This is a genomic window from Acinetobacter sp. SCLZS86, from assembly GCF_021560715.1.
GTDB lineage: Bacteria > Pseudomonadota > Gammaproteobacteria > Pseudomonadales > Moraxellaceae > Acinetobacter > Acinetobacter towneri_A.
The window spans coordinates 2,651,000-2,708,670 of the sequence record NZ_CP090864.1 but is presented as its reverse complement, the minus strand read 5'-3'; the positions used below and the strand labels follow the sequence as shown (position 1 = coordinate 2,708,670).

The window sequence follows — 57,671 nt, the reverse complement described above, 5'->3', positions numbered from 1 at the left end:
AGGTTTTTTCAGTATTTAAAACCAAGGTGTAATGATGCTGTTGTAAGGTATTTTTTGATACGGCATGCGGGGAATGTGTGCTTTTTGCAGTTATATCTTCAAATATTTTTTCTTGCTGCATTTCATGCATTTGTGCTTGCATCTTTGCTTCAAGTTCCTGAATACGCGCCATTTCTTGCTGCATTTGCTCGCGTAATTCAGATAAACGCAATTCGCGGTCAATGTCATTTTGAACATTACTGACCATACGTTTAATTTTAGCGTACCACTTGCCGACAAAACGCGCTGCTTCAGGGAGTTTTTCAGGACCCAGCACCAATAATGCAATGATGCCGAAAATCAGCAGTTCCGTCATTCCAATATTGAGCATAATCTCAAACCCTCAGCCTTAGTGTTTTACTGTCGAATTGACATCACTGCTATTGGCTTGATGTTCAATCGTACGAGGTTCTTTCAGTTGAGCGGCTTCTGCCTCATCATCTTTTATTGATTTTTTAAAATCTTTGACCGCGCCACCTACATCTTTACCTAAGTTTTTAAGCTTAGATGTACCAAATAATAAAATGACCACAATTGCAAAAATCAGCACGTGCCAAATAGATAATCCTGCCATGATTTAGACCTCTCAATAGTTGAGCCTATCTCAACAGGTCTGTATGACAATGCGGTGACGAATGTGTTGCGATTTAAAGACAGGGGATTAAAGAATATAAATTTGGAAAAAGAAACAGCCTGTACATGACCGCAGGCTGTTGTATTTGAGCAATTAAGATTCGACTTAATAGATGTTCATGCAATTAAGCTTGTAGGCTATCTTTAAACAGTTGCATCGCCTGACCACGGTGACTGATTTTATTCTTTTCTGCTTTCGACATTTCTGCGCTCGACACTCCCAATTCAGGCAACCAAAAGAGCGGGTCATAGCCAAAACCATTTTCACCACGAGCTTCTGCTAAAATCTCGCCTTTCCAAATCCCCTGAAATATTTTAGGGAGTGGATCATCGGCATGTTCAACCAAAGCCAAAACACAAACAAACATACCTTCAATGGCTGCGCCGTCTTGACGTAGTGGTTTGAGTTTATTGAGCAGTTTTTCATTGTTGGCTGCATCATTGCCATGTTCGCCTGCAAAACGTGCAGAATAAATCCCCGGTGCGCCGCCTAAAATAGGCACACATAAACCAGAGTCATCTGCAATGGCAGGCTTTCCTGAAATTTTTGCGGCATGGCGTGCTTTTAAAATGGCATTTTCAACAAAGCTCAAACCATCTTCAACAGCATCTTCAATATTCAATTGACCTTGCGGAATCACTTGCACAGGCAAGTCTAATTGCGCAAACAGGGTTTCAAATTCTGCAATTTTGCCTTTGTTGTTGCTTGCTAAAACCAAAGTGCCTTGAGCGCGCCAATCAGTTGCAGTCATAATTTAGATCTAAATTGAAAACAATAGGGCATATTTTAACGGATTTTTCAGATTTAAAAGGTTAATCTTGCATAGATTTATTTTTAAAAAGTAGAAGGGGGTAAGTGTGAGCAAGATTTCAGAACTATATCGTGATTCAAGTCAGCATCGCGCATTACTTCAGCAAAGTGAGCGTTGTGGTTGCTTTTATTGTCTTGAAATTTTTAACTATAGTGAAATTGAAGAGTGGTGTGATGACGAGCAAACGGCTATTTGCCCGCATTGTGGTATAGACGCCGTATTGGGTTCTGCATCGGTAGAAGCATTAACCCCTGAACTGCTAAAGGCCATGCATCGTGCTTATTTTGAATAAAATATAAAAGCACCCGAAGGTGCTTTTAATGAAATTAAACGCGGTTAGATTTATTGCGCTTGAATCCACTTGTCAGCACGGTCACGTGCTTGACGAATTTGTTCTTGAGTCAAGTTCGCTGCCAATGCAGTTTTCTTACCTTCAGACAGAGAAATCACTTTGTTATCGAGCATGCCATCACGGGTAGATAATTCATACCACTGATATGCACCCATATAGTTTTTCTTTTGCTCTTCCATCATGGCAAGGTTAAAGCTTGCGCGGTTGTCGCCACGACTGGCTGCTTTTTCAAAATATTGACGCGCCAAGACTTCGTCTTTTTTCGTGCCAATGCCATCTGCCAACATACGGCCTACATTCAATTGTGCTGCAGATAAACCTTGATCTGCCGCAGCTTTGTACCAAGCAAACGCTTGACGGCTGTCTTGCTGTACGTCTTTACCTTGTTGATATTTAGTCGCTAAGTAAAATTGTGCGCCTGCTTGACCTGCTTTGGCTGCTTTCGTTAAGCCGTTAATATCCATCACAGAATATTGTGCTGCTTGGCTTGCTACAGAAGATGGTGGAACATAATCTGCATGGGCTTGAATGCTCAACAGTCCAACCAATAGCGTGATGCTTAATAATAGTTTTTTCATAGAGCGCTCACTCGATAAATTGCGACTTCACCAAACAGATTAGGCAGATGTTTACTGAGTAAACTATCTTGTTGATTCCCATTCACGGCAAGTCGGTTAATAATTCGAATATTATTTTCGGCACAAAGTGCTTCAAAATCACGAAACGTACATAAATGAATATTCGGGGTGTTATACCACATATATGGCAATGCTTCTGAAACAGGCATTTTCCCTTTTAAGGCAAGAAAAGAACGAGTCTTCCAATGCGCAAAGTTTGGAAAGGTAATAATTGCCTGTTTACCCACACGTACCATATCTCTTAATAATACGTCAGGTGCATCTACTGCTTGCAAGGCTTGTGCCATGACCACATAGTCAAAAGACTGGTCAGCAAAACGGCTTAGCCCCAAATTCAAGTCTTGTTGGATGATATTTAACCCGCGACTGATCGCAATTGCAATCTTTTCTTGATCAATTTCTAATCCGTAGGCACGAATATTGTGCTGTTTGCTCATGTGAGCCAACAGTTCGCCATCGCCACAACCTAAATCGAGTACTTTAGAATTCGGTTTAATCCACTTTTCGGCAAGTTGCTGATCAAGACGCATTACACGGCCTCCTGTGGGGTTGCTTGAAGATGTTCTGTACCACCCAAGAATGCACGCATGGCTTTTACATACAGTGGAATTGGAAACAAGAAGGAGTCATGTCCTTGTTCGGCATCAATATCTAAATAGCTGACAGGCTTATGATTGCTGATTAAAGCATCTACAATTTCCTGCGAACGGTCAGGGCTAAAACGCCAGTCAGTGGTAAAAGACACCACTAAAAATTTGCACTTGGTATTGGCCATGGCTTGTTGCAAGGACTGTTCATATTCACGTGCAGGATCAAAATAATCGAGTGCCTTGGTCATAATTAAATAAGTATTGGCATCAAAATTACGGCTAAATTGTTCGCCCTGATAGCGTAAATAGCTTTCGACCTGAAACTCGACATCAAAGCCATACATAAACTTGCCAGATTTTAAGTCACGACCAAATTTCTGTTTCATGGCTTCTTCAGACAAATAAGTGATGTGTCCAACCATGCGCGCCAAAATCAATCCACGTTTTGGATAGCTGTCATGTTCCAAATAACGCCCATGATGAAAATCTGGGTCAGATAAAATCGACTGACGCGCGACTTCGTTAAAAGCAATATTTTGTGCGGAGAGTTTTGGTGCACTGGCAATAATGACGCATTTTTTCAGACGATCAGGATAATCAACCGACCATTGCAAAGCCTGCATGCCACCTAAAGAGCCGCCAATAATTGAATACCAAACCTCAATGCCTAAACGGTCAGACAGCATGGCTTGGGTTTTGACCCAATCTCGCACCGTCACTAAAGGGAAGTCAGGGCCATAAGGACGGTTGTCATTTTCAGGGTTGGGTGATGTGGGCCCCGTAGAGCCGTTGCAGCCACCAATATTGTTTAAGGCCACCACAAAAAAGTGGTTGGTATCAATGGCTTTTCCTGGGCCAATACAGGCATCCCACCAGCCTGCTTTTTTATCGTCGGCATGATGATAACCTGCAGCGTGATGATGCCCTGATAGTGCGTGACAGATTAGAATCGCATTGGATTTATCGGCATTGAGTGTGCCATAAGTTTCGACCATGAGTTCAAAGCGGGGCAGAACACGACCACATTCGAGTTCTAAAGGTTCTTCAAATTGGAATTTTTTTGGAACAACAATGCCTACTGAGTCAGCTGGAAAAGACACGGGAATAATTCGCCTTAAATCCTGAGGATGAATAAATAAAAGGATACCACTTGGGGTATCCTTTTCAAAATGCTTTTACATGTTAGCGCAAGATTATACTGCTGCTGCAACCACTTGATCTGTGCTTAACACACCTTGTTCAATCAAGCGGTTGGTGCAGGCAATAATTGCATCAATAGATGAGGTCACGATGTTGTCATGTACCCCTGCACCAAAGGCAGATTTACCTGTGCCTTTCACTTGCAATTCAATTAAAGCCAACGCTTTTGCATGTGCGCCCGAGCTAATGCTGCGCTCTTCATAGTTCAAGACATCAATTGGCAATTGCAATGCATTCAAAATTGCTGAAATTGGACCATTGCCTTCGCCGCGTAAGCGTTGCGTTTCGCCGTTTACCACAACATCTAGTTCAATGACTTGATTGCCATTTTCATCAGACAATTTGTAGTTTTGCGTTGCATATTGCGCATCTTTTACCGCAACGTAAGTTTCTTTAAACAAGTTCCAGATTTCGCTTGCGCTAATTTCTGTACCTTGTTCATCGGTACGTTGTTGCACAATTTGCGAGAATTCGATTTGTAAACGACGCGGCAAAGTCACGTTGTAGTTCGATTCTAACAAGTAAGCAATACCGCCTTTACCCGATTGTGAGTTGACACGAATCACTGCGTCATAGTCACGACCTAAATCTTTCGGGTCAATTGGTAAGTAAGGCATATCCCAAATTTCTTCGTTTTTCTGGAACTCAAAACCTTTCTTAATTGCGTCTTGGTGTGAACCAGAGAATGCAGTAAAGACTAAGTCACCTGCGTACGGATGACGAGGGTGTACTGGCAAGCCTGTGCATTCTTCAACTGTTGCAATAATTTCGTTGATGTTTGAGAAATCCAACTCAGGTGCAACACCTTGGGTGTACATGTTCAAGGCAATTGCCGCAACGTCTACGTTACCTGTGCGCTCACCGTTACCAAATACACAACCTTCTACACGGTCTGCACCCGCCATGATGGCCAATTCAGAAGCGGCAATACCACAACCACGGTCATTGTGACAGTGTACTGAAATGATCACGCCATCACGACGCTCAATATTACGGTGCATCCATTCAACTTGGTCTGCATACACGTTTGGTGTAGACACTTCCACTGTTGCAGGCAAGTTTAAAATCACTTTATTGGTTGGCGATGCTTCCCAAATTTCAGTTACCGCATCACATACATCTTTAGCCACTTCTAATTCAGTTGCAGTAAAACATTCTGGGCTGTACTGGAATACCCACTCAGTTTCAGGTTGCTTCGCTGCATATTCTTTTACTTTGCTAGCTGCATTAATGGCCAATTGTTTGGTACCCGCAACATCTACATTTAAGACTTTGTTGCGGAAGGTAGGCGAGTTGGCATTATAAATATGCACAATTGCACGTTTTGCACCTTGTAAAGATTCAAAAGTACGTGCGATTAAATGGTCACGTGCTTGTACCAATACTTCAATATACACGTCATCTGGAATATGACCTTCTTCAATCAATTTACGTGTGAAATCGAAGTCAACTTGAGATGCCGATGGGAAACCAATTTCGATGTGTTTAAAACCAATTTTCACAAGCATTTGGAACATTTTGAATTTTTGTTCAATGTTCATTGGCTCAAAGATCGCTTGGTTGCCGTCACGTAGGTCGGTACTCATCCAGATTGGCGCTTTGGTAATTTCGTTATTTGGCCATTGGCGGTCTGGTAAGTCGACACGCTGGTACATACGACGGTATTTTTTACTTGGATCTGCCAACATCATGTGAAAACTCCTTGAATAGTAGCGGTTGCATCGGTCGTGGATAACGGCAACTTACTATAAATATAGATTGTGTCTATTCTATCAATTTACAAGCTGATTTCAGGAGGCTATCGCTAAAAGTAGAATCATGGCACTTGTAAACCAATATCTGTATCTTAATTGATCTGCAAGGGTAATAATTCCCTGTTTTTTACAAATATAGCCTTAGCTGTGAAAATTTTTTCTGTTATTTGTTTTATTTCTGATAAATGTAACTGTTGTTAATCTGTTCGATGCAGTTTGTTCCCATAAGTGCCATACTCACTTCAAATTCTTCTTTTAACAACTTGATGCTATGCGCTGCCCCTAGCGCGCCTGCAACTGCCAAGCCATAAATATATGGCCGTCCAATTAATACTGCATTTGCCCCTAAGGCCAGTGCTTTAAAAATATCTGTGCCACGACGAATACCACTGTCCAATAAAATGGGGAAATCTTGCGGTAAAATTTTTCGCAGCGTGCCTAAAATTTGAATTGGGCTGACTGCGGTATCTAAGATTCGACCACCATGATTAGACACAATAATCCCGTGTACGCCGTACTGATACGCCTGCTGCGCATCGGCAGGATGTAGAATACCTTTGAGTAAAATAGGCAGCGGGCTGTGTTGGACTAGCCAAGCAATATCTTCCCATGTGGCAGCCTGCTGCATCAATCCATCAAAAAGAGGATGCTGATTGTCTTTGAGGGTTGCTGTACTCACAGGATGATGATGCACTGCCCGAATATGTGCAGGTAATTGAAAATAAGCGCGACGTTCACGATCCCGAATGCCCATGTGTGGTGCATCAACCGTGAGTACAATGGCTTGAAAAGCATGATATTGAGCTTGAAAAATCAAATCCAAAGCGGCTTTACGACTGCCTTGCCAATACAGTTGAAACCATTTTGGCGCAGATGAAACCTGATCAAGCGTTGCCATTGAGGTGGTGCTTAAATGGCTGAGAATCATAGGCGCTTGCATAGCGGAAGCTGCTTGCGCTGTGGCAACTTCCCCCTGCGGATGAAACAGTTGTTGATAAGCTACGGGAGCTAAAAAAATTGGGTGGGGATAGTGTTCGCCTAAAAGTTGAATCTGCGTATTGGCATCTTTAAAAGAATTTAAGTGACGTGGTAATAATTGAATATTGGCAAAAGCAGTTCGGTTATTATTTAGACTATATTCATCACCCGCAGCGCCTTCTAAATTGGCCCAAGTGGCTGCATCTAAGTGTAGTTTCGCCTGTTTTTGATAGTCGGCAATGGTGTGTAAGTGTGGCGGAATATGGTTTAAGGCTGCCAATGGTGCGGTATTCATAACTGACTCCATTGACGAATCAGATTGTGATAGTGCGCAGTCAGTGCCAATACTTCTGCTGTATCTCCAAGTTGTTGACGCAATTGCAAAATAGTCATATCTAAATTGAACAGCATACTGCGTTGCCAATCATCTTTAACCATACTTTGACACCATGTAAACGCTGCAATTCTTTGACCTGCTGTAACAGGTTCGACCCGATGTAAACTGGTAGCAGGGTACACGATGGCATCACCTGCACCGAGTTTGACTTCATGACTGCCGTAATTGTCTTCAATAATCAGTTCACCGCCCTGATATTCTTCAGGCTCACTTAAAAACAGGGTCATAGACACATCTGTGCGAATCGGACGTTGAACCTGTGCGCAATATTGCACGGCATTATCAACATGATTGCCATAGGTTGCTGTGTTTTGATAACAATTGAACATCGGCTGGAGGATATGCAAAGGGAGCGCGAACGACTGTAATAAAGTCTGCTGTTTCAGTGCGCTGAGGATGTCTTGTGACAGTGTTGCATAGCTCGGATGTTGCAGGTCAAACTGCAAATTCTGTTTAATTTTCTGTGCTTGAGCCCCTGCACTGAGTTGACCATTTTGCCATGCAGATGCGGTGTCCAATTCAGCACGAATTCGTTGGACTTGCACTTTGCTGAGGACTTCTGGAATGTGAAGCATCATACCGATTCTTCCTGAAAAAGTTTGAATTCAAACTGCTGAACATTCTACAGCGTTGTTCGGCATGCAAAGTTCGAGCAATAGATGGTATGAAAAATAATCTATCGCTCGAATCTAAATCTGTAGCCTGTTTTAAGCTGGCTACTACAGATTTGCTATAACTTAGAACTTGTAGTTTAAGCTGATTGCTGCCGAGCGTGGCTGCCCAAGCACGACGCGACCACCACCATTGTTTAGCGTGCTGATGTATTCTTTATCGGCAAGGTTATAAAGGTTTAAATTTAACGAGGCATTTTTGTTGAAGTTGTAGCCTGCCAATGCATCAAACACGACATAGCCTGGAATATTTGGCATGTTGGCTGGTGCGTTGCTGCCAGTCACAACACGTTTTTGTTCATCGACATAACGCGCGCCCAAACCTAATTTAAAGCCCGCCCAGTCGTAGGTTGACCATAAACTTGCAGTCCATTCAGGCGACCAACGTTCCGATAAGGTTGTGGCACTCGATGAACGTTGATTCAGTTGTTTCACTTTCATGTGCGCAACGCCTGCAGACAAATTCCAGTTTTCGGTCATTTGACCAACGGCACTCAACTCAATGCCATCGACCCGTTTTTTACCCTCTTGTACAGCAAGCTGAGAAATTGGATCTATAGTCGATTGATTTTCATTTTCTGTACGATACGCTGCAGCAGCCAAAGCCAGCTTGCCTTGGAGTAACTCCCATTTACTGCCTAATTCATAGTGATGGGTTTCTTGAGGCTTTGCATTGATTGCGTCATTGCCCGATTCAGACAGGCTAAAGTTGGCGCTGCCGGGCGGAGTCAGCGATTTTGCATATGCAGCGTAAATGCTGCTATTTAACGTAGGCTTATACACAGCGCCAAGTTTCCAGCTAAACAGCGTATCGTGGGTGCTCAGATCTGTGGCCACCAAAGCATTTCCCCCACGTGGCAGAGTAAGCCCTTGATAATCGGTTTCATAATAATCGACCCGTACACCACCATTCAGTTGAAAACGCTCCCCAAATTTTAGAGTATCAAATAAATATGCGGCTGCCGTTTGGGTTTCACCATCGGTATAACCACCATTGTAAATTAGCTGCGGCATGGCTTGATTTCGGTCTGGGTGATAAAGATTGGCCCACGGTGTATCGGCAGTGGCTTCGCCAGGCATCTGGGTTGCCATGAGTTTGCTAGATTGCTGTTCTTTTAAAAACTCCATGCCTGCAACAACATCATGCTGTACTGCGCCCGTTTTGACACTCCAGTTTAAAGTGCTTTGATTGGCCAGAATTTTATTTTCTTGATCAATGCCTTGACGGGAGCGATTCACTTCCCATTGTGCAGGGTCAGGTGAACCATTGGTTCTTAAACCATTTGCACCTGTATTGATGCCTGTCAGCACCCGATTCATGTGGGTTTTGCCTACACGGGTGATATTGGTCAGTTTGAGTTGATCGGTTAAATCACTTTCAATTTTTGCGGTGAACATATCAGCATCGACATCTTCATAGTCATTGACATGGCCATAAAAATTCTCCCGATTGACTTTAGGTGCAGTAGCTAACAGTGAATCTGAGTTATAAAAGCCCTTCATGCCGATTGTTGGAATGCCACCATCTGGAATATTGCGTTGTCTGATGTGTTGAGAATATAAATATAAACGTGTGGCAGTGTTTAATCCGAAAGCAATAGAAGGGGCGATGGCATAACTATTGTTTTCAATATAGTCGCGTCCTTCTACACCGCCTTCTTGCCCCATCACATTCAGGCGAAACGCCGTATTGGGGTTGATGACTTGGTTAATGTCTGCAGAGAGTCGGGCATGTTCTGCGGTGTTATAGCTGGCAGAAATTTCCTGACGGTTTTCACTTTGCGGTAATTTGCTGACCAAATTGATATAACCCGAAGCCGCACCACGACCCGCTTCTGAACCCGATGGGCCTTTGACAACTTCAATTTGATCAATGTTAAATACATCACGGCTGATTGCGCCTAAATCTCGGACACCATCAACATAGGTCGATGTTTGGGTGGAAAAACCACGCATTTGAAAGGCATCGCCAGCACTAGTATTGCCATTTTCACCAAGTTGTAGAGTAATGCCTGGGGTGTTACGCAAGGCTTCAACTAACGAGGTTGCACCTTGCTCCTGTAAGATTTCTTTTTTAATTACAGATATGGTTTGTGCAGTATCGAGTAAAGGCTGTGTGTATTTTGCGGAACTTAAACTGTCTGCCTTGTATTTGCTTTCCGCTTCAGATTTAACCGTAATAGTGGGTAAGTGGGTGACGTCATCTTCAGGGTTTGCTGCATGAGCAAGTAGTGGAAGAGAGGCGGCTAAAGCCATCAGTTGCGCAGAGCGGTTGTGTTTGCGACTTTTGATCTGTGCCATTTATGGTATTTCCCTAAATGTAAACCAACACGAGGTCATGCTTTATTCAGCGTTTTTAGCTCAAAATGAATAAAGTGTGAAGTTATTGTTATGACGTCTATAACAAGTGTTGCTAATTGTATTGAGAATCATTATCAATAACAATGTGCGGAGTGGTGTTTTCTTTAATTCTTATTTGAAAATAATAATCATTATCAATATTTTTATTTAATAAAACGATGTAAACGTGAAAGGCTTGGGGGGAGACTAGAAAACCCTGCCGAAGCAGGGTTTGAGATGAAGTTTTAAGACTTAGAAGTCATAAGAAACAGAGAGCCAGTAGTTACGGCCTGCTAAATATGTACCTTCAGAACTGCGTCCGATAGATAGATATTTATATGCCTGTTGTGTATCACCATTGATATCGATGTAATCCATATTTTGGGTAAAGTCTTTATCTAGTAAGTTGTTTACTGCAGCATTAATACGAATGTGATCGTTAAATTGATAGCTTGTGCCTAAGTTAAAGAGGTTATACCCAGAGAACTCATTATTTGTTTGTACTTCAATGCTTTGTGAGCCGGCATCTGTTGGTTTGGCAGTAAAGCGAGGGCGACCAGATTGGTACTCATGTTGTAACCAAATATCAAATACATCATTAATATGCCAAGTTGAAGTCAAGTTAAGTAAATGTTTAGCAGTTGATTCTAAAGCATACCCTTTATCATCACCTTTGGTGATTTCTGATTCTGTAAAGGTGTAGGAGGCTTTGATATCCCATTCTGGGATAATTTGGTACTGCAATGAAGTTTCTAATCCGTAAATTTCCGCTTCATCAGCATTAAAGCTTTTACTAAAAGAGGTAACTTTGTTGCTGAAGTTAGAACAGTCATTGGTTTGACAGCTAAAGGTTTTAGAAATAATTTTATCTTCAACTTGGTTGAAGAATGCTGTTGCCGTTAAATTTAAAGCATCAGTCGGTTGATAATTAAAACCAAGTTCATAGTTGACTGAAGTTTCTGGATCTAGATCAGGATTTCCGAGACTTGGTGTTGCACCTTGTCCACTATAACCATTGATACCGTTATACAAATCTTTGGCTGATGGAGTTTTATAGCCTGTGCTGACGCCTCCTTTAATCGTTAAGTCATCGGTTGTATTCCATACCAAATATGCGCGCGGGCTAAACTGTCCGCCGAAACCGCTGTGATCCTCAAAGCGTCCACCAAAGGTGAAATAAAGATTATCTCTTAATTGCCATTCATCTTCAGCATAGAGTGACCATGTATCTTGAGTAAATTCTTTTCCAATACCTGCGATATCATCGGCAATAGTCGTGTCTTTATACTCGGTACCAATAGTCAGTTTGTGATTTGCAATTGGTGCGACTAAGTGTGAATCTATAACTAAATCAGTATTTTCTAATTTACGCGGTTGTCCTGCCAATGCGGGAAATGCATCTGTTGGAATGGTGCGTCCTTTGGTTTCAGTCGTATTGTGGCTGATATAAGTTTTCCATAAACCGAAGTCATATTGTCCATCATGACCTGCAGCAATTTGAACTCTATTAAATTCAAGCTCATCTTTATATCCAGCAATGCCACCACGTGAAATAAAGTTACCTAAACGTTGATCAGAGTTATCATATTTTTGTGTTGATGAAAAACCATCTACCCAAAAAGAGTTTTGATCATCCAGTTTAAAGTCTAATTTCGCGCCAACATCATAGTTATCTGCTTTGTTTGGACGAGGATCACGACCAGTAGATCCATCAACAATACGCTCTGAACGTTGACGGTCTAAATAACTACCACGTAGTTGTAAGCCTAAACGGTCGTTGATCAGTGGGCCATTGACGACAAAACTGGTTTTCCATGAATCGGCTTCGGCATTGTTTTCCATCACATTACCGCTGATAGTAACATTACCATTCCATTCATCTGACACTTTTTTGGTAATGATATTAATCACACCGCCCATTGCCTCTGAGCCGTAGCGCGTCGCCATAGGGCCACGAATTACTTCAATGCGTTCAATTGCGGCAAGTGGTGGCAAAAATCCATTTGATGTTTCACCAAAACCATTCGGGGTGACATCTGAAGATGTACTTTGACGACGTCCATCAATTAGAATCAGGCTGTAATCATTTCCAAGCCCACGCATTTTCACATTTAGCCCCGACGTTTTACCTACGCCTGAGCGAATATCAATTCCAGGTACATCGGCCAATAAATCAGCAATACTGGTCGCATTTTTCTTTTCAATATCTTCTTTTGTTACTACACTTATAGATGCGGGTGCATTTTTTAGCTCTTGTTCAAAACCTGCCGCTGAAACCACAATTGTGGAAAGTTGGTGGGTTGAAGTCGCATCGGTAGAGGTATTTGCGAAAACTGAAGTAGATGCTGCCCCAAGTAATGCAAGACACAGCGGGTGTAGGTTGAACTTAGCCATAAAAATAAAATCTCTAATAATGAATCAATGATGCCAATTGGACCTATATGGTAATTAGAATCATTCATGCAGAATTTGACTAATAATAATGATAAGGATTCTTATTTACAACAAGAAATATACACAAAGTTGAAAATTTATAGAAAATAGCTCGCGAATTAAATAAAATTCATTCGAGATCAGAACGTATTTTGTATATCCTTAAATGTTGTCATATAATGTGGCACTTTTTTATAAACTGTTATTACTAACTATATCGAGGAAGCCATGCAAGTAACTTCTGAAGCGGTTTCGGGCGTTGCCCGTCGTTTAAATGTATCTGTACCGACGAGCCGTATTAACGAGCAGTTTGAAGCTCGCTTGAAACGCACTGCCAAAACTGTGAAGATCAACGGCTTCCGTCCAGGTAAAGTGCCTGTAAACGTTGTTCGTCGTGAATACGGTGCGGGTATTTATCAAGAAGTGGTGAACGACATTATTCGTGACACCGTTTTTGAAGCAATCCAACAAGAAAAAATCAACGCTGTTGGTATGCCAAACATCGAAAAAACTGAAATGAAAGACGACGCTTTAGTTTACGAAGCGACTGTTGAAGTTTATCCAGAAGTTGAAGTGAAATTTGACGGTTTGGAAGTTGAACGCAAGTCTTCTGAAGTAAATGATAGCGATGTTGAACAAATGCTTGAAAACCTTCAAAAGCAACGTGCTTCTTGGGTTGAAACCAAAGGCATGGCGAAAAAAGACATGCAAGTGACTTTTGACTTTGAAGGCACTGTAGATGGCGAGAAGTTTGAAGGCGGTGAAGCTGAAGACTTTAAACTGGTACTTGGTTCTGGTCGCATGATTCCTGGTTTTGAAGATGGTATCGTGGGCATGAAAAAAGGCGAAGAGAAAGTGATTGATGTAACTTTCCCTGAAGACTACCAAGCAGCGAACCTTGCAGGTAAAGCAGCACAATTCAAAATCACATTGAAGCTGGTTGAAAAGCAAAAACTTCCAGAAATTGATGCTGAATTCCTACAAATCTTCGGTATTTCTGAAGAAGAAGGCGTAGAAAAGTTAAAAGCTGACGTTCGTAAAAACATGGAACGTGAAGTGAAAAACGGTTTACGTAACCAAGTAAAAGGCGCAACTTTTGATGCACTCGTTGCGGCAAACGAAGTTGAAATTCCGTCTGCAATGGTTGCTCAAGAAATTGACCGTCAACGTCAACAAATGATTCAGCAATTCACACAACAGTTTGGTGCGCAAGGTGCAAAAGCATTTGACTCAAGCATGCTTCCAGATGAATTGTTCAAAGAACAAGCTGAAAAATCTGTAAAACTTGGCGTATTGGTTAGCAAAGTATTAGAAAATGCTAAACTTGAAGTAGATCAAGCGCGTGTAGATGCTTACATCGAAGACATGGCTTCTTCTTATGAAGATCCAAGCGAAGTGATTGAATACTTCAAAAACGACAAACAACAACGTTCACAAATTGAAGCTGTTGTTTTAGAAGACCAGGTTGTAGATCACATCTTAGCTTCTGCAAAAGTAACAGATACAACTGTAAGCTATGAAGACTTATTGAAAGAGCAGCAAGCTCGTCAACAAGGCTAATTGGCTTTAGGTAAAAAAGGCGCTTCGTGCGCCTTTTTTATTGCATCGCAGTTTTTGGATTTTTCACAGATCGACAACATTTAACTCAAAATATCTACGATTTAAGCTGTGAATATTTTGCAATTTAGACAATTATCCCTCATATTGTGAACATGAGTCGTGTCACAAGAATTTAGGAATAAATAACCATATGTATGTTCCAACAATTGAAAATGCTTTAGTACCCATGGTGGTTGAACAATCCTCTCGTGGTGAGCGTTCTTTTGATATTTATTCACGTCTTTTACGTGAACGTGTCATTTTTTTGACGGGTGAAGTCGAAGATAATATGGCCAACTTAATCGTGGCGCAGATGTTGTTTTTAGAAGCAGAAAACCCAGATAAAGATATTCACCTATACATTAACTCACCAGGCGGTTCAGTGACTGCAGGTATGGCAATTTACGATACCATGCAATTTATTAAGCCTGATGTTGTGACTTACTGTATGGGACAAGCAGCATCTATGGGTGCTTTTCTGCTCAACGCAGGTGCAAAAGGTAAGCGTTACTGTCTTGAAAATGCGCGTGTCATGATTCACCAGCCACTTGGTGGTTTCCGTGGTCAGGCATCTGATATTGAAATTCATGCACGTGAAATTCTATTCATTAAAGAGCGTTTAAACCGTTTAATGGCAGAACATAGTGGTCAGGACTATGAAACTGTCGCAAGAGATACCGACCGTGATAACTTCATGACTGCACAGGCGGCGAAGGAATACGGTCTTGTGGATGAAGTTTTAACAAAACGTCCATAAGTTTTAAAGATTGAGATATTGGAGTGACTATGTCCGAACATCCTCAGGGACAAAAACATTGTTCATTTTGCGGTAAAACGCAGTCTGAAGTCGGGAAGCTGATTGCAGGCGAGGACGCATACATCTGTAATGAATGTGTGGACGTATGCTTAGACTTGGTTCAGACCAGTCAACAAGTTGAGTCGGGTGATTGGGCAACACGTCCATTGCCAAAACCACATGAAATTCGTGCTGCGCTTGATCAGTATGTTATTGGTCAAGATACTGCGAAAAAAACCTTATCGGTTGCAGTATATAACCATTACAAACGCCTAAAAGTGAGCAATCAGGCGCATAAAGCAGGCGATGCTGTCGAAATTTCAAAAAGTAACATTATGTTGATCGGTCCAACGGGTTCGGGTAAAACCTTACTTGCACAGACCTTAGCGCGTCTATTGGATGTGCCTTTTGCAATGGCAGATGCCACGACTTTAACCGAAGCGGGTTATGTGGGTGAAGATGTCGAAAACATCGTGCAAAAGCTGTTGCAAAAAGCCGATTACGATGTAGAAAAAGCACAAAAAGGCATTATCTACATTGATGAGATTGACAAGATTACGCGTAAGTCTGAAAACCCATCGATTACTCGTGATGTGTCTGGTGAAGGTGTTCAGCAAGCTTTACTCAAAATGATTGAGGGCACGGTCGCTTCTATTCCCCCTCAAGGTGGACGAAAGCATCCGCAGCAAGAATTCATTCAAATTGACACTTCAAATATCTTGTTTATTTGTGGTGGCGCATTCTCTGGTTTAGAGAAAATTGTGCAGCAACGCCAAGAAAAAGGTGGCATTGGTTTTACCGCAGACGTGAAGAAAAAAGATGAAGGCAAGCAATTGTCTGATTTGTTCCGTCAGGTAGAAGCAACCGACTTGGTGAAATTTGGTTTAATTCCAGAGTTCATTGGTCGTTTGCCTGTGATTGCAACGCTAGACGAGCTAGATGAAGATGCATTGATGCAAATTCTGACCGAGCCGAAAAATGCTTTAACCCGTCAGTATCAATACTTATTCGAGATGGAAAATGTCGATTTAGTTTTTGAAGATGCAGCGTTACGTGCAGTCGCGAAAAAAGCCCTTGAGCGTAATACGGGTGCGCGTGGTTTGCGTTCAATTCTGGAAAATGCCTTGCTCGAAACCATGTACGACTTACCAAGTCGTACCGATGTTGGCACAGTGGTGGTGACTGAAGCAGTGATTGAACACGGTGCGAAGCCTGAATTTCAGACCGAACGTCAGCCTCAAACAGAAGAACCTGCAGCAGAAAAAGTTGACTTAAAAGTATTGGGCAGCAAAACTGCTTAATACGCTATTCGTCTGAAACGTGCCGAAACGCTAGGTTTCGGCACGTTTTTTATTGTCAAAAAAATTAAGGCAGTGTTAATCTTAGACCTAGGCGTGGATGGCCATTATTCAAAACAACAATTGCAAAATGAATTTGCAGCTTGATTTGCAAAAACTTGACTTACAAAAATAAGAAACGCAGTGAGGGATAGACATGCGTGGTGTCGCAATCTTGGTCGTGACCAGTTTAATGTTGCTGGGATGTCATGGCAAAAAAACGTGGTGCAACAAACGCAACCACCGAGTACCTTAAAAGTTTTAGATTTAGAACAAAAGCCTGGTTTTGTAGAGCAGCACCGCTTAGGCATGATGACCATTGGTGGTTGGGTTAATCAAAAACTAGGGCAAAATTTTAAACCTGTTCAGGCACAACATGCCGATGCGGCCATTGTGTATTTGTATCGCCCTGACTCTAAGTGGAATAGGCAGGAAGTTGTCGCAGCCAGTATGTTTATCAATAAGCATCGGATTCCAAGTTTATTGCACAATCATTATTACTGGATTGAACTTGCACCGGGTGAGTATCGTCTGAGTGTGAGTCGACCTTTGGGGGCATTACATTTTCAAAAACCGAAGTATTTAGATTTTCAGGTGCAGGCAGGGCAGTCGTATTTTATTAAGTATGACGAAGAAAACTTGAGTACACGTAAGGAAGTTTCAGGGCCTTTAATTCTTATGCCTACAAGTACCGCACAACAGGAAATAGCGTTTACCCAACTCAAAACAGAAAGCTATAACTTTGTTGCGGAAGATCAAACCACAGGGAAGTTGCGTAAAAAGCCACAAAAAATTAAGCATGAAAAATATGACCCTGCAGAAGATGTGCATTTAACCCAGCCATTTAAGTTGTGGGATCCTAGAACCTGGTAAGGTTTTTCATCTGTATCTCATGCATTGCTTTTATTCATTTCTAGCACGCATAAAAAAGCACCCAAAGTTGGGTGCTTTTTCGCTTATTACTAAATTGGAAAATTATTCTGCTGCAGCATCTACAACAGGAATTTTACCAATTTTAGCTTGCCAGATTTTTGGTGCAATGGCGTGGATTGACGTACCGTTGACATCCACCGCAACAGAAACAGGCATATCTTCAACTTTGAACTTGTAGATTGCTTCCATACCTAAGTCTTCAAAAGCAACCACTTCTGCTTCACGTACTGCTTTAGATACGAGGTAAGCTGCACCACCTACAGCCATGAGGTAAGTCGCTTTATGATCTTTGATCGCTTCAATTGCTGCAGGACCACGATCTGCCTTACCAATCATACCGAACAAACCAGTGTGTTCTAAGACTTGGCGGGTGAATTTGTCCATACGGGTTGCAGTTGTTGGACCTGCAGGGCCAACGACCTCATCACCAACAGGATCGACAGGGCCAACGTAGTAAATGAATTTGCCTTTTAAGTCGACTGGTAATTCCTCACCATTGTTAATCATGTCGACCATGCGTTTATGTGCAGCATCACGACCTGTGTAAATCGTACCGTTTAATAACAACGTATCACCCGGCTGCCAAGAGTTCATTTCTTCTTGAGTAATGTTGTCTAAATCTACACGTTTAGATTTAGAAGAATCCCAAGTTACTTCTGGGTAGTCTTCAAGTTTAGGCGCTTGAATATGTGCTACACCTGAACCATCTAACTGGAAGTGTGCGTGACGAGTTGCCGCGCAGTTTGGAATCATACCCACAGGTTTGCCCGCAGCGTGGCAAGGGTAGTCTTTAATTTTAATATCAAGAACCGTCGTTAAGCCGCCCAAACCTTGTGCGCCAATACCAAGAGCATTCACTTTCTCGAAGATCTCGATACGGAGTTCTTCCAGTTTGTTTTGTGGGCCATGACGCAATAATTCGTCCATGTTGATTTCTTCCATGAGTGCTTCTTTTGCAAGCATCATGGCTTTTTCGGCAGTACCACCAATACCAATACCAAGCATACCCGGTGGACACCAGCCTGCGCCCATAGTCGGAACAGTTTTAAGTACCCAATCTACAATTGAGTCAGATGGGTTCAACATCGCCAATTTAGATTTGTTTTCTGAACCGCCACCTTTGGCAGCAACTGTAATATCTACTTTGTTACCCGGAACGAGTTTGTAGTGAATTACTGCAGGGGTGTTGTCTTTGGTGTTTTTACGACCAAATGCAGGATCAGCCAATACAGATGCACGAAGCACGTTTGAGTTTTCTAGGTAACCCTGACGTACACCTTCGTTAATTGCATCATCTAAGCTCATGGTTAAATCAAATTTAACGTCTAAGCCCACTTCAAGGAATACGTTTACGATACCAGTATCTTGACAGATTGGACGATGACCTTCTGCACACATACGTGAGTTAATTAAGATCTGTGCAATTGCATCTTTCGCAGCTTTGTTTTCTTCACGATCATAAGCACGGCTCATCGCTTGGATGAAGTCTTGTGGATGATAGTAGGAAATAAACTGAAGCGCGTCTTTGATCGAAGTGATCAAGTCTTCTTGCTTGATAATAGTTGTCATATCAAAAATCTCTTGAGCGGGCAGATAGCTAGCGGACTAAATTATAAGACAAAATGCAGCGATTGTGGGCACTTTGATCAAGCTTTGGGCGAAAGTTTAATATCAGTCGTTAGCTTGAGAGAATTTGTGAAATATCCATAAAATTATGTCGTCAAAACGGGCCATGATTTTGCTGTTTTGTTGGTGCAAATTCAGCTATGTTCAAAGACTTCTTTGGAATGATGTTTGGGGTAAATATGAATGATCACACGCATTTAGCTGCTCAGATTATCCCCATTTATCAACGGCATGCAAAAGCGTGGACAGACTTGCGCGGTCAGTTGTTATATGAAAAAACTTGGCTGGATCGTTTTCTTGCTTATTTGCCTGCGCAGGCCAAAATATTAGATTTGGGCTGTGGTTCGGGGCGTCCTATTGCTGCATATCTATTACAGCATGGGCATCAACTTACAGGAGTAGATAGCGCGGACAGCATGCTGGAGATGGCACGTGAACATTTTCCTGAACAGTGCTGGATTGAAGCCGATATGCGCTCAGTGAACTTGAATCGGTGCTTTGATGGTATTTTGGCGTGGGATAGTTTTTTTCATTTAACGCCAAACGATCAGCGCTGCATGTTCGAGAAATTTGCGCAATGGTCTACCGCCAATACAGTTTTAATGTTTAGCAGTGGACCTGCTGCGGGTGAGGCGATTGGGGAAATGTTTGGTGAAGCACTTTATCACGCCAGTTTGTCGCAGGATGAATATCGGCAATTGTTAAAAGATTATGGCTTTAAAGTTGTGAAAATGCTCGCGGAAGATCAGGATTGTGCAGGGCATACGGTGTGGTTGGCGCAGAAGTTTTGATATTAGTCATGCTAAATAATCATGTGGAACAATGATTGAGAATTGAGCGTGGAAAGTGAAAAATCATAAAAAAAGCCCATTCGATGGAGAGTGGGCTATAAAATAGGTATTAACATATTGAATTATAACACAATTTCAAAAGCATTGCGTATAAGGTGTATTATGTAAATTGTAGAAGAGCTAATTAATGTTTTTACTCAAACAAATATTTAGAACAGAATAGTAGACCTCTTTCATAAGTCATTTTTCACTCAATTCCATATTATAAATCCCCGCGATTAAATTAAATCTCAGACCAAGTCTTTTACCTCTATTTCGGTAACGGTCAGCCAGAGTTTTAAAGGTCTTAAGGCGACTAAATACGTGCTCAATCCCGATTCTTCTTTTGTTGATCTCTTGGTTATACATTTTAAGTTTAGGATCTAACTTACAGTGTCGTTTAGCTTTTAACGGCAATAGACTATTAGCGTAAACAGCATAAATTCCCTGATAGCCTTTATCTGCAAGGATAAAAGCCCCTTTAGGAATTTGATTTAAATTGCGTTTGAATAGCTCGAAATCATGCACTGCACCGCGACTCGTACACAAGCTTAGGATTTGCTGAGTTCTATAATGAATGATCGCCTGTACCTTGAAAGTGTGACTCTTTCTCTTGCCACTATAGCTTTTCTTCTGTTTTTTTAGGTCTTTGTATTGGAATTTCTGTGGCATCTACGATGACAACATTCCAGTCTATGCCTTCACCTGTAGGTAAATTCTTCGGTAAATTGAACAGGTTTGACTGAATTAAGCAGTCTTCCACATGACGTACAATTCGTGAAGCTGTTGGCTCTGAAACACCATAGCTCGTTGCAACATGAAATAAAGTCCGATACTCCCTCCAATAGCTCAGGCATAGAAGAACCTGATCTTCTAAGCTTAGCTTGGGTGGTCTACCTTTAGCAGGAATTTTCTTCTTTAATTGTTCAACCATTAAATAAAAGGTTGACCATGAGATGCCTGTATATCGCTTAAACTGTGATTCAGAAAGCTTCTTTGAATCGATGTATTTCATCTGTAGATTATGCACCAATATGCAGAAAAATAGAGTGCAAATCTTCAGCGAAGGAGCGGTCTTTTTTTGATTTATGAAAGAATTCTAATGAAAATGTCGGTGAGTTGCATCGGGTGGATGCACAGGGAAATCGGATTAAACAACATTTTGCAACTTTGCTGGCGCAGAGGGTTTCACTGTAATTTATTTCACAATGGAAATTCCCTCTCCTTATTAAGGATGAGCGTAATTACGCGCAAGAGGGAGAGGATGAAATTAAAAAATACCCTTATCCTCAAGCCCCTCTGAAAATTGGTTGATAAATTTTCAATAAAGAGACTATGGTACTTGGTCATTTGGGTTCGTAAATGCCCCACAATTGGTATTGTGAACCCAGAATGATCGTGTCCCGACATAGTAGGTATGATAATCTTCAACTTCAAAATTATAGACATCAGCGAGATATGGAATATATTCACTTTCTCCTTGTTCATTCTCAGAATGATAAGAATTATAAGCAAACTTCCCATTTATCCTTCCTGTTTCTCTAATAGTATTCAAATCAAAAGCTGAACCATAGCCATCGCCTTCAGGGTCTAATGCCCATGCAATATGCGCTTCTTCTGTTTGATATAATTGCGTTGCATGTAACACGACAAAATATTTATTATTTGACTGAACAACATCGCCATTATTTAACTGATCAAGGCGGCTCCATCGTCCTTGAGTTAATACTAAACTATTTAACTCTCCAGCAATTGAAGCAATGCCACATACCCAGAAGGAGTGGTTAGCTGTTGCAATAATTTCGGAAGAAAGAGTTGGGTTGTTAATAAAATCAGCCACTAACTCTAAAGTACGCAGTACCCATACTGGTTTTTTATCTAGTTTAAAAGTATTAACTACAGGCTTATACTCCTGAATATCTGTACCATCTTCAGGTCTTGATAAAACTAAATCTCCGATTTGAATATCTTCAATCTGTTTCCACATTATATGTGGTAAATCAAGATTTCTTTGAACACGGATTAAAGTTCCGGCAATAAAACAACCAGTAAATGTTGTTATTTCTTTCAATTTATCACCCATAAAAATGCCAAAAAAAATACCCTAAGAACAAATGATCTTTTTATGTTAGAGGCTATTGATTATGAAAAAGATGTAGCATTCAAATTGTAACGTAAGCGTGCGCTGAACCCCATAGCTATTTTTTAATTTGAGTTGGATTTCCAGCGGTGTGGCAGTAATTCTTCAATCTGGGTCACTTTATGTGTCGGCAGCCTTTTCAGCACATCACTTAAATAGGCATACGGATCTAGCCCATTCAGCTTTGCTGACTGAATCAGGGTCATGACATTCGCAGCTCGCTGACCACTGCGTAGCGAGCCAGCAAACAACCAGTTCTTACGTCCCAATGCCCAGGGGCGCATTTGATTTTCGATCCAATTGTTGCAAATCGGTAGATTGCCATCATCCAGATAGCGACTTAAAGCTGGCCAACGCTTCAGAGTGTAATTGATAGCCTTGGCGATTGGAGAACTCGACGGCACCGTCAGATAATGTTGGTTGAGCCATTCATACAGTTGTTGCATCACCGGTTGACTATGCTGTTGCCGGTATTCGCAGCGTTGTTGCGCTGTACCATCCGTCTTTTTCCTGAGTTCTGCTTCTATGGCATACAGTTTCTGAATCAGCACTAATGCCTGTTCAGCGATCTGACTTTTCCCGGTCACATGCAATTCATGGAATTTACGACGCGCATGTGCCATGCAGCCCACCTCAATGACCTGGCCTGATTTAAAGCGTGCTTTATAACCACTGTAATCATCACAGACCAGATGGCCCTGCCAGCCATTCAGGAATTCTTCAGCATGCTGACCTGAACGACTATCTTGAAAGTCATAGATTACCGCCTGAATTGGATTATATTGGGTTGTTGCATAAGCCCAGACATAACCTTTCTTCGGTTTTTTATCTTTATCATCCATCCGCATGATGGTGACGGGTGTTTCATCTGTATGAATCACCGCTTGCTGTAGGATCACCTTTCTTAATGCATCGGTTAGGCGTTCTAACTCTACACCACAGCGACCAATCCAGTCAGATAGCGTTGATCTGGACAGATCAACACCTGCGCGTAGAAAGATCTGGCGCTGACGGTACAGCGGTAAATGATCTGCATACTTCGATACCAGTACATGGCTGAGTAATTCAGGACTGGCGATTCCTTTCTCAATCACATATGTCGGCATTGCTTGTTGGGTCAGTGTGTCACATTGATCACACACCCATTTGCCTCGAATATGCTGTTCCTTATAGAACTGTGCCGGTCTGAAATTCAATTTTTCACTGATATCTTCACCGATACGACGCAAGGTGCAGCCACAAGCACATTGGGTTGATGCAGGTTCATGCTCAATACGCAGAGTGAGTAGATGATCGGGTAGCGGTCGACGTGAACAGACACCGATTTTATAGACACTTTTTAGTTAGATAAAGTCTGAAATATGAGCTTATTTAACATAATGGTCGTTATACGAAATCTACACATAAAAAACCACCCAATTTTTCAATTAGGTGGTTTGTAAAACTTAACTTTACGAATTACTGTGCAGCTTGTTGCTCTGCTTGAATTGCAGTCAATGCAATGGTAAACACAATGTCATCTACCAATGCACCACGAGACAAGTCGTTTACTGGTTTGTTCAAACCTTGTAGCATTGGACCAACACTTACCACATTCGCAGAACGTTGTACGGCTTTATAAGTCGTGTTACCAGTGTTCAGGTCAGGGAAAATGAACACGTTGGCACGGCCTGCAACTTCAGAGTTAGGTGCTTTAGAGCGACCAACACTTTCAACAGATGCTGCATCGTACTGTAATGGGCCATCAATCAGTAAATCAGGACGACGCTGTTTCGCAATTTCAGTCGCTTTCGCTACTTTTTCTACATCAGCACCTGCACCTGAAGTACCGGTTGAATAAGAAATCATGGCAATGCGTGGGTCAATACCAAACGCTTTTGCAGAGTCTGCAGACTGGATTGCAATTTCAGCCAATTGTTCCGCATCTGGGTCTGGGTTAATTGCACAGTCACCGTACACGTAGACTTCATCTGGTAACAACATGAAGAATACTGAAGATACCAATGAGTAGTCTGGAGCAGTTTTAATCAACTGGAATGCAGGGCGAACTGTATTGGCAGTGGTGTGTACTGCACCTGAAACCAAACCATCGACCTGATCAAGTGCCAACATCATGGTACCTAATACCACAGTATCTTGTAGCTGATCACGTGCTTGGTCTTCAGTGAGTTTGCCTTTACGCATCGCAACCATTTTTTCGATATAGTTTTCACGGATCAAATCAGGATCAATGATTTCTAAATCGTGTGGAAGCTCAATACCACGTGCTTTGGCAACATCTACAACAGCTTCAGGTTTTGCCAATAATACGCAGTGGGCAATACCACGTGATTGACAAATTGCTGCAGCTTGAACGGTACGTGGTTCATCACCTTCAGGAAGCACGATACGTTTTTTCGCTGCAATTGATTTTTGCACCAATTCGTGACGGAATGCAGAAGGCGATAAACGTGGTTTATGCGTATCGCTAATTAATTGCGTTAACCAGTCAGCGTTGATGTGGCTCGCAACAAAACGAGTAACTTGTTCAGCACGCTCAGTGTCATCTACAGGAATTTCATTGCTGAGATTTAATACCTGTTGTGCAGTGTCAAAGGTGCTCAATTTGGTGTGTAAAATAGGCAAGCCATTTTTGATCGCTGCTTGACAGAATTCTAAAGCTTGTGCGCTTGGTGCTTGATGCTCAGTTAAAACTAAACCTGCAAGTGGAATACCATTGCTGCTGGCTAAGCTACTGGCAAGCAATACATCGACACGGTCAGAACCACTGATAATCAGCTCGCCTGCAACGAATTTATGCATTTCGTGTTCAATATTCGATGCAATTAAGCTGCTGTGTAATACACGGCGCTGCGCTGCTTCACCTTGGTTAATCCATTCTGCAGAAATGTGTGCAGCCAAGTCCGACATGCGTGGCACACTTAAAGTATTGCTGAATGGCACCAAGCCAATCACTGGCATGCAATCTTTACCAATCATTGGATGTGTAGTTTGAATTTTGCTGACAAACTGGTTGGTGTCGCTAATTAAACGTAAGTTTGGATCAAGCGTAACAGGAATTTGTGCAGAATCTTCTGGTAAACCTTTGGTACGCATAAACAATACGCCCGCAGTACGCTCACAAGTTGCACCACCAAAGAAACGTAATTGATTGTCTACTTTTGACGCTGTTTTAACAGCATTGTTAATGTCGGCATTGCTAACAATAATGACTTTTGCATCAAGTGCTTTGGCCAAAGTAGCATTCAGTTCAGTTGCAAAAGGATCGCGTCCGTTTGGCAACACGCCTTCAACAATAATCACATCGTGATGTTTAGAAATTTCACGATGTAAACGCACTGCATCTTCGAGCAATTCGTCGTTTTCATTATTCTTTAAACGCTCAGTCAGCGCAGTATAAGCAATCGGCTCAACAGTTTCATGCTTGAACAGGTGACGATACAACGCTGTAGTGCGGTCTGCTTCTGGCTGTAATTCTTGCGAGAAAGGCTTTAAGAAACCTGCTTTTACGCCTTGGCATTCCAAAGCGTAAATTAAGCCTAGACATGCTGATGTTAAGCCAACACCAATTTCAGTAGGAACCAAAAGTATTGTTTTCATAGTTTTTTCTAAATCGTAAAGGGACTTATTGAAAGTGGCTGAGCACTACGATTGCTTAAGCAATCGCAGCATCACATTCAGACTTTTTTCCAGCTGACTTTAGCTCCTCAGCAACGTGCGCAGTTTCTTTAGCAATACGGCCTTCTTCGTCAGTTGGTACAACCCAAATTTGTGGGCCAGTACCAGCATCAATACGACCTTCAGTACCACGTTTTAAGTTGTCGTTACGCTCTTTACTGAAGTTAAAGCCGAAGTGTGGTAAGTAAGATACTGTTTTTTCACGGATATAAGCAGAGTTTTCACCAATACCACCAGTGAAGAACAAGCCGTCTAAGCGTGGTAAACCACAGCTAAGTGCAGCTAAAGATTTAGCTAAACGGTAGCAGAATACTTCAATGGCAAGCGTTGCATCTTCATTACCTTGTTCAGATGCTTCAATTAGGGTACGCATGTCGTTCGATAAACCTGACAAGCCGAGTAAACCACTTTGGCTGTTTAGCATCTTGTCAATTTTGTAGATGTCCCAACCCAAGTTGCTTGCAAGGAAGCTGTGTAAGCTTGGATCTACATCACCACTACGGGTACCCATTACCAAACCTTCAAGTGGGGTTAAGCCCATAGATGTATCTACACTTTGACCATTCCAAATCGCACAAGTTGAGCTACCGTTACCTAAGTGAGCTGTTAACCAGCCGCCTTGTTTAAAGCTACCTGCCAATTCTGAACCACGCTCTGAAACATATGCATGGCTTGTACCGTGGAAGCCATAACGACGTACGTTGTGGTCGGTATATAAGAATTTAGGTACTGCATAACGGTAAGCGTGTGCAGGCATAGTTTGGTGGAATGCAGTATCAAATACAGCGACTTGCGGAAGCTCTGGGAACAAACGCATCGTTGCTTCAATACCCACCAAGTGTGCTGGGTTATGTAACGGAGCAAGCGGAGTTGCTGCACGAATACGTTGAACAATTTCTTCTGTTAATAATTCTGCTTTGGTTAAAGTACCGCCGTGTACAACGCGGTGACCAATGGCTTGAGGCTTATATTGCGACAAGCGGCCAAGAATTGTTTCCAATGCTTTTTCGTGGTCAGCATGTGGAATAGAAAGTTCGAGAGGTTCACCACCTGCGGTAATGCCTTTAATGCGTGCATCAGCAGAACCTAGATTTTCTGCCAAACCAAAAATACGATCTCCAACGCTTTCAGATACAAGTGCATATTTAATAGAAGAAGATCCGCAGTTAATCACTAATACTGATGTAGTCACGTTTATGTACCCGAATTCTAATTGAAGTTATCCCTAGTGAATCAAGCTGCATTGCAAGATATGGCAAATGGCAATGTGTTGCGCTGCAATCTTGATCAGTATGTATGTTTTATCATGGGTTTTTTGTTGCTCCTAGATAGACTTTAGGAGATTAGACTTAAGCATTATCGACCATGAAATCATAAATAATTAAAATTTATCAGTCCAAAACTTTCATTTATTCATGAAATAACGGTCTAAAATTTCTGCTTAATTCCTGTTGTATTCTCTTAACATAGCACACTTCATTCTGCAGACGAGTGGCAAACTGTTTTAAATTATTTCCTCAATCTTTGTCGGTTTATTTAGATTTGGCTGCGTACTTAATTTCCGACCAGCGGACAATCACATAAGCAATCAATGCCACCATAAAAAACACCAGCATCATCCACGCCAAACCTTGCAAGGTTTCAATAATGGTGCGGTAAATTTCTAGTACCCAGCGTTCTTGAGTCAGTTCTATTACAATTTTTTTATCATTCTCGGCATAGGTCAGCGGTGTGATGTATTTTTCCATATCGTAAATACGAATGCCTGATGATGTACCCACCACCATGCCTGCAAACTTGGTGTATTTTGCCCATGCTTCATGGATAGGGTCGTGAATGATACGTGCCAAAATAGCATTAATGGAGCTGGAAAACAGACGCATGACAATGAACGACACCAACAGTGCTAAAGCAAAGGTACTAATAATCAAATAATAAAACATAAGCATCGCCACTCTTTTTGATGATTTTTCTAATCTTGATGGTGTTTTTATTTTAAGTGAGCGTGAGGCAGAAATGTGTAGTGGAACTGTGTCTTAAAACAATGTCTAAAAAATAGAAGGGAATAATGTTCAGCTTCATGTGAAACTGAACATTACATTTAGATGTTGCAAAATTACAGATGGATTTTATTGGCGGATTTGACCATCGCCAAACACGATCCATTTTTGTGAGGTTAAACCTTCCAAACCGACAGGGCCACGGGTATGAATTTTATCGGTAGAGATTCCAATTTCAGCACCTAAACCATATTCAAAACCATCAGCAAAGCGTGTAGAAGCGTTAATCATGACTGAACTAGAATCTACCGCAGCCAAGAATTGACGCGCCAAGCTAAAGTTTTCAGTAATAATCGCATCGGTATGATGTGAACCATATTTATTAATATGTTCAATCGCTTCATCTATGCCTGAAACCACTTTAACTGCCAAAATCGGACCTAGATATTCGGTGTACCAGTCTTCTTCTGTGGCAGTTTTAACACTTGTACCCAAAATCTTTTGGGTTGCTGGGCAACCGCGTAATTCGACCTGTTTCTCTGCATACAGCTCGGCAATGCGAGGCAAGAATTGTTCTGCAACAGCCTCATCGACCAACAAGGTTTCCATAGCATTACAAACACCATAACGGTGCGTTTTGGCATTCAGTGCAATTGGTAGCGCTTTTTGCAAGTCAGCCTGTGCTTCTACAAATACGTGACAGTTACCATCTAAATGTTTAATCACTGGTATACGTGCTTCATTGCTGATGCGTTCAATCAGACTTTTACCGCCACGTGGCACAATTACATCCACATATTCAGACATGGTAATCAGTTGCCCGACTGCAGCACGGTCTGAAGTGTTAATCACTTGCACCGAAGTTTCTGGCAAACCTGAAGCTTTTAAACCGTGTTGAATCGCAGTTGCAATGGCTTGATTGGATTCCAATGCTTCAGAACCACCACGTAAAATAATGGCATTGCCTGATTTTAAAGCCAAAGATGCAGCTTCAAGGGTCACGTTGGGACGTGATTCGTAAATCATACCCACCACACCTAGTGGCACCCGCATTTTACCCAATTGAATACCTGATGGACGGTAAGCCATATCAGTAATTTCTCCAATTGGATCCATTAAGCCAATCACATCTTTTAGACCTTGTAACATGCCTTTAAAGCGTGCGGGGTTAAGTTCTAAGCGATCAAGCAGTGCGCTATCCAAGTTGTTGTTACGACCTTTGGTCATATCAATTTGGTTGGCAGCTAAAATAGCGGACTCGCTATTTTCCAATGCCGTATAAATAGCCGATAACGCATTGTTTTTAGATTGGGTAGAAGCGCTTGCTAAGACACGAGAGGCTTGGCGTGCTTGTTGTCCTACCGTTTGCATATATTGTTCAATAGACTCTTGCATAGCGGTTTGATCACTTAGAAATTTCTATCTGATATTAGCAGTCTGTGCCTGCACAATGAAGCATCTCGGCAGAAAATAGACTAAATTGTTCAATCTTTACATATTTTGTAATCTATTCATCTTTAAAAGTAGATGAGCGGTCATAGAAAATCTTGCGTATAAAATCAGCACCTGTATAGAATGATGCGATAAGACATTGATGTCATTCACAACAATAAGCGGGATGCCACTTCGGTAAAGATGGTAATCGTTCAATTACGAACACTTGCACAATAAAAATAAAATGCGCATGGAGGTAAGGAATATGAATTCCATGATCCAGATGGACACGGATGTACAGGACGCAAGTTCGCATGTCTGTTTTTTTGATATTTACGATAAGCACAGCTTTAAACAACCCGCTCGTACCACTTGGATCAATGGTTGGAAAGTGGAGTACATGGCAATTGCTCAGCCAGAAACCGCACATTTAACCCCAATTGTGATTATTGGCGGTGCATTCCAAAACTTTAATTCGTATAAATATTGTGTGGAACAGCTCTTTCGTGCTGGGCCAATTATTTTAATTGATATGCCATCTATGGGCGCCAATCAGCAAATGACCAATGTGGAAACAGGTGAGTCGGCAGGAACGTTAGAACTGCATGACTTGGGGCAGATGTTGGGTGACTGGCTGGATATTGTCGACTTAGATAAAGTCTCGGTGATGGGCATGTCATTGGGTTCGGTGGTGGCATCTTGTTTGGCAGATCAGCGTCCTGAATTGATTGATCGCATGATTTTAATGGGGGTCATGCAAAAGACCCGTAAAAGTTGGCGCATGTTGCTTGAAGAATCGCTGCATTTAATGAAAGAGCAGCGCATGGATGAGTTTGGTCAGGCGGTGATTTTGTACTTGGTCAATCATGCCAAAATGGAACAAACTCGCATGTCTCCGACTGCAAAGCGTTTGTTTTACCGACAAATGGCCGACTTTACCGCCACAGAGCAAGATCGCTACGATGTGAACTGCAACCGTTTATTGCGTTTAACTAATGTGCCTATTCCACAATGTAAGGTTTTGGTGGCGTGTGGGCAATATGACAGTTTTACCTTACCGCATGAAAATGCCAACTTTGCTTTACAGTGCCCGAATATGGAGTTTGCCATGATTGCCAATGCAGATCATGTGCCGCAACTACAGCGCCGTAAAGAAACCATGAATTTGTTTGCGACTTTTTTAAGCGATGAATCTATTCAGGACTTAGATGGCATCATTCCCATGACACGTGCGCAGCTTCTGACGATGGAACGTCGTGGTGAGGCTCGCATTGCTGTACAAAACCCGCATAGTCATTTGCAGCATCGTCATTCTGATTTGAATGTTGCCACACACATTGTCGATTTAAACTTCTTTGGTGTGTTACTTGATTTTGAAAATCCAACGTTGTCTGCACAGGCAGCACAATTTGAACGGGATATGGCCTTGCAGCTACAAGATGAAGAAGGCAGCTTTAGCATAGAGTGTTTAATTTTTGAAAGTGAAGGGTCGCAACTGCGTGCATTGTTTAAGCATGGTAGTTTTGATGTAGCAGAGCGTTTGTTGCGCTATGTAGCGTGTCAAAAAGCGCTTGCCCAAAATTTAGAATATGCCTGCTAGGTATATTGTGATTTCATAGAGCTGAAATTACTTGAATAAGAAAGAATGAAAATAGCGTGTTAAACCACGCTATTTTTTTTGTAGGCATGAATCATCCAAACTAAATCGCCTAAATGTTCTTCATTTGAATTGTCTAGCGGGGCGCTGGAAAAATATAACTGTGGCTGTTGTACCTTGACTTGCTCAAAACCTGCACTTTGAAAAAACTGTGACAATTGCTGTGGAGATTGAAAATGGAAAGTGAAGGCACTGCGTGACATAAACTTCAGTAAGCGACTCGAACTCCAAATAAAACTGGCCAATTTGTTCTTGACGGGTTCAGGGTAAATATCGGTTAAATAATGCAGTTCTGGAAAGTCTTGGGTGTAGTTACACATGCCTTGTAACAGCTGTTGCAGCATGTCTAAGTTAAAGTAGTTAATCAAGCCTTCACTAATAATCACCAAGGGCTGCGAGTGGTCAAAATTTTCAAAAATGTCTTGGAAAGATTCACTGAAAATGTCACCTGTGAGCACTTTAGGCGCATCGGGATTAATTTGTTGCAAAGCTTGAGTCTTAATTTTTGCCATATCTGGCAAATCAAGTTCACGGTAATTCAATTCAGGAAATTTTTGTCGGAAGTTCCAACTGCGTGGCGACAATCCAGACGCAATTTCGAGTACTTGTAGTTGTGGATGCTGCTGAATCAGTTGGCTCAAATGTGCATCAATCATTTGGTGACGTTGTTTGAGTGTACTGCGCATACTTCCGCCAACATGACGTTCTGCCCAGTTTTCTAGAGGATGCACCAATTTGGCTAAAAATTTGCCTTTGCGGGTTGCAAATACAGGGTGTGATATACCCATTTGATACCAGATATAACCCGTATAATGTGCAGTAAAAGAAATATGGCGATGCTTAGATAGCGGTGGTGCTACAGGGGGAGTATTTGAACTCTGCGAGTGATCTTCTTGGGAAATTACGGTTCTTGTCATACGAATTTGGACCTTAGTTTTTTATATGGTGGTCATGTGGTTTCACAGCTATTTAGAAATAAACTCAGGTCAAAATCCTGAATGTAAGCCATGCTGAAAATATGAGAAATTTTATCATAATCAAAAAGAGACACGCTGTCGTGTCTCTTTATCGTAAAAGTAATGCTCAGATTCTCAAATGAAGTGCAGGTTGAGTTTGGTTTAACTGCACTATTTGTACTGCTTATCTAAATTGTATAAGCGGTTGGGTCTCGACTGGCTTGCGCTGGCAATAAGGCTGCGCTTTGTTCTTTAAAGGTTAAGATGCGATCACGCACTGTACGCCATTCATCACCCAAGTCGAGGGTTTCACGCAACTCAACTGTGTTTAGGGCAGGAATTTTGCCACGCATACGTTCCAATCGAGCTTGATTAGGCAAAGGAAAATCCGTAATCGCATTTAAAGCCAGTTGTTGCGCTGCACGGTTGTTGCAGACCAAGCCCATATCACAGCCTGCAGCTAAGGCTGCACGCAAACGGGCATCAGCATCGCCTGCTACACAAGCGGCCTGCATGCTTAAATCATCCGAAAAGAGTACGCCATCATAGCCCATATCTTGACGCAAGACTTGTTGTAACCAAAATTCAGAAAAACCAGCAGGGTTTGGGTCGATTTGATCATAAATCACATGTGCAGGCATTAAGGCATCTAGCTGATTTTGCAACTGGATAAAGGTTTGCAGGTCATGCTGCTGAATTTCTGCAAAGGTACGTGAATCGATGGCGGCTGCCACGTGAGAATCCGCTTTAACCGAACCATGTCCAGGAAAGTGCTTGCCTGTGGTAGCCATACCTGCACGGTGCATTCCGCGTAAAAAGGCATCTGCCAAAGCAATAATGTCGGCAGGTTGTTGAGCAAAAGCACGATCTCCAATCACATCGCTGATGTCATTTAAATCCAAGACGGGTGCAAAACTAAAATCAATACCTACAGCCAGCACCTCGGTGGCCATTAACCAGCCACACTCTTCGGCAAGTTTCAGCGCACGTTCTGGTTCAGTCTGGTACAGTTCACCAAATCTACCCATAGCAGGCAATAAGGTAAAACCTTGTTTCAAGCGTTGAACTCGGCCACCTTCCTGATCCACTGCAATTAAAATATCTGGACGGACTTGGCGCATGTGATCGGTTAAGGCACGAACTTGAGCAGGTGACTGGATATTTCGGGCAAATAAAATTACGCCACCGACTTGCGGAGCGCGTAATAGTTCAATATCTTCTTGGGTAAGCTCTGTACCTGCAATGTCGAGCATCAATGCGCCAATCATAGTGGGTGTCCGTATTCGATTTTTATCAATAAAAAAACAATACCCGAATTCTGCAATGATTTGCTACATTTTGACAGTACAGATTATGATAAAACTACACGACAGAACCTAATTAAGTTATATAAGATTTTGAATCTGCTCGATTCGCATTGAAAAGCAGAGATTGGTCAAAAACCAAGGACGTAAATATTTTTATGAAACTTCAAACCATCGCTTGTGCGGTTGCTATTGCAACTGGCGGTTTTTTCTTTTCTCACGCCATTAATGAAGCGATTGCAGCCAATAACACCGCTGCAGTGGCCAACAGTATTGTGCCGACGCAGGAACAAGCTTTGGTTTCGCGTCAATTGGCGACCTTGGTCGATCGTCAGCATTATTTAAATCAGCGTTTGGATGCGTCTACATCTCAGCGTATTTTTGATTTTTATATCGACAGTCTAGACCCAGACCACACCTTGTTTTTGGCAAAGGAAGTTGAACAGTACCGTAAACAGTATGCGGCAACTTTTGGTGCATCCTTAAAAGCGGGTAATTTGGCTGGGCCGTATCAAATTCATGCCCAGTATCGTGAACGCTTAAAACAGTTTTATCATTTCATGTTGGCAGAGCTGAAAAAACCACAAAATTTAAAACAGCCAAATGTCAGTATTGAAACAGATCGAGAAAAAGCACCGTTCTTTAAAACAGAAGCAGAAATGCGTGCGCACTGGCAAAAAATGCTGGTATCTCAGCTGATTAACCTCACCATCAGCAAAGAAGAAGAACTGGCAAAACAAAAAGCCATTAAAGACAATCCTGAGTTGACCAATGGGCAAGATTTGGCTAGTCCTGAAGATTTGACTCCAGTGCAAACGCTAACCAAACGTTATACACGGCAGTTAGAGCGCATGAATCGTTTAAAGAGTGATGATGTACTGGACAAAACTTTAAATGCGATGATGCTGACTTACGATCCGCACAGTAACTACTTCCCACCAGTCGATGCGATGGAGCTAAACCGTCAAACGACTTTACAGTTGGAAGGGATTGGGGTGTCGATTCGTCCTGAACGAGGCAATGAAGATTACACCAAAATTGAAACCATTGTTGAGGGTGGCCCTGCCAGTAAAACAGGGCAGGTGAAATCGGGTGACCGCATTATTGGTGTGGCGCAAGATGGCGAAAAAATGGTGGATGTTGTGGGTTGGCCGAGCAATGAAATTGTGGGGCTGATTCGCGGTAAACGTGGCACCAAAGTCACTGTGCGTTTGTTGGGTGCGGGTGCGGCGATGAATCAGGCGCGTAATGTGACCATTGTGCGTGATGTGATTCAGGAAGAAGATGCGGGAGTTCGCTCACGAACGATTGACATCAAACGTGATGGTCAAACTTATACCTATGGTGTGATTGAAATTCCATCGTTTTATTTGAATTACCGTGCGCGTCGTGCAGGTAATGAATATCGCTCGGTATCGGAAGATACCAACAATGCCCTGAAAAGTTTGGCGGCCAAAAATGTCGCAGGGATTATTATTGATTTACGTAACAACCCTGGCGGTTCATTGGAAGAAGTGGCACGTATGCTTGGGCAAGTAATCAAATCAGGCCCTGTGGTGCAAATTCGTGATGGCAATGGCAATGTGAGCGTATTTGAAGATGACGATGGTGGTGCACAGACTTATGCAGGCCCATTGGCAGTGATGATTAACTTAGCTTCTGCTTCGGCCAGTGAAATTTACTCTGCTGCAATTCAGGACTATCAGCGCGGGATTGTGATTGGTAGCACCACCACAGGTAAAGGCACGGCGCAGGTACAACTCGACACCTTGGCCTATGGTCAGGCGACCTTAACTCAACGTAAGTTCTACCGTATTACAGGCGGAAGTACCCAAAACAAGGGTGTGATTCCAGACATTAAACTGGTGGATATTTACAATGAGGAGTTTGGTGAACGCAAAGCGAAAAATGCCTTGAAGTGGGATACTATTCCAACTGCGCCATTTAAGCGTGAAGGTTCAGTGCAGCCGTATATCACCAAGTTGAGTCAATTGTCACAGCAACGTGTAAAGCTTGATCCGCAATTTCAATATTTAGAACAACGTAAGCAAATTGCCAAACAAACTGAAGATCGCAAAAGTATTGTGTTAGATATTGAACAACGCAGAGCAGAGTTGCTGGCTTTGGAGCAACAAACGCTGACTGCGGAAAACAAACGCCGTCAGGCAACAGGTTTGAAACCATTTGCCAATTGGGAGAGCTATCAGGCATCCATTGATGCTTTGGCAGAAGCGCGTGCCAAAATGAAGGCGGCACAACGTCCTGCCTTGCCTGAGGAAGAAACTTTTGTGATTGAAGCAGCGCAGGTGTTACAAGATTATGCCATGTTACAAAAAGGTGTATCTGAGCCGAATCAACCATAAAACAATCTTAGAATCTTAATCAAATAGAACCAGCAGCTAAAAGTTGCTGGTTTTTATCCTAAAGCGAAAAGTAAAATGGCAAGATGCTTATAGTTTTGAGTTAGACAGCTATTTTTAGCAGTTTTAAATTGCCATTATTTTATGACGATATATTATTTATTTGACTATTGACCAAAGCAGAATAGTATTAGATTCTAAAATCAATGCGGTCTTTGCTAGATCAATCCGCCGTTCAGGTTGCTTTTTAGTTGTTATTTATAAGAGAGTGTGAGATTGAGTAACCAAAAAACAATAAAATATGACAGAGATGGATACATCTAATAATGCATGTACATTATGATCTGAGCTTGGTAATTGGCTCGGTAGCAATCTCAGTGTTGGCCTGCTATTTTGCAGTGTCTGTTGAGCAAATGCTCTTTCAAAATGTACAACAACAACTAAAAAAAATTGCATTAATCATGAGCGGTTTACTGTTAGGTGCGGCAGTGTGGAGTATGCACTTTGTGGGCATGTTGGCCTGCCAATTACCTGCACCGTATCAGTTTGATCTTAGTTTTACGATCCTGTCTTTTGTTATTGCATTTATCGCCTCTACGTGTGCGGTTTGGCTGACCACACAACCGACTTTGCCTGTGGCGCGCTTGATTCTAAGCGGCATTTTGATGGGGTTGGGCATTTCAGGCATGCACTATACGGGCATGATGGGAATTCAGGTAGAAGGTTACCGTAGTTATTATGATCCCACGATTGTTTTGCTATCTGTATTAGTAGCGATTGGTGGAGCAATACTTACCTTTTGGTTTATGTTTCGCTCCAAGTGCAGAATGGAGCGTCAGGCACAATATAAAATTTTCATCGCGGTGCTCATGAGTCTGAGCATTGTTGCCATGCACTATATAGGCATGGAAGCACTGCATTTTTACTCTACAGCCGATTTGCCTCAATCAGGTCATTTCCAGATCGGGCAAGGACCAGCCCTGTTGGTGGTTATTTTAGTAACCAGTCTGATTTTTGCTGCTGCGGTGGGCGTATCTCTGCTGGAGTTGCGCTTAGAAGAAAAAAGCAGACAATTGTCTTTGGCTAATCGAGAATTAGCCGATCAGGCACTCAAAGATAATCTGACCAAATTGCCCAACCGTTTATATTTAGCTGAATATGCACAATTGCTTTTTTCTGAGCATCGGCAAAAAAATACTAAAATTGCGTTTTTATATATCGACTTAGACCGCTTTAAAGCGGTGAATGATGTATTTGGGCACCATGTTGGCGATCAATTGCTGATTCAGTTGTCTAAACGAGTGCAATCCCACTTAGGTGAAAATACCCAGTTAATAAGAATTGGTGACGATGAATTTCTTTTGGTGATAGAACATACCGATATTGCCGAAGCCACCGTTATTTCTGAAAAAATATTGGAATTGATTCAGCAAAGTTTCTTAATTGCAGGCAAGGTCATTAATATTTCAGGCAGTATTGGCATTGCGATGTATCCAGAGCATGGCACCAATTTGCAAGATATTTTAATGAATGCCGATGCGGCGATGCTGACCTCTAAATATCAGGGGCGTAACACCAGTTCAGTCTTTAATTATGATCTAGAGTTACTTGAGGCCAAAAGCCAAAGTAAGTTGATTAATGATTTATATAAAGCAGCTGAACAACAACAATTTGCGTTGTTCTATCAGCCAAAGTTTAAAGCCACTGACCATAAAGTTTGTGGCGTAGAAGCTTTAATTCGTTGGTATCATCCCGTGCATGGTTTACTTACCCCAAATATGTTTATTAAAGGGGCTGAAAAGACGGGGTTGATTATTCAAATTGGCTATTGGACGCTAGAAGAAGCCTTTAAACAAATTCAAATTTGGGAAAGATCGGGCGCACCGTTATTCCCTGTGGCTGTGAATTTATCGGCAGTGCAGTTTGAACATAAGCATTTATTTTCGACTTTAGAAAACTTGTTTAAACGCTATGAGATTCAACCCCAACACCTGATGATTGAAGTGACTGAAAGCACGGCAATGCATCATATTGAATCGAGTATTCGTAGTTTTGAGCGTTTGCGTCAAATGGGGATTCAATTGGCGATTGATGATTTTGGTACAGGACATTCGAGCTTCTTATATCTGAAAAAATTGCCAGTCGATGAGTTGAAAATTGACCGTGCTTTTATTTTAGATTTGCGTTCGGACAGTAAAGAAGAATTAATTTTAGAAAGTATTATTCAATTGGCGATTAAACTAGGTTTAACTGTGACTGCTGAAGGGGTGGAAACACCATTGCAAGCAGAAATTTTAACCCGTTTGGGCTGTCAGCAATTGCAGGGTTATTTATTAGGCTTACCGATGGATGTTGAGCGTTTAGAAGAGTTGTTTAAACATTCGGCTTAAGTTAGTGGCATATAAAAATGATCACTGGCATGAACATGGAATCAGCTATTATCAAAAACAGATGATTGAAGATTTTTATGAATATATGCAGTTGATAGGTGGTAAGGTTGTTTTGAAAAATGAGTTTATACGGTAATTTCTTTTATTTTTTAATAAGTTTATAAATATTAGTGTTTTGATGAATAATTCTGGTGCGCACTGAGGGAATATGAAATACCAACCGCCTTATACTATCACCTCAAAAATCATTCATTTGATTGCTCAGATCAGTGAGAATATAGGGCGTTTGACTGTTTTAGAAGAAATCCAAGAAAATTTAAAACTTAGAAAAGCTAATCGTATTCGTACCATTCAAGGTTCACTTGCGATTGAAGGTAACACGCTTAGCACTGAGCAAATCACGGCAATCCTTAATGGTAAAACAGTAATTGCACCTCCAAAAGAAGTACAGGAAGTGCGTAACGCTATCAAAGCCTATGAAGCATTTCAGCAGTGGCAACCGAGCCAAGAAGCAGACCTATTACAAGCACATCAAGTTTTGATGACAGGCTTGATTGATGAAGTCGGTCAATATCGTCATGGTGGTGTCGGTGTAATGTCAGGTGATCGTGTGGTGCATATGGCGCCACCTGCGAATCAGATCAATCGTCTTATGGCTGATCTACTTGGTTGGTTGAATGATAGTGATGTGCATCCACTCATTCAAAGTTCAGTATTCCATTATGAGTTTGAGTTTATTCATCCATTCGCAGATGGTAATGGGCGGATGGGAAGGCTGTGGCAGACATTGATTTTGAGCAGGTGGAATCCAATCTTTGCTAATATTCCTGTTGAGAGTTTGATCTATCAAAATCAAAAAGCCTACTATGATGCTTTGCAAGCAAGTACAGACCGAACAGATTCAGCCCCATTTATAGAATTCATCTTACAGATGATTTTAGATGCCATTCTTAGTTCAACCGATACCGCTCAAGACAGCGATCATGCTACCGCTCAAGCTGGCGATCATGTTCAACGGTTAATTTCAGCAATGAAGCAAGGAGACTATACTTTCGCTGAGTTGATGCAATTGGTCGGATTGACTCATCGAGCAACGTTCCAAAAGAATTACTTGAATCCTGCTATAGAAGCTGGCTTGATTGAGCGTACTATTCCAGATAAACCGAAAAGTCCGAAACAAAAGTATCGTCTTAAACCATGATTTAGCTTGAAAAATATTTTATTACATCTTTGCTTAAGTAGTTAGACATGAATGATAATCAAAAAGCGTAAAGTAAGTTTTTAAATGAATAATTTATTATTAATCAATAATTTATTTAATATTTTTCTTGATTGTGCTATTGGGGTTTGGTAAAAATAAAATCATTACCAAGTGTGAGATCGGTGTGATGAGTACTTTTGAAATGCAAGGTCTGACATGGAAGGCAAGATCGAAGTATCAACAAGATGCCATATTGATTGAAAATAAGGTTATTCAACATAATGGGCTGATCAGTAAACTTTACAGCCATTCTGAAACAGAATTATGGTGTGTTGCTGTAGCGGATGGGATTAGTAATAGTCCAGTAGCTGAGCAAGCATCCTATACGGTCTTAAAAGCTTTAATACAAAATAAAAAGATAGAACCTTGTCAAGCATTTACCATTCAGCAGTATCTTGTTGATCAATTAGCAAATAAAAAAAGTAGTTTTGGCGCCAGTTCAACACTCGCACTCATTCATCACGGTACAAGACAAGGTTTTGTAACCATTCAACATATTGGTGATAGCCGAGTTTATTTGTTTAGTCAGCATGATCAAAAATGGCACTGTCTGACGAGTGACCATAATTATCTTGAACAGTTAAGAGCAAATGGAGAAGTAAAAGCTGGAGAGAACTATGCCAGTATGTATGGTGCATTATTACAATACTTTTGTGCTGATCCCTTGCATGAAGTGATGGATTTTACAATAGCTGAGGAATTCTTAACTCAGAATGATGCCCTATTAGTCTGTACGGATGGCGTACATGATGTGATGGAGTGTACAGAATGGCCTCCATTAAAAGTAGATATGGAGCTTCGAACATGGTTACTCAATATGAAAGCGTCATTAGATTCAAAACAGGCGTATGACAATATCAGCATGGTCTTAGTACGAGCAAAAATTTAATTCATTGAGAATGGGGAAATTATGCAATCAGATGATCTTTTTGAACGTGCCAAATTATTCACAAAGGAAGTGGGTGTCGTTTCTGTATCGAGTTTACAACGCCATTTTTTAATTGGGTATTCTCATGCAGAACAACTACTTAGCCAGTTAATTGAAGCAAGTATTTGTGAATCTACAAAAACTTTTGTTCTAGATTATGGGTATGGCTATAAATTGCATCAAGGTATGAAATAACAACTTTAATAATTAAAAAATTTTATTTTTAGGATAATTTTTTATGGCTCAGCATCAAGTTGATCAACTGAAAACAGGAATTTGGTCAGTAAAAGAATTACTCTTAATTTTAGATCAACTCAGAATTCCTGATTATCAGCGTCCTTACAAATGGACAGAAAAAAATTTAAATGCCCTCGTCAATGATATACAGGAACATAAAGATAAATCTGCATATCGATTGGGTACTATCGTATTACACCGTGATAAAAATAATACGAGCCTTAAAAATATAAATATTGTGGATGGACAACAACGAACTTTAACTTTAATACTCCTTGTTTGGGCGGTTATTCAGAAGCAAGAATTAGATTTAGAACGAGAGGATCTGAAAACAGTTTTGAATGAAATATCGAATCAAATTAATGTCTTTATGGATGTGCAAAAATTTAATAGTGATATTAGCCATTACAATATTTATCAGAACTTTAATGCCGCTAAACGGATCGTTGCAGTAAACTTTTCCGAACAAGATATTGATTTTTTACTCAATAATTGTCAGGTTGCGGTTTTTATTTTAGATGATATTTCAGAGGCATTTCAGTTTTTTGATTCACAAAATGCACGTGGTCGTGATTTAGAACCGCATGATCTTTTAAAAGCTTATCATCTACGAGAATTTTCTGAACAGGAGCAACATTTAGAAGCGCAAACTGTTGCGCATTGGGAAAGTTTAGACTCGGCTCATTTGGCAAAGTTATTTTCGAACTATCTATTCCGTATTCGTCTTTGGTCAAGAGGAAAGTCCGCAAGATTTTTCAATAAAGATCATGTGCATCTTTTTAAAGGTATTCATCTTGGGCAATCAGACCATCATCCATATTTAGAACCATTACGCATAGCGCATTATTTTATTGATGACTATAACGCACAATATCAACGGCAAATAGATCGACAAGAAATGAGTTTCCCATTTCAGCTTGATCAAATGATCATAAATGGTCGTCGATTTTTTGAAATGGTTGAGCACTATGAAAAACAGATCAGTAAAGTGGTGGATCATCAAGATCAGTCTGAGAAGATCTCTATGTTTGGTGCAATATTACAAGATAGAGCAAATAGAATTATCAAAAGTTTGAATAAATTTCATGGTGCAAGCCATCGGTCAGGTGATGGCTATGTGCGAACCTTGTTTGATTCTGCATTGATTTTTTACATCGATAAATTTGCTACCGATCGGTTATCTGAGGCGATTGAAAAGATTTTTATTTGGGCATATCACAGTCGTATTAGTCAATATTCGGTGCAATTAGCAACGATAGATAATTATGTCATAAAAAATAATATATTCAGTTTACTGAAATATGCTCAATCACCCAGTGAGTTAATAGGATGGTCTCTCCCGATAGTTGATAAACAGGAAGGCACTAAAGTTGAGCCTTTGATCGAATTATTTAAAGAATTAAATTATATCAAACAGGAAAATCATAATGACAAATGAGTCAATCCAAGCTCTTAATGTTCAAGCCTTATTCGAGAATAAACAAACTTATATTATCCCGATGTATCAGCGTAATTATGCTTGGGGTGAGAAAGAAATTGATCAGTTAATTTTGGATATTCAAGATTATCAAAAGCAAACTGATCAATTAAATCAAGGACAGACTCAAGAAAATAAAAAATACTATATTGGAACTTTGGTTGTTTTTGAGCGTAGCAATAGCACTTATGAAATTATCGATGGTCAGCAACGATTTACCACTTTAACCTTGTTAGCGATTTGCCTGAAACGATTATCCAAAGAAGAAAAAATTGTTCTTGATATGTCTTGGTTTAATCAATTCAATCTTGATTTTCATAGTCGTCCAAAGTCTTCTTTAACCTTTCAGGCTTTACTCAGAGGCGATCATCTACAACATTTAAAATCATCCGAATATAACGCGGATTTAGTTCAGGGGTTTGAGTTGCTACAACGTGCAATTCAAAAAATCATCAAACAGGGTGACTTGAGTGTTTTTTGCAAATATTTATTTGAAAATGTAGTCATCACACAAGTTTTAGTTCCGAAAGATACTGATCTCAATCATTATTTTGAGGTTATGAATAACCGTGGTGAACAATTAGAAAAGCATGAAATTTTAAAAGCGCAATTGATGAGCGTATTGAATCAAATCAAAGATGAAGCAGATAAAACATCAAGCATGACACTATTTACGAGTATTTGGAACGCGACTGCCAATATGGAGCGTTACGTTCAATATGGTTTTTCCACAACACAGCGTGATGTGATTTTTGGAAAGGATTGGGGTGATTTTGTTCCTGAAAATGCTTCTAGCTTGCTCGAAATTTTTAGCAAAAATGTAGAATCACAAGAACAAACAAATTCGGAAAACAATTTTCAATCTATTTCTGAAATGTTAAAAAAAGTGCCTGAGCGTATTAGAAATAAAGATACAAAAGAAGAAAAGCCTGAACGATTCAACAGTATTATCAATTTTCCGAATTTCTTATTACAGGTTTTACAAATTTGGCTAAGTCAAACGATGCGTAATGAAAAAGTGGCATTGGATGATAAGCAACTGATTGATCAATTTGAAAAACATATTCTTTTAAAAGGGCAGGGAAACCCAGAGCATGAAAGGGTTATTGAGAATGTAAAAGGTTTTATGTTTACCTTGCTGAAGTGCAAATTTATATTTGATCAATACATTGTTAAACGGGATTATTCTACGGATCATGATGATTGGAGCATAAAAAAACTTAAACGATATGAAAATAGTGGTTCTTATGTGAATACATTGGATGGAGACAGTTCTGAAATTAATCAAAAAATTCTATTATTGATGACAGCATTTCATGTATCCACGCCTACTTTGTCTTATAAATACTGGTTAAATGGCGCACTGTATTGGCTTTATCAAAATAAAGATAAATCTGTGTCTGACTATTTTAATGCATTCCAACATTTAGCGAGAAAGTTTATTTTTCAGCGGTATCTAAATGAAAAACAGATTGATTATTTTGATTTGATTTATGGCAATCAGAAAATTGATGATTTTAAAATTGATCAATCCAAACTAAGCTTTGGAAATATTGAAAATAATTTTGTCTTTAACTATTTGGATTTCTTAATTTATTGTAATGCAGAAAAACGTAATTTAGATGATCGATATGATGTAATCAAAAAATTTAAATTTACGCAACGGAGTTCGGTTGAGCATTTTTATGCACAACAGATAGAGGGAGAGCGTGATGAATCAGATCATGAAAATTTACATCGCTTTGGGAACTTGTGTCTCATTAGTTCAAGTAAAAATTCAAGCATAGGGAATCGCTTGCCAAGTGCTAAACGTGATTATTTTATGCCTGAGATAAGGAAGGGTAAAATTGATACCCTTAAATTGTATTTGATGATTCAAACGCTTGAAGAAGAAAAAGTTTGGAAAAAAGAACAAATCCTAGATCACGAGAAAAAGATGCTTGATTTGTTTGAGTCAGATTACAAAGACTTTTGTGAAATGTGTGCTGGTGAATCTATTCAATAATTTGAATTGTGGATAAATCAAGACATATCTGCAATCAGTAAAATTCTATTCAAATCTGCTACAATTACGCCAATTTTGAATTCCCACTTTTTCAGTTTTAGTACATATTTAGAAATGTGTACATAACTGTGTACATATTGTAGATTTTTCTCATGTTTAAAGATCAATTAGCTAGAGAAGTAAAGGCTCGTAGAACCTTTGCTATTATTTCCCACCCTGATGCTGGTAAAACCACTATGACAGAAAAACTGCTGTTATGGGGACAGGCTATTCAGGTTGCAGGGATGGTGAAAAGCCGTAAGTCTGATCGTGGTGCTACATCTGACTGGATGGAAATGGAAAAAGAGCGTGGAATTTCCATTACCACCTCGGTGATGCAATTCCCATATAAAGACAAAATGATCAACTTGCTGGACACTCCAGGGCATGAAGATTTCTCTGAAGATACTTACCGGACTTTAACGGCGGTAGACTCCGCACTGATGGTGATTGATGGTGCGAAAGGTGTCGAAGACCGTACCATTAAATTAATGGAGGTGTGTCGTATGCGTGATACACCTATCATTTCATTCGTCAACAAAATGGACCGTGAAATTCGTGAGCCACTAGAGTTGTTGGATGAAATTGAAAATGTCCTCAAAATTAAATGTGTGCCGATTACTTGGCCAATGGGTACAGGCCGTGATTTCGCAGGGGTGTTTAACCTCATCGAAGAAAAATTTTATGTGTATAAATCAGGCTTTGGTTCAATCATTCCCGAGATAGAAGTACGTGATGGCTATAACCATGCAGATTTACGTGAAAAAGTCGGTGAATTGGCATGGGCAGCATTTGAAGAATCACTTGAATTGGTACAAATGGCGAATGAGCCATTAGACCGTGACGAGTTTTTAGCGGGTCGTCAAACCCCTGTATTATTTGGTACTGCTTTGGGTAACTTCGGTGTAGATCATGTACTGAATGCTTTTAGTGAATATGCGCCGCCACCAAAAGCACATCCAACTCAAGAGCGTGTTGTAGAAGCCGATGAAGAAGGCTTTAGTGGTTTTGTATTTAAGATTCAGGCCAATATGGATCCGAAACACCGTGACCGTATTGCATTCATGCGAATTTGTTCAGGTAAATATGAAAAAGGCATGAAAATGAAACATGTACGCATTGATAAAGATGTGCGTATTAGTGATGCTTTAACCTTCTTGGCAGGTGACCGCCAGCACTTAGAAGAAGCTTGGCCAGGCGATATTATTGGTTTGCATAACCACGGTACTATTCAAATTGGCGATACATTCACTTCAGGTGAGAAGCTACAATTTACAGGTATTCCTCACTTCGCACCTGAAATGTTCCGTCGTGTGCGTTTGAAAGACCCATTGAAGTCCAAACAGCTGCAAAAAGGTCTTAAGGAGCTTTCAGAAGAAGGTGCAACGCAAGTCTTTATGCCACAAAACAGCAATGATTTAATCGTAGGTGCTGTGGGTGTGCTGCAGTTTGAAGTAGTCGCCTATCGCCTGAAAGAAGAATATAAGGTTGATTGTATGTATGAGCCAGTCAGCATCAATACTGTGCGTTGGGTGTCTTGTGCTGATGAGAAAAAATTTAATGAGTTTAAGAAAAAAGCCCACGACCAATTGTCTGTCGATGGGGGTGGCCACTTAACTTATCTCGCACCAAGCCGCGTGAATTTACAGTTAATGCAAGAGCGTTATCCTGATATTGAGTTTAGAAATACACGCGAGCACTAAGCCTCAGGTTGATGATGCTTAATCTGGCAGATGCAATCAGCGTAGCGCAGATGAATGTTCGGCATGCCTAAAAGTTTCAAAATTAAAACAGCTTCTTTAGGAAGCTGTTTTATTATGGGGGCGGTAAAAGATTAAAGATTATTTTTGATAAATGAATTGGGGAAATCATGCAGCAAAAATCGGTTTATCTGGGTGCAATTTTGAGCGGGATTGTTTTGCTTAGCGCCTGTGACTCATCTCAACAAAATCAAAACTCAGATGAGCAAACCTCTATTTTTCAGAAAGATCAGGCAGAAGTTTTACCTTATTTAAATATCAAACAACAGGCGGCAGATATTGCCTTGCCTTTTTGTGAAAATAAAAACTGTATTGAATTAGAGGTGCAAACTTTAAATACCCAAGACGCATGGCTCAACAGTTGGATTGCTAAAAATCAGGCTATGGTGATTCAAGACCAGATCGGCTTAAAACAAAACATGAGTTTGCAGCAAGCCGTAGATGCCTATGTAAAAAAATCCGATGCTTGGCAGGCACAATTAGATCAAAATAAAGCTTATGAACTAGCGATATACACCCGTATAGCATATCAACGCAATCAATATGTCTTGTTGCAAGTCGGGGTAGATAGCCAACAGGAAGGTACCCAGGTCAAAGAACGCTATTATTTCTTTGTCGCAGATCGGAAGCAGCAAAAAGCCTTGTCTGTTTTAGATGTGATTGATGCCAAACAACAAACCCGTATGAATACTTTTGTACAGCAGGCCTATCAGGATTGGCTCAAAACACAAAGCAGTGACGTGAAAAAAGTAGCACCTGCCAAATTATACTGGGGGCAGGCAGATTGGTTTTTTGATGATCAGGGTTTAGGATTGCATTACCGCACCCATGAAATTGTCAAAGATGGCACGCAGTTAGACATTTACCTAAGCAAAGCACAAACACAACAAGTTTTAAAAGCAGAGATCTATCCATCTATGTTTTAGTAGATGAGTACGATGATAAGCAAAAATTGATGAAATCAAGGTTGTATCCATGTTGAAAAATAGAAGTATTTTGGCGATTAGTATTTTAATTACAACTTTAGGGATCACTGCATGTCAGCCAAAGAAAACAGAACCTGAAGCTGTTGAGCCAGAGCAAACGCAGACAGAACAGCAAAGCCTAAAACTGGTCGGCGATATTGAAAAACTGAATTTATCGTTGCCTAAATGTGATGGGAAAAACTGCCCTGAAATCTCAATTGAACGTTTGAATAGCAATCAGGCCTTTATCGACCATTTTATTGATCAGAAAATTATTCAAGAATTGGCACAAATTTTAGAAATTGCACCACAGCAGGCGGCTTCTGAAGCTGCTGCAATTGAGAAGACAGCCAGTGAAAATACTGCAGCCAGTGCTACAGATGCACCGGCCAGCAACCCCACTGAAGCAGTCATTGCACAAGTTGAAACTTTGGCACAAAAATTAGAAAAACAAACCTTGCCTTATGTGCAAAGCTTTTTGGCGCTTGATCAGGAACTGAAAGCTTTAAGTTCAAATCATAAAATAAGTTTGATGATTAAGCCTAAAATTTTAAATGCAAATCAGCCTTTGGCAACAGTAGTACTAAATAGCAGTAGTTATTTGGGCGGAGCACATGGTGCATCGGCACAGCAATACTATAATTTTGATTTAGAGCAGAAAAAATTAGTATTGTTAAATGACATTTTGTTAGAGAAGCAGCGTCCCCAATTGGAGCGTAAAGCTTATGAAGCGTTTAAACAATGGGTCATTGCATCTGAACTTTCCACCAATGTGGAAGAATATGAGCAAGCGTGGAAATTTAAGCTATCGGAAAACTACTATTTAGGTCAACAGGGTTTAATTTTGCAATATGCGGAATATGAAATCGGTCCTTATGTTGTTGGTTTGCCACGTTTAACCATTCCGTATGCAGAACTGCAGGGAATTATAAAAACTACGTATTTACCTGTAACAGAAGCAGCCTCTGAAGCAACCGCACAACCTGCTGAAGCCAGTGCAGTAAACACAACCAAAGCGAAATCTTAATATGAGCATTGCGCTGTTTGATACGCATACCCATTTTGATGTACCTGATTTTGACTCAGATCGGGAGCAATTGGCGTATGCGGCGAATGCAGCAGGCGTAGAACATTTGGTGCTGATTGGCTTTGTACAATCCCGTTTTCAGGATTTAATCGCCACACAACAGTTTTTAAATCAACTTGAGCAGGTGCCACAAAGTCATCTTGCACCAGGCTTGCATCCTTTTTATATTGAACAGCATCAAGACCAACATCTACAAGATTTAGAGCAGTTTTTGCAACAACAGCATTGTGTCGCTGTGGGCGAAATTGGTTTAGATACTTTTTTAGCTGAACATAAACAGCCCGAAGCGTTTCAAAAGCAGCAAGATTTTTTTGCCGCGCAATTGGAAATCGCTCGTCAGCAACATAAACCTGTACTGCTACATATTCGTAAGGCTCATGCCGAAACCTTAAAAATACTCAAACAGCAACAATTTCAGTTTGGTGGCATCGCACATGCTTTTAGCGGTGGGGTAGAAGAAGCCAAAGCACTGATCAAATTGGGTTTTAAAATTGGTGTGACAGGTCAGATTACCAATGCCAATGCAAAAAAACTGCGGCGTGTTGTGCAGGAAATTGGTGCTGAACATTTGGTTTTGGAAACCGACTGCCCCGATATGACGCCTTTATGTTGTCAGACAGATACTCAATCACGCACCCGTAATACCCCTGCGAATCTAATTTATGTGCTTGAAAGTTTAGCGGATTGTTTAGATATTGCACCGCAAACTTTAGCCGCACAGATTTGGCAGAATAGCATTCAAATATTAGACTTGCCTAAACTTTAGATGAAACAACACGAAGTCTGCGAAACGCAGTAAAATGCCCACACTTTGAAATTAGATTTGATTGCAGCATGACAGACCTTCTTCAAGATGATGAATATGAACGCCGTTTTGCAGGTGTGGCCAAAATTTATGGCGACAGTGCTTTTCAGCATTATGCCCAAAGTCATGTCATGGTGATTGGAATTGGCGGTGTCGGCTCTTGGGCAGTTGAGGCATTGGCACGTACAGGTATAGGCGAGCTGACATTGGTGGATATGGATGTGGTCGCTGCATCCAACATTAACCGTCAATTGCCTGCCATGAGTTCGACCTTGGGGCATGAAAAAATTAATGTTATGGCAGAGCGTTGTCGTTCTATTAATCCACGTATCAAAATTAATTTGGTCGATGATTACCTCAGTCCAGACAATGTCAAAGTCTTATTGGCGACTGCACCTGATTTGATTTTAGATTGCATTGATGATGTAAAAGCTAAACTAGCGTTGATGCTGCATTGTCGTTTTAACAAGATTCCTTTGATTGTGTCGGGTGGTGCAGGTGGGAAGCTTGATCCGTTGAAAATTCGGGTAGCCGATTTATCTAAAACCGAACAAGACCCTATGTTGGCTAAATTGCGTGCCCAATTACGCAGCAAAGGCATTTGTAAAAAGCCAAAAGAAAAGTTTGGTATTACCTGCGTGTATTCTATAGACAATCCATTTTCCAGTGCAGATGTTTGCCCAAGTGCAGGCTTACGTTGTGGTGGCTATGGTTCGGCTGTGGTGGTTACGTCCAGTTTTGCAATGGTGGCTGTGGCTGAAGTGCTGAAAAAGTTAGATGCCTTACAGGCTAAAAATACATAAATCAAAGCCATGCGAGGCATGGCTTATAAAAAAGTTCTTTGATTTTGCACATCGCCAATGACTTTATTCAGTAGGTCGTTGTAGCTGCTGCTCTTTTAAATAGTCTTCCGTACGCTGCATTGCTGCTTGAATATTGACCAATGCTTGCTCTACATCGGCAAAGGTTTTGGCGTTGCCACCACTTAGTGCCTGACGCCATTTTCGTGCACCTGGCAGGTTTTGGAATAAACCTAAAATATGGCGGGTAATGACAGAAAGTGGTGCACCTTGTTGTAGACGTTGTTCAATATACGGCAACATGCGCTGCATAATTTCAAAACGGTCAGGTAATTCTAGCCCCCATAATTGCCCAAGCTCTGCCAGTAAATAAGGGTTGTGATAGGCTTCACGACCAATCATCACCCCATCGACATGCTTGAGGTGTTGTTGGGTTTCGGCAAAGGTTTTAATTCCACCATTAATTTCAATTAACAATTCGGGGCGGTCTTGTTTTAGGCGATACACATCCTCATAACGCAGAGGCGGAACTTCGCGGTTTTCTTTAGGCGATAAACCTTGTAATAAGGCAATTCGGGCATGCACGATAAAGTTATTGCAACCTGTTTGAGCCACAGTATCGACAAAATGCAGCATCTCTGCATAAGAGTGCATGTCATCAATCCCGATGCGATGTTTTACGGTCACAGGAATATCAACCGATTGACGCATGGCGGCAATACACTCTGCAACCAAGTCTGGTTCTGCCATTAAACACGCACCAATTTTATTGTTTTGTACTCGATCACTTGGGCAGCCAACATTCAGGTTGATTTCATCATAACCCCAGTCTTGTGCCATTTTACTGCAGGTCGCAAGGTCTTTCGGATTTGAACCGCCCAACTGCAAGACAATAGGATGTTCTTCTTTGCTGTAATCTAAATGGCGCTTGGCATCACCAAATAAAATTGCGCCAGTGGTTACCATTTCAGTATACAGAATGATATTGGGGTTAAATAAACGTGCAAAAAAACGGTAATCGCGGGTAGTCCAATCCATCATCGGGGCTACGCTGATTCTCGGAGATTGAGTGTTTTCAATGTTTTTGTTAATAGTCATTAAAAATCATACCTTTAATCTATATTCTGCAACCTGCGAGAATTTGTTTGAACCTGTGTTTAGGTGGGTGAATCCGTTTGCATTTACACCAAATTTTACACCATAATAGAAAAAATAGCTTTTGGTGTAAATTATGGGTTCAATTACAGCAAGGAAAGGTGCAGATGGTAAAGTTAACTATCGTGCTGCGATTCGAATCACTCGAAAGGGCTTTCCTGCTTTTTCTGAAAGTAAAACATTTCACTCAAAGAAATTAGCTGAAAACTGGATTAAGAAAAGAGAAGTCGAAATTCAAGAAAATCCTGATATTTTGCTTGGCAAAGAAAAGTTGATTGATCTGACCTTATCAGATGCCATAGATAAATATTTGGATGAAGTCGGGAGCGAGTACGGAAGGACGAAACGCTATTCTCTGCTCTTAATTAAGAAGCTACCAATTGCGCGCAATATTATCACAAAAATAAAATCAGTACATTTGGCCGAGCATGTGGCTTTAAGGAAGGGTGGAATTCCGTACCTCGATCTTGAACCTATTGCGACTAGTACACTGCAACATGAGCTTTTACATATCAGAGGTGTTCTTTCTCATGCTGCTGTTATGTGGGAAATGGATATTGATTTAAATAGCTTTGATAAGGCTACTGCTCAGTTAAGAAAAACACGTCAAATATCCTCCAGTCAAAAAAGAGACCGACTGCCTTCGAGAGATGAATTGATTGCATTGACGAAGTATTTTGCAGAACGATGGAAGCTAAATCGTTATGGCTCTAAATACCCAATGCATTTGATTATGTGGTTTGCAATTTTCTCATGCAGACGTGAAGCTGAATTAACACGATTGTATCTTCGAGATTATGACCCACATCATTCAACGTGGAAAGTGCATGATTTAAAGAATCCTAATGGTTCTAAAGGTAATCATAAGTCATTTGATGTACTTGATCCTTGTAAGGTGCTGATCAAAAGACTGAAACATTCAGAAGTTCGAGAACGGATGCTAAAGCTTGGACATAATGAAAATTTGTTATTGCCTTTGAATCCCAAAAGTTTGGGTAAAGAGTTTAGAGAAGCTTGTAAAATTTTGGGGATTGAAGATTTACGATTTCATGACTTGAGACATGAAGGCTGTACTCGATTAGCTGAACAGAGTTTTACTATTCCTGAAATTCAGAAAGTAAGTTTGCACGATTCTTGGGGGAGTTTACAGCGTTATGTATCAGTGAAAGCGAGAAGAAATATATTACAGTTGGAGGAGGTGCTACGCCTCATCGATGAAACGTAGCAAAATCTTTGGATGCCTCTGAATATTGCTTATCCAAGACAGCAGCAAGATCCTTAATGTGTACCAAAAATGGAGCACGTTTACTTTTATCTATTTTGAATACTGAGAAAGGGAATTGTTGATTATTCGCTTTTCTCAGTGCTTCGGCTTTGCTGAGGTGGGGATAATAGTCAGAAACTACTGTCATTAGTTCAACGGTCATAGAACGATACTTTATAAAAAGTAGTTCGGTAGTATTAATTTGAAAGCAATTCATGAAGTGGGTATTCCATACATAAAACTTTTTTAATTTGAATGGGTCACCTTTGAAGTAAGGCTGACCATCCCTATGTCTTAATCTTATTTTTTTGATGTAGGTCTTTATGTAATACTAATAATTAGAAATAATATTTTACTAGAGTTGTGGTATAACATATTGAAAACTATTATTTAGATTCATAAATGAAAAATTGCACACTTCTTGATTTTGAGCAATTGCAGGATGAAATTCTGAATTGCTTTTTGGATCATGCTGGACGTTTTTTAAGAGAACATAAAATAATAAGTGATCCTGACCCAAAGACTGAGTTTGAAGCGTCAGAACGCGAATTTTTGGTTGAACTTATGGTAGAGCATAGCCAAATGCAGTTCTTTGGTGAAACGTATTCGGTACAGGACTTGCTGAATTTGCTTGGTCAAATTAATACGGTAATAGAGGGGATTCGTGATTATAGACAGCAGCAGATTAATGAGAAATATTCTGAAATATTAAATAAATATATTGAGTTGATTGTTGATGAAGGCGGTAGAGTCTACACCTATAACCCGAGTTTGAAGCGTAGAATCAATGGAATTTTGAATATAAGAAAACGATATGCGCCGCTGTTGCATAAAAAGCTTGAAATATTCTATTCAGAATTAACTGGTTATGCTCAAAAAAATGGCAGATTTAAAAATGCTTCGCAGGCAGTACAACTGATTTTACCCACGCTGCAAATCAAGTTTAGAGAGTTTGATTTGCAATGGGTTCAAAGCAGATTAGAGACAAATAAACAGAAAATTTTAGATTTAACAGAAGCCAGAAAAAATAACGAAAATAAAGACACCTGTGAAGATGATGATTTTGGTGTGTCATTTAAAATTCAGGATAGAACCTATCTAAACCAGATCAGGGAATTACAGAATGAAAATAAAAAATGGGAACAGTTTCTACAGCATCCAGAGCGGTATTTTCCACAGCAAAAGCAACTCCCATTTAATACAGCATATTGCGATGAAGTGCTGGTCAATCACTTAAGGCGTCGTCCTGATTTATTGAAAGAGATTATCCAAGTTCAATTATGAATATCATTGAGGTGATGAGGGGGGCTCGTTCTTAGGCAGCAAGTGGATGAGGTGTGCTATTGCTGCTTGCTCCTAGAAATGAGTAACTGTTAGCTCAGGTTTGAGCTGGTACAACTTCATCGTCATTTTGTACGGTACTGCCATATTGATGATGCTGATCAAATCCTAAAGCATAATTGGTATTTGGTTGATTTTTGATTGTTAAAAATTGCTTTTGTTTTGCGCATTCATTTCTCAATTGAGTTTCAATTTCGCTAAGTGCTTCGGGTGCAAGAGTTTGGTTAATGCTTTGTTGATCTGCTTCGTTAATCTCGCCTAAAAAAGCTTTAATTTTCTCTAATTCAATGGTTTGATTTATAGCCAATTGAATTAGGTATTCCTCAAATTCTTTTGCAGATTTGCTCATGTTTTCGTGGATGATATTTTTTTGGTGCACGAGTTCTTTTTCGAGTTCTGTAATTTTTTCATCCTTAAATTTCAATTCTTGCTTTAAATTATAATCATGATTTAAATTTTGCTCTTTTTTGAGTCTTGATATTATTTTATCTTTTTCACTTAATTTAAAATTATGTGCATCAATTAAAAATTCTAAGCAGTTATCTAGACTTTTAAATTTACAATTTTTTTTAATTTTCTCAAGTTGTTTTAATATATTTTCGTCCATTGTTATTTGTTTGGTGATACGGTTGGCTTTCTTTTTCTCAGAGTGGTATTTAAATAAAAGGAATTTCTTTTTTAAAATTGAAAAATGTTCATCATTAGTTTTAATAATAAAATTTGTTGTCTCACATATGAGGGGGTTTGTAAATCTTTCGTTTGTGTGGGATGTCCTAGCCGGGTTTTGTAGAGAATCTGATATTAAATTCTCATGTGATCTAGGTTGGGGGTGATTTGTAGATATGTAAACAATCTTTTGGCTAGGTTCATCAAGCTCAGTTAATAGACTTTCCTTCATGTAGCTCTCTTGATCCAAGAAATCTTTTTTTAAGTCCGTGTCAGTCGATAACCATTTATCTAAGGTTAAATGTGGTCGTGCCATTTTACAATTCATAAATATTTACTTAACATTTATATATCAGTAATTAAATATTAAGTAAATATTAATTATGCATTAACTGTTAAAAAAACAAATTTCAATTATCATTTCATGCCTATCATTATTGCTGTAAAATACATATACCCAAAGGAGAACTTGGTGTGTGGGAATTTTTAGCATGAGTATTCAGGATTCTGAACAGCGCTTTTTGGCGCTATTTATGGCTTTCTATCAAAGGGTGGAGGGGCAAATTTCAGCCTATGCTTTTTGGGCATTAATCACGTTTATCAGAAATTTTGGAGTCGGAAGTACATCATTGCCACTCGGTGAATTATCAAAAGTGATCGGCATACAGGTTAAAAAATTACGGGGTGTATTGAATGAGTTGGAACAACAGGGAATATTAAAAATAGATTTTCCTGAAACTGGAAAAAGGTCTAGAGTTCGTCATTTACAACTTAATCTTACTTATATAAGGCTTGATTCAGCCACGTCTATTGAATGGTTAGAAAATAGTAATAAGCGTATGGTTAGGCAGATCCCTTTATTAAAATTAATTCAGACTTTATTTATAAAGAGTGATGGCATAAGTATTAGCAATTCACCTAAAAAAATAGAGATCGACTGCTATCTTGATTATCGAAGTTATCTTGTTTTATTACGGTTGCTTTACGGTGCAGACTCGTTTGGGATTGTTATAGGGTGTGGAATTGGTGAAATTGAGCGAGCCACGGGTTTAAGCAAACAATCTATTTATCGCGCTATACAGCAGCTTAAAAAAAACGGATTTATCCGCTGCCAAGCGGATGGCGCAATTCGAAATAGTTTTATTCAAACAGAGTCTCCAATATACGCTTTAAACCTTTCGCATAGGTTTTGGGGGGGTGCTGCGATCTACGGCAAATTTTATATTTTGAAGTACCCCCAGCCGCATGTTTTTGAAGTTCAGAAAGTGGCCTCTATTTTTACTATGCTGAATCCAAAGAGCGACTTGTTGTCAAACACTAAAAGTGAAGATTCAGGTGTTGGCTTGAAGGTGTTGAATTGCAAAAACTATTATTTGTTACATGATCCTTTGTGCTGGATGAAACCGTTTATTCTTCGGTCTCGTGATGCTGTAGGTTATGCAAATTATGTTTTGTTACAACAGCAGGAAATAATGAAGTTATATGATCATTATGTCGAGCTAAAGCGGTTACATCCAGAGAACCCATTATCAGCGACGTTTTATTTAAAGCCGCATGAAAATATTTTGAAGGATGAGGCGGTTTTGGGTCATTTAGCATCTATCCAGCATACTAAACTCAGCGGGATGAACAACCGCTTAGGTCTTTTTCAAAGCTTGCTTGAACAGTGGTGCTGCCAGATATACAGTCAGAATAAATCGCTTTTTAAAATGCTGAAAGAAGCTAACCCAGTAGTAATCGATGATGAAAGCTTTGAGCGTTTAGGGTGCACAGACTTTCTCTATCCGTATTCATTGCAAGCGACTCAAATCAAAACAATCAAAGAGGATATGACGCTAAAAAATGAGTCTGATAAAATTGAATCAATGATCACCTTCAAGTTAAATGCTGAGCAGTCCAGAATTCATCAGTTTTTAATGGCCCTTATGGATCTAATTGCATATAACCAAATTTATTTTTTTCAGCAATGTATGCGGAAACATTCTGATATTGACCAAAAGCTCAGTGCAACTAAAAGTAGTTTGGAAAGGGTGTTGGTAAATGCAACTGAAATAGTGACGCCTTTTAGGATTTTACCTCGGTCATTTATACAGAATACATACAGCTGTTGCTTTGTCCCTGATCAGCATGCGGAAACTAACAGGTATTTCTTAAGTGAATTGGCGTTTCAAGAACCCTTTCAGGATGGAACTCGCTTTGATTTTCCTACACAGCAAATAACAGACATTTCACCAACACTGGCAAAACTTAAAGATTACGGACTGCTGCATCATCACTGTTTGTCATTATTCGAATAGTTTTTTGCGCTAAGTTTTTTTTGAAAAAACCATTTTTCTGACCTAACTATCGTAACGCTAAAATATATAAAAAGCCTAGCTTAGCCGAAGGTCTGGAAATTCTGCTGGTCAGCTAGGCTATGGTTATTGCTTTTACGCTAAGACGGTTTTATATATTATTAATATATAGAGATTAATACTAATAATAGATTAATGACTGTAGCGTATAGAACTATAAATACTAGATATATCAATACAATCACTGTTACTCATACAGATAACAAGAACAGTTAGACATGTCATGCAGATATGAATATATACCCAATATGCATGATGATAGGGACCAATAGTCCATGTAGAATGAGAGCACTATTCGATAAATGCGGATAGTGGATGACTTGTCCTTACTTGAGATAAAAACACTTTTTAAAAAAATAAGTCGATTGCTTAACTATGACGTGAATCATAGTTAAGGAAGTTCAACGTGTTCCCATTGGATTTAGATGATCAGGCAGGGGTGATGTATACCATTCATCGCTTTGTAGATGTATGTCTTAATTTTGATATTTCAGACGAAGCATTCATTTTCAACCTAGAACGCTTGTATTGCGCATTTGAAGCGTTTAAACAAGAAGGGCTTGAGTATGCAGCATCGCTTAGGGCGTTTATTGCAGTTACTGAATACGTCAATAGCCAACGTGGCATGCTTAGCTTTGCTGAATATCTGACAGGGCTTTCAATAGGGGAAATTAAGGCATTAAGACGAATCCTGCATGCGCATCGAGGGCTGATACGTGATGAGATCAAAAGCTTTGCGAGACAGAAAGAGTTGAATCGAGTGGCATTACTTGAGGAGTTCGAAGGCGCAATTAAGGGGTATTATTCGGTTCTAGTGATCAGAGTGGATTTGAGCTATAGCAAGGACAGCATGAGTGAAATTACTGTAAATGACTTCTATCAGCATATCGGAAAACTACGTGATTTGATCACTGATAAGAATGGATATTTTGATGCACTTTTGACCTATGCGATCGCACTGGAGCAGGGTATAACCAAAGGCTTTCATGCTCATTTAACATTGGTGATTAATAGATCGAAGCATCAGAGTGATTATAAAATTGCTGAGGGAGTGATCGATAAGTGGAAGGAAATCACATTCGATAAGGGTTTTGGGCGGAACATCAACACGACAGCGAATAAAGACAACTACGAGAAGCAAGGTCGTTTAGGCATTGGAGATATTCGTCGAACAATACCCGAACAAGGCAATAATGCTTTGGGTGCAGTTGCGTATCTCAGTGACCCAGATAAATACGAGCAGACGTTATTGGTTAAACCACGAGGGCGTAAAACGTTTTATAAGGGGGATTATCAGCATCATGGTCGCCCAATACCTGACACAGAAGAAAATAGAAGAATCAAAGAGTGGAATGCGCAGACCGCTTTAGCAAAGCTGGAAGAGGAGATTTGGTTTAAAAAATTATGAACATGCCAGTTCTATGAAGTTAATTAATTCGTAGGACAACACATGAGCCATTCAGAGTTAGAGTTTGTTACAGCACCCCGATTAGAACAAGACGTTTTAGAGCATTACCAAACGATTCGCTTTGCTCCAATTCCAGAAGGTACTGATTACGATGCTCATCAAAAAAATATAGATCAGGAGTTCAAGCGGAAACTGTCGGGTTATTTTTCAGCATGGCGCAGAATGATGGCCGTTGGCATTCA

General features: G+C 40.3%; 47 protein-coding genes and 3 pseudogenes (2 of these 50 running past the window's edge). 25 read left to right on the top strand and 25 right to left on the bottom strand.

Annotation, left to right across the window (positions count from 1 at the left end; genetic code table 11):
• From tatB to rdgB, 3 genes are all read right to left on the bottom strand, one after another.
• Positions 1 to 370, bottom strand: the 5' portion of a protein-coding gene (gene tatB / locus LZP46_RS12900) for a Sec-independent protein translocase protein TatB (RefSeq protein ID WP_167846331.1). It extends 101 nt beyond the left edge of the window; the window shows 370 of its 471 coding nt (coding positions 1-370); its start codon is at positions 368 to 370; the stop codon falls past the left edge of the window.
• Between the two features lie 18 nt (positions 371 to 388).
• Positions 389 to 613, bottom strand: a complete 225-nt coding sequence (tatA, locus tag LZP46_RS12895; RefSeq protein WP_004974820.1) for a Sec-independent protein translocase subunit TatA — start codon at positions 611 to 613, stop codon at positions 389 to 391.
• Positions 614 to 797: 184 nt separating this feature from the next.
• Positions 798 to 1,424 (bottom strand): RdgB/HAM1 family non-canonical purine NTP pyrophosphatase, encoded by a 627-nt coding sequence (gene rdgB, locus LZP46_RS12890; RefSeq protein ID WP_236094040.1) that lies wholly within the window; start codon positions 1,422 to 1,424, stop codon positions 798 to 800.
• A gap of 106 nt (positions 1,425 to 1,530) precedes the next feature.
• Here rdgB and LZP46_RS12885 point away from each other — a divergent pair, with 106 nt between their 5' ends.
• Positions 1,531 to 1,776 (top strand): cytoplasmic protein, encoded by a 246-nt coding sequence (locus tag LZP46_RS12885; RefSeq protein WP_236094039.1) that lies wholly within the window; start codon positions 1,531 to 1,533, stop codon positions 1,774 to 1,776.
• 50 nt (positions 1,777 to 1,826) lie between these two features.
• Here LZP46_RS12885 and LZP46_RS12880 read toward each other — a convergent pair whose 3' ends face one another.
• The 8 genes from LZP46_RS12880 to LZP46_RS12845 form a co-directional block, all read right to left on the bottom strand.
• Positions 1,827 to 2,414, bottom strand: a complete 588-nt coding sequence (locus LZP46_RS12880) for a tetratricopeptide repeat protein (protein ID WP_236094038.1) — start codon at positions 2,412 to 2,414, stop codon at positions 1,827 to 1,829.
• Positions 2,411 to 3,004 (bottom strand): methionine biosynthesis protein MetW, encoded by a 594-nt coding sequence (gene metW, locus LZP46_RS12875; protein ID WP_168541521.1) that lies wholly within the window; start codon positions 3,002 to 3,004, stop codon positions 2,411 to 2,413. Before metW ends, LZP46_RS12880 begins: the two co-directional genes overlap by 4 nt.
• Positions 3,004 to 4,164, bottom strand: coding sequence for a homoserine O-succinyltransferase MetX (gene metX / locus LZP46_RS12870; RefSeq protein WP_236094037.1), 1,161 nt, complete (start codon positions 4,162 to 4,164; stop codon positions 3,004 to 3,006). Before metX ends, metW begins: the two co-directional genes overlap by 1 nt.
• 93 nt (positions 4,165 to 4,257) lie before the next feature.
• Positions 4,258 to 5,955: a 2-isopropylmalate synthase gene (gene leuA / locus LZP46_RS12865; protein WP_236094036.1), complete on the bottom strand. Its 1,698-nt coding sequence runs from the start codon at positions 5,953 to 5,955 to the stop codon at positions 4,258 to 4,260.
• A 235-nt stretch (positions 5,956 to 6,190) separates the two neighbouring features.
• The gene (locus LZP46_RS12860; protein WP_236094035.1) at positions 6,191 to 7,291 is read right to left on the bottom strand and encodes an alpha-hydroxy acid oxidase; all 1,101 of its coding nucleotides are present in this window, start codon (positions 7,289 to 7,291) and stop codon (positions 6,191 to 6,193) included.
• The gene (locus LZP46_RS12855) at positions 7,288 to 7,971 is read right to left on the bottom strand and encodes a Fe2+-dependent dioxygenase (RefSeq protein ID WP_236094034.1); all 684 of its coding nucleotides are present in this window, start codon (positions 7,969 to 7,971) and stop codon (positions 7,288 to 7,290) included. The genes LZP46_RS12860 and LZP46_RS12855 overlap by 4 nt, the downstream gene beginning before the upstream one ends.
• Positions 7,972 to 8,130: 159 nt before the next feature.
• Positions 8,131 to 10,365 (bottom strand): catecholate siderophore receptor Fiu, encoded by a 2,235-nt coding sequence (locus tag LZP46_RS12850; RefSeq protein ID WP_236094033.1) that lies wholly within the window; start codon positions 10,363 to 10,365, stop codon positions 8,131 to 8,133.
• A 291-nt stretch (positions 10,366 to 10,656) separates the two neighbouring features.
• Positions 10,657 to 12,798 carry a TonB-dependent receptor domain-containing protein gene (locus LZP46_RS12845; protein ID WP_236094032.1) on the bottom strand — a complete coding sequence of 714 codons (2,142 nt, stop codon included), beginning with the start codon at positions 12,796 to 12,798 and terminating at the stop codon, positions 10,657 to 10,659.
• A gap of 267 nt (positions 12,799 to 13,065) precedes the next feature.
• On the opposite strand from LZP46_RS12845, the gene tig reads away from it, so the two are divergent.
• From tig to LZP46_RS12825, 4 genes and pseudogenes are all read left to right on the top strand, one after another.
• Entirely contained in the window at positions 13,066 to 14,397 is a 1,332-nt protein-coding gene (gene tig / locus LZP46_RS12840) for a trigger factor (protein WP_180158772.1), read from the top strand.
• A 190-nt stretch (positions 14,398 to 14,587) separates the two neighbouring features.
• Positions 14,588 to 15,193: an ATP-dependent Clp endopeptidase proteolytic subunit ClpP gene (gene clpP, locus LZP46_RS12835; RefSeq protein WP_004974855.1), complete on the top strand. Its 606-nt coding sequence runs from the start codon at positions 14,588 to 14,590 to the stop codon at positions 15,191 to 15,193.
• Between the two features lie 29 nt (positions 15,194 to 15,222).
• Positions 15,223 to 16,533: an ATP-dependent protease ATP-binding subunit ClpX gene (gene clpX / locus LZP46_RS12830; protein ID WP_236094031.1), complete on the top strand. Its 1,311-nt coding sequence runs from the start codon at positions 15,223 to 15,225 to the stop codon at positions 16,531 to 16,533.
• A 193-nt stretch (positions 16,534 to 16,726) separates the two neighbouring features.
• A pseudogene (locus tag LZP46_RS12825) lies at positions 16,727 to 17,442 on the top strand (DUF2846 domain-containing protein).
• A 102-nt stretch (positions 17,443 to 17,544) separates the two neighbouring features.
• Here the strand turns inward: LZP46_RS12825 and LZP46_RS12820 are convergent.
• Positions 17,545 to 19,071 (bottom strand): fumarate hydratase, encoded by a 1,527-nt coding sequence (locus tag LZP46_RS12820; RefSeq protein WP_236094030.1) that lies wholly within the window; start codon positions 19,069 to 19,071, stop codon positions 17,545 to 17,547.
• 236 nt (positions 19,072 to 19,307) lie between these two features.
• Between LZP46_RS12820 and LZP46_RS12815 the strand changes: the two genes are divergently transcribed.
• Positions 19,308 to 19,919 (top strand): class I SAM-dependent DNA methyltransferase, encoded by a 612-nt coding sequence (locus LZP46_RS12815; protein ID WP_236094029.1) that lies wholly within the window; start codon positions 19,308 to 19,310, stop codon positions 19,917 to 19,919.
• A gap of 240 nt (positions 19,920 to 20,159) precedes the next feature.
• Here the strand turns inward: LZP46_RS12815 and LZP46_RS12810 are convergent, their stop codons facing one another.
• Positions 20,160 to 20,630, bottom strand: coding sequence for a transposase (locus tag LZP46_RS12810; protein WP_158660395.1), 471 nt, complete (start codon positions 20,628 to 20,630; stop codon positions 20,160 to 20,162).
• Positions 20,578 to 20,973 carry a transposase family protein gene (locus LZP46_RS12805; protein ID WP_171287389.1) on the bottom strand — a complete coding sequence of 132 codons (396 nt, stop codon included), beginning with the start codon at positions 20,971 to 20,973 and terminating at the stop codon, positions 20,578 to 20,580. Before LZP46_RS12805 ends, LZP46_RS12810 begins: the two co-directional genes overlap by 53 nt.
• An 86-nt stretch (positions 20,974 to 21,059) precedes the next feature.
• Between LZP46_RS12805 and LZP46_RS12800 the strand changes: the two are divergent.
• A pseudogene (locus LZP46_RS12800) lies at positions 21,060 to 21,155 on the top strand (tellurite resistance methyltransferase TehB); the annotation flags it as partial.
• Positions 21,156 to 21,291: 136 nt separating this feature from the next.
• Here LZP46_RS12800 and LZP46_RS12795 read toward each other — a convergent pair.
• The 6 genes and pseudogenes from LZP46_RS12795 to LZP46_RS12770 form a co-directional block, all read right to left on the bottom strand.
• Entirely contained in the window at positions 21,292 to 22,041 is a 750-nt protein-coding gene (locus tag LZP46_RS12795; protein WP_178318780.1) for a hypothetical protein, read from the bottom strand.
• 122 nt (positions 22,042 to 22,163) lie between these two features.
• Positions 22,164 to 23,408, bottom strand: a pseudogene (tnpC, locus tag LZP46_RS12790) (IS66 family transposase); the annotation flags it as partial.
• A gap of 148 nt (positions 23,409 to 23,556) precedes the next feature.
• A complete protein-coding gene (gene pta / locus LZP46_RS12785) occupies positions 23,557 to 25,698 on the bottom strand; it encodes a phosphate acetyltransferase (protein WP_236094028.1) in 2,142 nt (713 codons plus the stop codon).
• A gap of 55 nt (positions 25,699 to 25,753) precedes the next feature.
• Positions 25,754 to 26,968 carry an acetate/propionate family kinase gene (locus LZP46_RS12780; RefSeq protein ID WP_236094027.1) on the bottom strand — a complete coding sequence of 405 codons (1,215 nt, stop codon included), beginning with the start codon at positions 26,966 to 26,968 and terminating at the stop codon, positions 25,754 to 25,756.
• Between the two features lie 340 nt (positions 26,969 to 27,308).
• Positions 27,309 to 27,719: a hypothetical protein gene (locus LZP46_RS12775; RefSeq protein WP_236094026.1), complete on the bottom strand. Its 411-nt coding sequence runs from the start codon at positions 27,717 to 27,719 to the stop codon at positions 27,309 to 27,311.
• 186 nt (positions 27,720 to 27,905) lie between these two features.
• On the bottom strand, positions 27,906 to 29,171 hold the full coding sequence (locus LZP46_RS12770) for a glutamate-5-semialdehyde dehydrogenase (protein ID WP_236094025.1): 1,266 nt from the start codon (positions 29,169 to 29,171) through the stop codon (positions 27,906 to 27,908).
• Positions 29,172 to 29,475: 304 nt separating this feature from the next.
• Here LZP46_RS12770 and LZP46_RS12765 point away from each other — a divergent pair, with 304 nt between their 5' ends.
• Positions 29,476 to 30,810: an alpha/beta fold hydrolase gene (locus tag LZP46_RS12765; protein ID WP_236094024.1), complete on the top strand. Its 1,335-nt coding sequence runs from the start codon at positions 29,476 to 29,478 to the stop codon at positions 30,808 to 30,810.
• A 59-nt stretch (positions 30,811 to 30,869) separates the two neighbouring features.
• Here LZP46_RS12765 and LZP46_RS12760 read toward each other — a convergent pair whose 3' ends face one another.
• Together LZP46_RS12760 and nagZ are read right to left on the bottom strand one after the other, a co-directional pair.
• Entirely contained in the window at positions 30,870 to 31,784 is a 915-nt protein-coding gene (locus LZP46_RS12760; RefSeq protein WP_236094023.1) for a class I SAM-dependent methyltransferase, read from the bottom strand.
• Between the two features lie 227 nt (positions 31,785 to 32,011).
• Positions 32,012 to 33,091, bottom strand: coding sequence for a beta-N-acetylhexosaminidase (gene nagZ, locus LZP46_RS12755; RefSeq protein WP_236094022.1), 1,080 nt, complete (start codon positions 33,089 to 33,091; stop codon positions 32,012 to 32,014).
• A gap of 194 nt (positions 33,092 to 33,285) precedes the next feature.
• Between nagZ and LZP46_RS12750 the strand changes: the two genes are divergently transcribed.
• The 12 genes from LZP46_RS12750 (at position 33,286) to LZP46_RS12695 (ending at position 49,244) form a co-directional block, all read left to right on the top strand.
• A complete protein-coding gene (locus LZP46_RS12750) occupies positions 33,286 to 35,490 on the top strand; it encodes a carboxy terminal-processing peptidase (protein WP_236094021.1) in 2,205 nt (734 codons plus the stop codon).
• 320 nt (positions 35,491 to 35,810) lie between these two features.
• Entirely contained in the window at positions 35,811 to 37,877 is a 2,067-nt protein-coding gene (locus LZP46_RS12745) for a putative bifunctional diguanylate cyclase/phosphodiesterase (RefSeq protein WP_236095220.1), read from the top strand.
• Between the two features lie 208 nt (positions 37,878 to 38,085).
• Positions 38,086 to 39,078 carry a Fic family protein gene (locus LZP46_RS12740; protein WP_178318771.1) on the top strand — a complete coding sequence of 331 codons (993 nt, stop codon included), beginning with the start codon at positions 38,086 to 38,088 and terminating at the stop codon, positions 39,076 to 39,078.
• Positions 39,079 to 39,265: 187 nt separating this feature from the next.
• A complete protein-coding gene (locus LZP46_RS12735; RefSeq protein ID WP_178318770.1) occupies positions 39,266 to 40,027 on the top strand; it encodes a PP2C family protein-serine/threonine phosphatase in 762 nt (253 codons plus the stop codon).
• A gap of 21 nt (positions 40,028 to 40,048) precedes the next feature.
• Positions 40,049 to 40,261: a DNA translocase FtsK gene (locus LZP46_RS12730; protein WP_178318769.1), complete on the top strand. Its 213-nt coding sequence runs from the start codon at positions 40,049 to 40,051 to the stop codon at positions 40,259 to 40,261.
• Positions 40,262 to 40,304: 43 nt separating this feature from the next.
• The gene (locus tag LZP46_RS12725) at positions 40,305 to 41,741 is read left to right on the top strand and encodes a DUF262 domain-containing protein (RefSeq protein ID WP_178318768.1); all 1,437 of its coding nucleotides are present in this window, start codon (positions 40,305 to 40,307) and stop codon (positions 41,739 to 41,741) included.
• On the top strand, positions 41,731 to 43,785 hold the full coding sequence (locus tag LZP46_RS12720) for a GmrSD restriction endonuclease domain-containing protein (RefSeq protein WP_180187260.1): 2,055 nt from the start codon (positions 41,731 to 41,733) through the stop codon (positions 43,783 to 43,785). The genes LZP46_RS12725 and LZP46_RS12720 overlap by 11 nt, the downstream gene beginning before the upstream one ends.
• Before the next feature lie 152 nt (positions 43,786 to 43,937).
• On the top strand, positions 43,938 to 45,527 hold the full coding sequence (locus tag LZP46_RS12715) for a peptide chain release factor 3 (protein ID WP_236094020.1): 1,590 nt from the start codon (positions 43,938 to 43,940) through the stop codon (positions 45,525 to 45,527).
• Between the two features lie 167 nt (positions 45,528 to 45,694).
• Positions 45,695 to 46,510: a hypothetical protein gene (locus LZP46_RS12710; RefSeq protein WP_236094019.1), complete on the top strand. Its 816-nt coding sequence runs from the start codon at positions 45,695 to 45,697 to the stop codon at positions 46,508 to 46,510.
• A 49-nt stretch (positions 46,511 to 46,559) separates the two neighbouring features.
• Positions 46,560 to 47,576, top strand: a complete 1,017-nt coding sequence (locus tag LZP46_RS12705) for an RsiV family protein (protein ID WP_236094018.1) — start codon at positions 46,560 to 46,562, stop codon at positions 47,574 to 47,576.
• Between the two features lies 1 nt (position 47,577).
• Positions 47,578 to 48,402: a TatD family hydrolase gene (locus LZP46_RS12700; RefSeq protein WP_236094017.1), complete on the top strand. Its 825-nt coding sequence runs from the start codon at positions 47,578 to 47,580 to the stop codon at positions 48,400 to 48,402.
• A gap of 68 nt (positions 48,403 to 48,470) precedes the next feature.
• Entirely contained in the window at positions 48,471 to 49,244 is a 774-nt protein-coding gene (locus LZP46_RS12695) for a tRNA threonylcarbamoyladenosine dehydratase (protein WP_236094016.1), read from the top strand.
• A gap of 63 nt (positions 49,245 to 49,307) precedes the next feature.
• Here LZP46_RS12695 and dusA read toward each other — a convergent pair whose 3' ends face one another.
• Positions 49,308 to 50,339, bottom strand: coding sequence for a tRNA dihydrouridine(20/20a) synthase DusA (gene dusA / locus LZP46_RS12690; protein ID WP_218618962.1), 1,032 nt, complete (start codon positions 50,337 to 50,339; stop codon positions 49,308 to 49,310).
• A gap of 133 nt (positions 50,340 to 50,472) precedes the next feature.
• Between dusA and LZP46_RS12685 the strand changes: the two genes are divergently transcribed.
• Positions 50,473 to 51,621 carry a site-specific integrase gene (locus LZP46_RS12685; RefSeq protein WP_004692382.1) on the top strand — a complete coding sequence of 383 codons (1,149 nt, stop codon included), beginning with the start codon at positions 50,473 to 50,475 and terminating at the stop codon, positions 51,619 to 51,621.
• Here LZP46_RS12685 and LZP46_RS12680 read toward each other — a convergent pair.
• Positions 51,605 to 51,877 (bottom strand): pyocin activator PrtN family protein, encoded by a 273-nt coding sequence (locus LZP46_RS12680; protein ID WP_004644614.1) that lies wholly within the window; start codon positions 51,875 to 51,877, stop codon positions 51,605 to 51,607. The genes LZP46_RS12685 and LZP46_RS12680 overlap by 17 nt on opposite strands.
• 185 nt (positions 51,878 to 52,062) lie before the next feature.
• Here LZP46_RS12680 and LZP46_RS12675 point away from each other — a divergent pair, with 185 nt between their 5' ends.
• On the top strand, positions 52,063 to 52,944 hold the full coding sequence (locus LZP46_RS12675) for a hypothetical protein (RefSeq protein ID WP_178319495.1): 882 nt from the start codon (positions 52,063 to 52,065) through the stop codon (positions 52,942 to 52,944).
• A 94-nt stretch (positions 52,945 to 53,038) separates the two neighbouring features.
• Here LZP46_RS12675 and LZP46_RS12670 read toward each other — a convergent pair whose 3' ends face one another.
• Positions 53,039 to 53,983, bottom strand: a complete 945-nt coding sequence (locus tag LZP46_RS12670; RefSeq protein WP_005403685.1) for a hypothetical protein — start codon at positions 53,981 to 53,983, stop codon at positions 53,039 to 53,041.
• Positions 53,984 to 54,158: 175 nt separating this feature from the next.
• Here LZP46_RS12670 and LZP46_RS12665 point away from each other — a divergent pair, with 175 nt between their 5' ends.
• The 3 genes from LZP46_RS12665 to LZP46_RS12655 all read left to right on the top strand — a co-directional run.
• A complete protein-coding gene (locus LZP46_RS12665) occupies positions 54,159 to 55,964 on the top strand; it encodes a hypothetical protein (RefSeq protein WP_178319494.1) in 1,806 nt (601 codons plus the stop codon).
• 463 nt (positions 55,965 to 56,427) lie between these two features.
• Positions 56,428 to 57,429 carry an inovirus-type Gp2 protein gene (locus tag LZP46_RS12660; protein ID WP_178319493.1) on the top strand — a complete coding sequence of 334 codons (1,002 nt, stop codon included), beginning with the start codon at positions 56,428 to 56,430 and terminating at the stop codon, positions 57,427 to 57,429.
• Between the two features lie 42 nt (positions 57,430 to 57,471).
• Positions 57,472 to 57,671, top strand: partial view of a hypothetical protein gene (locus LZP46_RS12655; RefSeq protein WP_178319492.1) — the start only. 763 nt of this gene lie beyond the right edge of the window; the window shows 200 of its 963 coding nt (coding positions 1-200); the start codon lies at positions 57,472 to 57,474; the stop codon falls past the right edge of the window.

What these genes read in the sequence shown, in the direction of transcription:
- clpX (WP_236094031.1), top strand. Translation starts at nt 15,223, where the DNA reads ATGTCCGAACATCCTCAGGGACAAAAACATTGTTCATTTTGCGGTAAA.
- LZP46_RS12845 (WP_236094032.1), bottom strand. Translation starts at nt 12,798, where the DNA reads ATGGCTAAGTTCAACCTACACCCGCTGTGTCTTGCATTACTTGGGGCA.
- LZP46_RS12765 (WP_236094024.1), top strand. Translation starts at nt 29,476, where the DNA reads ATGAATTCCATGATCCAGATGGACACGGATGTACAGGACGCAAGTTCG.
- clpP (WP_004974855.1), top strand. Translation starts at nt 14,588, where the DNA reads ATGTATGTTCCAACAATTGAAAATGCTTTAGTACCCATGGTGGTTGAA.
- LZP46_RS12680 (WP_004644614.1), bottom strand. Translation starts at nt 51,877, where the DNA reads ATGAATTGCTTTCAAATTAATACTACCGAACTACTTTTTATAAAGTAT.
- LZP46_RS12685 (WP_004692382.1), top strand. Translation starts at nt 50,473, where the DNA reads ATGGGTTCAATTACAGCAAGGAAAGGTGCAGATGGTAAAGTTAACTAT.
- LZP46_RS12760 (WP_236094023.1), bottom strand. Translation starts at nt 31,784, where the DNA reads ATGACAAGAACCGTAATTTCCCAAGAAGATCACTCGCAGAGTTCAAAT.
- LZP46_RS12815 (WP_236094029.1), top strand. Translation starts at nt 19,308, where the DNA reads ATGAATGATCACACGCATTTAGCTGCTCAGATTATCCCCATTTATCAA.
- dusA (WP_218618962.1), bottom strand. Translation starts at nt 50,339, where the DNA reads ATGACTATTAACAAAAACATTGAAAACACTCAATCTCCGAGAATCAGC.
- LZP46_RS12730 (WP_178318769.1), top strand. Translation starts at nt 40,049, where the DNA reads ATGCAATCAGATGATCTTTTTGAACGTGCCAAATTATTCACAAAGGAA.
- LZP46_RS12735 (WP_178318770.1), top strand. Translation starts at nt 39,266, where the DNA reads ATGAGTACTTTTGAAATGCAAGGTCTGACATGGAAGGCAAGATCGAAG.
- LZP46_RS12805 (WP_171287389.1), bottom strand. Translation starts at nt 20,973, where the DNA reads ATGAAATACATCGATTCAAAGAAGCTTTCTGAATCACAGTTTAAGCGA.
- LZP46_RS12855 (WP_236094034.1), bottom strand. Translation starts at nt 7,971, where the DNA reads ATGATGCTTCACATTCCAGAAGTCCTCAGCAAAGTGCAAGTCCAACGA.
- tig (WP_180158772.1), top strand. Translation starts at nt 13,066, where the DNA reads ATGCAAGTAACTTCTGAAGCGGTTTCGGGCGTTGCCCGTCGTTTAAAT.
- LZP46_RS12675 (WP_178319495.1), top strand. Translation starts at nt 52,063, where the DNA reads ATGAAAAATTGCACACTTCTTGATTTTGAGCAATTGCAGGATGAAATT.
- LZP46_RS12665 (WP_178319494.1), top strand. Translation starts at nt 54,159, where the DNA reads ATGAGTATTCAGGATTCTGAACAGCGCTTTTTGGCGCTATTTATGGCT.
- LZP46_RS12695 (WP_236094016.1), top strand. Translation starts at nt 48,471, where the DNA reads ATGACAGACCTTCTTCAAGATGATGAATATGAACGCCGTTTTGCAGGT.
- LZP46_RS12775 (WP_236094026.1), bottom strand. Translation starts at nt 27,719, where the DNA reads ATGTTTTATTATTTGATTATTAGTACCTTTGCTTTAGCACTGTTGGTG.
- leuA (WP_236094036.1), bottom strand. Translation starts at nt 5,955, where the DNA reads ATGATGTTGGCAGATCCAAGTAAAAAATACCGTCGTATGTACCAGCGT.
- LZP46_RS12850 (WP_236094033.1), bottom strand. Translation starts at nt 10,365, where the DNA reads ATGGCACAGATCAAAAGTCGCAAACACAACCGCTCTGCGCAACTGATG.
- LZP46_RS12770 (WP_236094025.1), bottom strand. Translation starts at nt 29,171, where the DNA reads ATGCAAGAGTCTATTGAACAATATATGCAAACGGTAGGACAACAAGCA.
- LZP46_RS12700 (WP_236094017.1), top strand. Translation starts at nt 47,578, where the DNA reads ATGAGCATTGCGCTGTTTGATACGCATACCCATTTTGATGTACCTGAT.
- LZP46_RS12670 (WP_005403685.1), bottom strand. Translation starts at nt 53,983, where the DNA reads ATGGCACGACCACATTTAACCTTAGATAAATGGTTATCGACTGACACG.
- LZP46_RS12740 (WP_178318771.1), top strand. Translation starts at nt 38,086, where the DNA reads ATGAAATACCAACCGCCTTATACTATCACCTCAAAAATCATTCATTTG.
- LZP46_RS12795 (WP_178318780.1), bottom strand. Translation starts at nt 22,041, where the DNA reads ATGGGTGATAAATTGAAAGAAATAACAACATTTACTGGTTGTTTTATT.
- LZP46_RS12750 (WP_236094021.1), top strand. Translation starts at nt 33,286, where the DNA reads ATGAAACTTCAAACCATCGCTTGTGCGGTTGCTATTGCAACTGGCGGT.
- LZP46_RS12860 (WP_236094035.1), bottom strand. Translation starts at nt 7,291, where the DNA reads ATGAATACCGCACCATTGGCAGCCTTAAACCATATTCCGCCACACTTA.
- LZP46_RS12820 (WP_236094030.1), bottom strand. Translation starts at nt 19,071, where the DNA reads ATGACAACTATTATCAAGCAAGAAGACTTGATCACTTCGATCAAAGAC.
- LZP46_RS12705 (WP_236094018.1), top strand. Translation starts at nt 46,560, where the DNA reads ATGTTGAAAAATAGAAGTATTTTGGCGATTAGTATTTTAATTACAACT.
- LZP46_RS12810 (WP_158660395.1), bottom strand. Translation starts at nt 20,630, where the DNA reads ATGCCACAGAAATTCCAATACAAAGACCTAAAAAAACAGAAGAAAAGC.
- LZP46_RS12710 (WP_236094019.1), top strand. Translation starts at nt 45,695, where the DNA reads ATGCAGCAAAAATCGGTTTATCTGGGTGCAATTTTGAGCGGGATTGTT.
- tatA (WP_004974820.1), bottom strand. Translation starts at nt 613, where the DNA reads ATGGCAGGATTATCTATTTGGCACGTGCTGATTTTTGCAATTGTGGTC.
- rdgB (WP_236094040.1), bottom strand. Translation starts at nt 1,424, where the DNA reads ATGACTGCAACTGATTGGCGCGCTCAAGGCACTTTGGTTTTAGCAAGC.
- LZP46_RS12715 (WP_236094020.1), top strand. Translation starts at nt 43,938, where the DNA reads ATGTTTAAAGATCAATTAGCTAGAGAAGTAAAGGCTCGTAGAACCTTT.
- LZP46_RS12720 (WP_180187260.1), top strand. Translation starts at nt 41,731, where the DNA reads ATGACAAATGAGTCAATCCAAGCTCTTAATGTTCAAGCCTTATTCGAG.
- pta (WP_236094028.1), bottom strand. Translation starts at nt 25,698, where the DNA reads ATGAAAACAATACTTTTGGTTCCTACTGAAATTGGTGTTGGCTTAACA.
- metW (WP_168541521.1), bottom strand. Translation starts at nt 3,004, where the DNA reads ATGCGTCTTGATCAGCAACTTGCCGAAAAGTGGATTAAACCGAATTCT.
- nagZ (WP_236094022.1), bottom strand. Translation starts at nt 33,091, where the DNA reads ATGATTGGCGCATTGATGCTCGACATTGCAGGTACAGAGCTTACCCAA.
- LZP46_RS12725 (WP_178318768.1), top strand. Translation starts at nt 40,305, where the DNA reads ATGGCTCAGCATCAAGTTGATCAACTGAAAACAGGAATTTGGTCAGTA.
- LZP46_RS12880 (WP_236094038.1), bottom strand. Translation starts at nt 2,414, where the DNA reads ATGAAAAAACTATTATTAAGCATCACGCTATTGGTTGGACTGTTGAGC.